Raw genomic sequence first — 47,628 nt, 5'->3', positions numbered from 1 at the left:
GATGTACGTGTCTTCACCCACGGATTCGATATCAAGCGGATAGGTCTTCATGGCGTCACCCGCTTGAACTCGACGACCCAGACCCATGGGTTGCTATTCCATGAGTCGGCTCCGTTGATGGATACCCACAACTCCCGCCATGCATCGAACGGATCGCACCAGTTGCCTGGGCCGGGCTCGTCTTTGAAGGGGTGGAAATAACAATCACCGTCACCGTGGTGGATGCGGTGAATGCCTTCAGCGACGTAGCGACTTTCGGACGCCGTCTCGCCTTCTCCCGCCTGAAGGCGCTCGACGCGGACTGAGGTGATCTCCAGCAGGATCCGGCACGCCGCGCGTGGCATATGGATGCTGGGCTTCCACTTGATGCCGTAATCTTTGCGCGCTTCGTCAGCATAAGACCCCGGACGGCAATCGGCGGCATATGCGTATCGCTGCAAGGGCCCTTCGGGATCTGGCCGGTGCTCAATGCCAGTTCCGCGCAGGTCTGTGAACGTCTCGCGCACCCACAGTCGGTCGCCGACGCTCCCATATGGGCAGCAACCAGACTGGGCAAGGGCCCGGGCGCATTCACCGGCATCATCACCCGAAACGCCGAACCCGTAACGACGATCCCGCTGCGCTACCGCAAACCAGGTGCCGTCGTCTTCAAGGCTGGGCTGTTGCCATGGCTTAATAATTCGGCGCGTGACAGTCTTCCGTCCTTCGCGGATGGCGCGCACCATCGGCGCCGAAAACAGGATCGGTCGTTCTTTTATTGCGGACACATGATCTCCTCGCCGCATACGCAGCAGGCAATAGGGATAGGGTGGGGCCGAACGGGCGGCGGGGTTACTGCGGGGTGGCGCAGTCGCGGCGTTTGCGAAACTCGTAGGTCATGTTGCGCAGGTTATGCAATGCCTCGTGTAGATCTTGGCGGGCGGAGTCAACCACCTCCGCAAGCTCGTCTTCGCCTTCATCGCCGCCTTCGTCGACATTCATCTGGGCCAGCGAATACGCCTTGTATGCCTCCTGCACACCGTCGGCTGCAGCGGCGAGGTATTCAGCGTGCTCGATCGCGTAATCCTGAGGCGTGCGCTCATCAACCACTGCGCGGACATCATCGGGCGGTGTGGTGCGGGTGTTCCAGGATTTCGAGGCCAATTCAGTATTGTCGAAGCCCTTCGTTTCCAGCCCGCATTTAAGACACATAATCCATTTAACGGAAGTCGTGTAGCCACCCATTTCTTCCGCCCCGCCTCCACAGCATGGGCACGGCAGCAGGTTGTTCGTATTGGTCATGATTTCACTCCTGAATGCCATTTCTCCCGGTATTGCGCTATGAATTCTGCAGGGAATGCCGAAACCCATCCGCACTGATGGCAGCGGAACTGATTACCCGTCCAGCTCGTGCGAGGTATGTTGCATTTCGTATCACCGGAAATGCCGCCGCCGCAATACGGGGTGTACCCGGCCACGTTGAGCAGGTTTGTGCGAACTTGACTCATCACTCACCACCCTTCGCGACTGGCGCATCGTCACTGGACCTAGCACCGCAACTAGAACAAGTTGTCGCTGTGCCCTGCTCGTTTATATCCCATTCATGCATACAGGCTGGCGCGGATTGGTGGGCGAGAAAGCGGTCTATCAGAACCTGCCCTTTAGAAGGCGCCCAATATTTAAGGTCGGTCAGCAATTCCCGCGCCTTGGTCAGTTCGGATTGCAGATCATCAACAAGCTGATCCGCCACGTTCAAGCGCTGCTGGAGTGCGGCGTTCTCGGCCTGCAGGCGGGTGACGTCCTTGCCTCGGGCCTGCCATGCCGCAAATGAGTGGCGCATCCAGTCCTGAATAAACACGCCTGCGGAAGTCTGCCGATAGTCAGCTGAAGCAAAGTGCCTGTCAGCCCAAGCGGAAAATTCAGCCTCTTCACACGTCACGCACTGATCGCCGAGGTCGGCACAAATGGCGCACACTACCTTTCCGCCAGACAGAGCCTTGCCCACCCAGTCGGGTGGATTCTTGATAGCGTCTGCGAAGGTCTTACGCTCCCCGCCACCAGGCGGAACAGTCAGCGCTGGAGGTTTAGGCTCTCCACCTTGTTGCGCACGGTTCGGATCGCAATAGCCAGCAGGAAGAACGGAGGTGTTGCGCTGATATTCGTCAAACCGGCGCTGCGCTTCGGCATCGCCCTTCAGGCAGCCACAGTGGTACGGGTGCGCGGCGTAGTCGATGTGGCAAAGCCGGTCGGGGTGTGGCTTCTTCTGCTCGCACCCGCAACGCGCTGGATGTGCTTGTGGTTGTTGGCATTCCTGACTCATAAGCCCTCCTGAATATCCCGCTCACCGTCAGGCCGCATGGCGTCGATGGCGTATTGGTTGATTTCTCTTGCGATGGTCAGCGCTTGCGCCGGGGCAAGATGAACCTGAGGCAAGCGGTGAAGGCTGATGCGATGCATACCGTCACGACCCAGCAGCACCGTGGCTCGGACTTGTTGAACTGGTTCAGGCATGGCGATATCCCTATAACCCATACAGGTTACTTTTCGAGATGTAACCTCTGGAGGTTACTGTGGGGTTGGTCAGGCGGCGGCCCGAGCGGCGTCAGCCGGTTTGTGATTGGCAAGGAACACTGCCCGGGCAAAGCCCGCCGGGGTCGCGCTACGGAAGTTGGCACGGTCGGGACCGGGAGGCGCCTTGTGGATTCGATCATCCGGAGAGCCCAGGCTTTCATCAGTGAATGGCGCTGGCATCACGAAGCCCCCCCCGGTCCACAGGCAAGTCTTTTTCGTGTACTGGTCGTCGGCGCAGAATCCTGAGAACTGCCACGGGTGAAACCAGTGGTCTGGCTTTCGCCAGAGGCTGCTGATCTGGCTGACTGGGTTCTCTGCGAACCATGGCGCGCCGGACAACTCGCCGATGATCTGACACTGCCAAACCACGTGCATGGCCTTGAACTGCACGGCCGGGTCAGCCTTGCGCTTCGCCTCGAACCAGCGGGCGCCGCTCACGGCAAGGTCGGTGCACGGCGGAAAGCCGGCCACGAACTCAACCCGGCCGGTGGCGACAGCATCCCGAATGACCTGCCACGATTCAGGGTGATCGATGATGCGCCCGACCTTTGTGATCGCGCCTTCGGTGTGCACGCCTTCAGGGTGTTGAGGGTCGATCAGGATGGTCTCGTAACCGGCCTCGACCCAAGGTTGGGCCATGACGCCGGTTAGGTCGCACAGGAAGATCGCGATCGGTTTTTTCATCTGGATAATTCCTTGGCCTTTTTCTTCGACCAGCTGAGTACGTCTGCGATGACGTTTTTCTTGAACATGCTCCGCTGGCGGTAGTAGTCGACGGCGTTGCGGGACACTGAAAAGCAGATGCCTTCCTTGAATCCCTGCTTCGCCAGCTCGTCGTGAACGCTCTTTTCGATGAATTCATGAGGTGTCATAACGGCACCCATTCATTGCTCGAGTCGTAGTAGCCGCGCCACTCACCCAAGGTGAAGACCAGCGTCCCTGGCGTGCACAGCCATGCAGACTTGATTGGCCCGCCCTTTAGCCTGAAGCTGGACTTGAAGGCGTGTAGCACGCGCCGCCTGATGCGAGGACGGGAAAGATCAATCCGCCTGACGCGGAGGTGGGGGTAGACATGCGTGATCCTCCAAGGGCTGCCATATGGCTGCTGCCCGCGTGATTCAAAGTTGGGGAATGGCCTACGCTTACCTCTCCACAGGAAGGGAGAAGGTCATGAGCGAAGATATGGAGAAGGCTTTGCGGATGGCCCTGAAGGCTGTGTTGATCGCGGCCGGGAAACAGGGGCTGGACCTTGAGGACCTGTCCAATGCTGCTGCGGACGAGCTTCTGCAGTACCGAGAATACGATTCACTGCATGTGCCGATGGCCATCAATGAGATTGAGGTGGCGGTGGATGCGCTGGCGTGATCAGGGACGGTTGTCAGCGCCGCAGTTCAGGCAGTCATGCTGAAAGCGCTGGCGATCAGAGATGAACCGGCCGCAACCGTGACAGTTGAACATCATTTCCCGCGGCTTTTTCGGCTTGATCAGCTTGATTCCTGTACCGCGCAACGCGTCTTTGATGCTGACCCGGTGACGGTGTACGAGACGACGTCTGATCGAGTCGATGTCGGCGCAGGCCCAAAGCTTGCGCTGCCCGCTCTGCGCCTGGTCGGCGAACATGAACGAAGCCCCCTCGAATTCCATTTCTGCAGCAAGGTCGAGATTCTCTGTCACCTCGCCGCGACTTTTGGCGCCGACCCAGTAGACGTCGTTGCCATTCCAGTCGCCGCAGACCTGAACATAGACCCGGCAACCAGGAACCAGCATTGCCTGATTGGCTTGCTCATCCATCAACTGGCAATCGACTCCATGGTGAGCCCGAGCGTCGATGTAATCCTTCGGCCATGGGATGTCGGTGTCGCGATGGCCGCAGGCCTGCTCCTGAGTGTACAAGTGGCACTTATCCAGGTCGGTGTAGTAGCCGCGGTGCTCCTTGCCGTGGAACGTCAGACCGTCGCCGACGTAGCTTCGACTGTCCTGCAGATAAAATTGATCGGCCATGGCAATGCTCAATGCAGAATCAAGCCTCCGAAAGTTCGGTGGCGAATAGGTTGGTGGTGGGCTATACGTGGTGACCGGCATGGGGTCGGTACCAGGAGTAAAACTATGAGTCAGCAACAAGCGCAGATAGATGCAGTGGAAAGTCTGCTTATCGCCCTTCTCAAAAACAATCAGATGAGCTTCGTCTCACACAAAGTTTTCGATGACGCTCATTCGCGCATCATGAGCGAGGACGGACCGCCCGGTACTTCAGAAAAGACCGCCGCAGCAGACTATCTCGGTCATTTGAAAACACTGCTGTAATCACTCATACCGGCCTATCCGCAAAGCTTCACGCTGATAGGCCAGTTCCAGTTTCCGCGCCACGATTGGTGACACCTCAATCTTGTGGCGCGGAACCTCAAGCAACGGCAGGGCCCGATCAGGCCCTAATTCATGCAGCCGATGAATCATCAGCGTCAGCGCTTCACCTTGCTCCTCGATCTCTGCCCAGGCCATCAGTTCGGCGAGCGCCTGCTTCGTGCCTGGCCGTACACGTAGCCGCAATTCCTCTTCGCCGTACGCCTTCCTCTTGAGCGCGGTCTTCTCGTCGCGCTGCTGCTGGGTCATCGCCATGACTCTTCATCCTCACAGAGATTTTTCGCCCACTCCAGCTGAGACCGGCAGCGGATCACGTTGTTGATTGCTGGTCGGCAGCCGATCCGCACCTTGTCGCGGACACGATGCGCAGTCGCCTTGATTGCTGCATCCGTTCCGTGGATTCGATACGCCAGGAGCATCGCCAGCAGAGCGTCTTCCATGGTCATCTGGTAGCTGGTAACGAGAGTCAGCATAAGCAAGCCCGCTCGGTGGTAGGTGGTGTTGTGGGTTGCGCTTGCGCTGCTTTGGCGCCTTGAAGACGCGCTTCACCGCTTCGTCACCGGATAGTCGATGTCGTTGTCACGGATCAGGCGACGCAGGTAGCAGGTGCTGATGCCCATATGGCGGGCGGCCTGGGAGCGGCTCACGCCGATGTCGCGCATAGCCTCGATGCGCTCGACGTTCTTGGCGTCTTCGGCCGGGTCGCTCTGGTTGTGCACCAGGTTCGCGGCGCCGCCGTTGGCAGCCGGCTGGAACTCGAAACCGTAAGCCCGCGCCATGGTGTAGAGCTGCTTGCGGCTGATACCGGTGAGTTCGGCGACTTCGCCTTGCGACAACGTCTTTGCCAGCTCGCGAACACGATCCAAGTCAGCCGGCGGCGCTTTCGTTTTCACCGGCTTGGCCTGCGCCTCTTCGATGTCCGGGACAATGCGCAGGCGGTGCATCGTTTCCTTCTTGCTTCGGCGGGGCGGCAGCGGCTTGCGATCTGGTGATGAGATCGGCGCGGGAGCCGTGCGGTACCCGTATGGCCGTGGAGCCGGAATAGGCCCTGCAACCTCAGACACCTGACCGCCGCGGCGAAGGTATTCATCCATAGCGGCGGCCAGTTCGGCCGACTTCGGCTGGTTGTGACGAACCATGCTCAATTCGAGGCTGATCATGCTGCCACCTGCTGCAGGACGACCCCGTCCATGCTGAATGCTTCGCCGTGGATGTGAACAAGGTCGTCGAGTGCGCCCCAGTTGACGGTGAGCACCGAAATCGGCGCTCGGCCTTCGTAGACGGCTTTAACCAGGACTGACAGGTCTGGCACATGGGCTTCCATCTTCGTCGGCTTCGGCGGCACTTTTGCTGATGGCGCGACCGTCGATACGCGCGCCGTAGGCTGGGGTTTAGGTGTTGGCGCAGAAGCCGACGGGGTGGGCGCCGCTTGCTCAACGGCCTTATTTTGCTCAGCAACCTTCGCGGCTTCAGCATCGGCGAGCTTCTTCGCTTCTTCCTCGCGGATCTGCTGGCGCTGTTTCTCCAGCCGGTCTTCCTCGGCTTTCTTGTGCTCGTCGATGCGGACCTTGATCAACGTCACCAGGTCATCGTTGGCCTTCATGACCAATTGCTGGATATCGTTGAACAGGAAGTTATGGTCGACGGCCAGCTCAGCCAGGCTGGCGAGGTTGAGGCGGATAGCGTCGGCCTTTTGGCTGGCATCGATCTTGGCGCGGGCGAGTTCGCTTTCGGCAGCGTCGCGCAGGCTGGCTATCGACTTCTTGCCTTTGATGGCGCCGGCAAAATCAGATGAGACTTGAGGCAGCAGCACGCGGCCACCGAGCGATGCGTTGATCTGATCAATATGCGACCTCAGAGCCGCTTGCGCCTTTGTGACGATCTCATCGCGAATCGCAACCTTGCGAGCCTTGACCAGCTTTTCGAGCTCCAGGCGCTTCGTCCGGGTTTGTTCGCTGATTTGGTCGATTGTGCGGAACAGCAGATCGATCGACTCGGTTTGGCTGAGGGCGTGCTGTTTCGCCGCTGCCAGCTTCGATTCGACTTCGCCGCACCATTTCACCGTTTTGTCCGCGTCAGCGAAGTGCTGATCGGTCTGCAAGTCGGTGTTAATGGCGCCAATGACGGCCAATGATCGGGCCTTGAACTGTTCAAGGTTGCTGGCAGTCACCATGCCGGTGACTTCGATGCGCAAAGCGGGCAGGGCTTCTGGTGCGGTGCCTACTGCCTCTGGAACGGCCTCTACCGGTTCGTAGGTCTCCAAGTCAGCTTTGAACTGCTTCCAGCCTGCAACAAGCTTTTCGGCGCGTCCGGGCACGGGGAAGTACTCCATCGACACGAAGTTCTCCTCGGTACCGTCGGAGCAGACGAAAATCACTTTCTCAGCGCCGGACACAAGCAGTTGCTGTTCCAGCTGCCAGTAGTAGTGGGCGTCCAGTTCCCCTGCGCGCACGTCAGCGGCGAGCTGTTCATTCCACATTTTGTGCTCGAACAGAATTTCGCCCAGCATGGTGCAGCCGTCCAGGGACGCGAGCAGGTCGCCGTCGGTGCCGACAACCGGGAAGAGGTCTTCGCCGATACGCGCTTCAAGGATCGGCCGAGCGCGCGCTTCTGAATCGTGGCCTTTGTCGAACAGGTATTTCTGAACCCACCACGAAATGTCCCGATCAAGACCGGTCTTCTTGGCGTGCAGCAGTTCGGTGCGTTTCATCTGCTTCGAGTCACCCATCATGGCGGGCGCTTCGGATGCAGTGTGATAGTTGGCGCGCAGCGCATGCCACTCGGGAGTCCCCTGGGCGACGTTATGGATCTTCATGCGGATTCTCCTTCGATGGGCGCGAGGTTTTTGATCTGCTCGATCTGCTGCTCGCTCAGGGTGTATTTGCTGCTGATGGTTGCGATCAGGTGCTCAGGCGACGACTTTCCAGCGTCGACCGACTTCTGCCACTTGGGCAGGTTTTCGCTGAGCTTGTCTTCTGGGTAGGGCGGCAGACCCGCAGGCTCTGGTTCGCGAACCGGGGAAACATCGCGAACGCGCGGGGCGCTTTCCTCCAGTTCGTCAGGGCTGTAAACGCCGAGGATCACATCGGGGCAGTAGAGACGGGACCAGCGCTTGGTCGCGAGATACGCCAGTTGCTGGCGAGGGTCGTCTGCCCAAAGCGTGCTGTTGCGAGTTCGTGCCTGTGCCAGCAGTAGCTCCAACACGCGCGGTTCGTCTTCACCGCGGAAGGTGGCCCAGACCTTCACGCCCAAGCCTTCCTCGTCCTGCATCTTCCAGCCTGGGACGCGGTACTCGCCCTTTTCGCCGCTCTTGATCGTGAACTTGCCGATCACTTTCTCCCACTCGCCAAACCACTCGTAATGCAAGCGATCCATGACCGGCGCGCAGGTGGTGATTACGGCGTTCACGAGTTGAGCCTCGTAGCCTAGGACCCCATTCACCAGGTGCGTTTTTTGCGCCACTGCGAAGGGGTTCATCTTCCACTGCATCGACTGCATGATCACAGCCAGGCAGTCGGCGGAGTTGCCGTTGAAGTGCTTCGGCAATGTTGCGCGGCCGGTGGCCATGACGTCAGCCAGTCGCATCATCTTGTCCAGGCTGTCGCCATCCAGCACGAGCGCGCTAGTGCTGGTCGCCGCGTGCGGGATGATGTGAAGCTGTTGCTCGTGCGCCACTGGCGCGGAATTTTGTGCGGACACGGAAGCTCCTTGCGCCATGCCGTTACCGGGGCGCTGCGATTGAATGGGGTGGGGGTCTCTTAGCTTTGCTAAGAAGCTGATAAGCAGCTATTGGGTAATGCGGTCAGCGAGTGACAGCGACAACATCAGGACGGTGAAGGCCGCGAGGACCGGGAACGATCTGCGCCAGAAGACAAGGCGCCGGCGGCGCCGGCGGCGCTGGGCGGCTGTCATGGCGCGCAGTGGAATGCACCACCATGTCCGCGGTTGCAGTAGAAATGCCCGTCGTCAGCGTTGGGCAGCCCGTATTCGCTTCCGCATGCGCAGCGGACTTCAGAGTCCATGTTCTTTTCAGCGCAAAACTGTTCCGCAAGCCTCACAAGATTTGGGACATGAACGGCAGTTGGCGCTATCGTTTCCCACGCGCCATCTACGAGCTTGATCCGTGGCTTTAAATGCGTGCGATTGCTCATGACCGAACCCTCACTGCGATCCGCCGTCCTTTCTGAATCGGTGCCAAGCGCTTTGTCAGATCACATACCGCGGTCTCGCGCGGCAGACCGAGCAATTCGTTGAACGGAAGGCCGAAGCCCATCACAGCCAGCTTGCGTTCGATGTCGTCGAGCTGCTCGTCGATCAGGGATTTCACGATTGGCGTGCTCATGCCGCTAGCCTCCCGCGCCGCTGGAGAATCTTCACCAGGCGCTCACAGTAGTGGTGGAATTCAGGGATGGTGATGAGGCAGTCGGTAAGCATCCCGGTGATGATCTTCTGGACAAGAACCTCGTTACCGGGCGGACAGTCGTCATCAGCGAGGCCCTCAAGTGCCACGTCGATCAGGATGTGCGGGCTCATAGGTCCGCATCCTCTGCTTCAGCCTGAAGACCTGCCTCGGCGTGCGGCTCGACCAGCGCGACCGCGATATCGAACAGCTTGCCCATCGACGTTTCGCCTTCGCCGAGCAGCGCCTCCCCAAACGTCTTGACTGGTCCTCCGCCGACGGCCGCGATGACCAACTGCGCGAAAAAGTCTTCAGTGTCCTCGCCGTCGATCTGCCGCTGATTCAGATGCAGCTGAACCGCGGCGAGGTAGCCTGAATACTCGACCACGATCGGCGCCGAGAGCCGACGGCGAATCACCAGGTCACAGCCGCGCATCAAGTTCTCCGCCGTGTTTTCAATCCAAACACGCGCCGCTTCTTCATGCCCAGAGTCTTCATCCGGCTGCATGTTGTCCCAGCGCGCTTGCGCTCTTGCGAATGAGTTCATGGTCGCCTCCGTGGCGAACAGGTGGACCGCATTGATCAGATGCCCGCGCATGTGACCAAGCCCGTGCCGTGAAGCACGCGGGCACCTGTCGATGCGGTCGGGGAGTGGGTTAGTAGTCGTCGTAATCAGGCTCATGTGCATACGAGCCAGGGTTCGGATGGTTGTGATTTTCCTCACCGCAAACCCGACACTCCAAGTAGCTGCAATCGAAGGTGCCACCGATCACGTTAGGGTCGCCGCCCCAATCGCTGACAAGCTTCCAGTCGTGATCGACCTCGCCGTTCACGACCTCGCACTGTGGTTCGCTCATGCTGCCTCCGGGTACTTCTCGCCGCAGAACATGCAATAGTTGCCAACCATCGACATATCCTGCTTCTTGCGGGTGAAACCACCTTTTTTCTTCGGCACCTCGTACTCGATGTGCAGGTTCAGCTTGTTCTTCATGCTGACCGAGCTGCCCAACAGCCAGGCGTAACCCTGAAGCTCGACTGAGAAGTCTTGCGAGCCCTCAGGCAGCTGGGCGCGGATCTTTTCCTTCGCCGACTCTTCGACAGTTTTTGCGCAATTGCACATGATGATCTCCTTGCTGATTGACCAAACACACTCAGCTGCAACCACAAGAACGCGAACGGCCAAGGGGCAGCGGAGGGGTTGCATGTGGGTGTGTTCGATATGGGGTAGGGGGTTCCGCATGTGCGGGCACTGCTGCTGAATTAGGCGGGGTCGTAGGTCGCTTCGAAGATGTCCGGCTTGCAAGGGTAGAACTCACCCTTCACCCCTCGAATGATCCAGTCGCCTGGCTGCGCAGTCATCACACCTTCGAGCGTCTCAATCTCCAGCGTGTTGCTGCCGAGGTCTTGCGAGCAGCTTGGGATTTGCATCTTTTCAACCGAAGCAAAAGTGCCGTCGAACTGGGCGGCCTGAATAACGACCGGTTTCTTGCGGAAATCTTGCATCGCAATCTCCTATTGCTCGCTCACTGGGAAGGCAGTGGCTACCTGTCGAATGGGGTGATACGAGCAGCGCGCCAGCTTCGCAGCCGAAGCTCCACCGCAACGCTTTCGGCTCCAGCTTTCGCCTTCAACGCCTACTGGGTTGCCCGTATCGGGGTGATGCAGAGCCCGGTGCTGATCTCCGGGTTGAGAGTCATGCCGCGGTCAACGGCTTTCGCCTACCGCAATATCAGTTATTACGAGCCGGTACCGCGCGGGCATAAAATAGTACTTAGCCGGTCAGCGCTCACTCTCGAGAACTGTTAGTTTTCAAACCCACGCATCAGCCTGCGCTTGTTGCTTCATCTGCATCGGGGTGTGATCTGCCAGCCTGCTAACGCCTTGAGCTCGTCGTGTTGCGGGAGCCTGTACTTGCAGATTGGTGATCTCAGATCACACCCCGATGCAGCCTCTTTCGAGGTGATCGGGCCGGTTGCCGTCCGGCGCATGCCAGCGATGGGATTGTTTGCCCCAGCTGCATGCGGCTCTTCGTATATCTCTCAGAGTCAGTTAGTTTTGGGCGGGGCCGTCAGATCCAGAAAGCTGCGACCCCGGTGGATATTCGCCAGCGTTCACGGTGAGCACGCAATGGACCGGTTGGCAGGCCGCTTTCAGGAGGCGGTTCTGGCCGCGCATGGCAGAGCGCTGCGCCGATCAGGATGATTTGGAGCATGTGAATCTCCAGTTGGACGGTCTGTGTTTCCGTTGATCCATGAATTCCAGGAGTTCTTGTCGATCACCTGACCTTCATATTCGTGAGCGCCACATGACCGGCAGTAGATGTGCGGGGTGCGCATGCCGAGCGATGTGGTGTTGCCTGATTCGCAGATCTTGCAGGCCATGTTGTTGCTCCAGGCTGTGTCATCCCACTGCGCACTCTGTGAATGCGCAGGAGTGATGGTTCAGCAGGGCCGAAGCTCTTGACAGTCGCCTGAAGCAGCACCCGAAACGATTATTCGGGAGACTTCGCCGTAAATGACAGGCATCTCCTCCAATGCTTCCTGTGCTTCTTTGAGGCTTTCCGCTTCCCACAGCGGATGCCAGTGGGACGGGCTATCACCGTATTTACGCTCGACCATCAGATAGTGAGATTGTGTTGCCATGGTCTTGCCCTCCTGGGCGGTTGATTTTCCGGATGCCCCTGTCTCCAAGGGCATCGAGGAAATCTGGTCTTGCACCGCGACCCGCTACTGGCGTCGGTCGCTGGCTACTTCGTGTTGTTCCTCCAGCCGCGGGCCTTTCGGCTTGTTCTCCCGCTGGATAACTGTTCTTGGCGCTTTAAGCTGCGCGCCCGGGGCAGTTGCCACCCCTCTGAATCGTTGAGGCCGATTCATCGCTGCCTTTGAAGCTGAGCCGGTGGTGATCCGGCAAGGTTTATCGCTAAAGAGCTGGCAGGACTCTTCAGTCCCTGTCGCACCGTTGGTTTGTCGCTGCGATGGGTGAACAATACCGCCGGTATTGTATGTAGGTCAATACCTCCGGTCATGTATTTTTCAACTGGCACAAAAAAGCCCGCAGCAAAGGCGGGCTCCTTGATGTGGTCGCGGTCAATCTTCTTTGGGTACAGTCCAGAAGAGCTGGATCAGGCCGTCGTCTCGGTGGGCGATGGTCACGTTGTCGTTCTCGGCGATCTCATCAAGGATGCGATCCCAGTCCGCCGGATCGTCATTCGCCGATGGTTCGAGCAAGACGGATTTCGATAACTGAGCCTTGGGCGTGTTAATCGCGCGCTGTACGCGCATGCCGAGCAATTCGTAGGAAGTCGGTTCTTTCGGTGCCTGGGGTTTCTGCTTTGCCATGTGATCCTCCTTGGTTAGCTGTATGGATATACAGTAAAAAGGATCCAAATGAATAGCAATATGCGGACACAAAAAAGCCCGCACAGAGGCGGGCTTCTTGAAGCAAAGGACTCAGCTTTTACTGCCTTGCGGTTTGATCTCCTGGTGAGCCCTTACCTGCTCCAGCAGTTTTTGAGTCTCGGCAGACTGGCGTTTGGCTTCCTCAAGCTGGCTTGACATTGCTTTGAGGGAGTCGTCCACCTTTTGGCTGGACTGAACAATCTGCGCTTTTGCTTCGGCAAGCACCGTCGTGTTCTCTCTGGCAGTATCGTAGTTCGAATTGCCGTAGCTCAGGATAGCGGCGAGTATACCGCCGACCCCAATTATCGTTGCGCCGGCTGCTCCCCAAATGCTGCCTTTGATATTTTTCAGATGGCCAAGCTCAACATGCATAGCCTTCAGCTCGCCCATTGACTCGGCAGAATTGAGACGGATTTCCGTCATGGCATCTTTAACCGTCTGCTCGAAGCTCTTAAGGCGAGCGTCCACCTTGAGGTCCTGGTTCTCCAAATGAACCTTTAGCTCTTCGCGATCCATATCAATCTCTACCTCAGAAACTTCGTTATCGCGTCCGATGAGTGGGATGGGAATATCTGTCAGAGTTGAGGCCGTGACGGGAGGCACCTCGAAGGCTGATGCCGTATCAAAACTCCGGTATCCGCGCCAAACAGGAATCACTCCCTCAGATGTATATACCGACGCAGCGAGATTCAACCAGCGCCGCGAGGCTCCATCTGTGTAGGTTTGGCTGTTCTCCTGCATCATCAGCGCTACCAAGACCATAGCATCAGATGAATGCTGCTGGCTCAATGTTTTGGAATAGCTAGCTGAGAGCCCTGACATTTTACTTGGCCTGTGTGCCGGCAGTAATCGCGGCCAATTGGGTATCGTATTTATCGATCGTTTCCTGAAGCGCCTTTGCAAGCCCGCGCGCAGCTTCAAGGGGAATAGTCAAATTCGCCACAGAAAAACGATAAAGCTGAGAATCATCATCCTTTCCTTCAGTGGTGATCCCGCCGTCTTTTTGCACAAATGTTTCGCTTAGAACGTCGACCGTGTCTCGGCCTGCTGTGATCATGACCTTCGGCCCGGTGCCGGTATGAATCGCAGTAACGTTGAAAGCATCAACCATTTCATTGACGAAAGCCGGGGATTTAACGTGCTTCAGCTTGGAACCTACTTCAAACATTACCTATCTCCCTGATTTATGAATTTTTGCTATTCGCAAAGCGTGTCTTTCGGAACCCGTTACCTGTTACAGATCGCCGCCTCGCCAGATGACCCGCCCAATGATCCGATGCTCGTTCACGTCACTGCGTGACAGCAGCAGATCGCCGTACTCATCCTTGTCTTCGTTGTCGCTTCGGATGATCCATCCGCCCAAGGGCGACTGCACCAGGCGTTTCACGATCGCGCCTTTGTCCGTGCTCGACAGGACGAACACATGCCCATCAGCTGGCTCGATCTTCGACTTGTCCACCAGGAGTACGTCGTGGTCGTTAATCGTCGGCCACATGCTGTCGCCTTCGGCATAGATCACCAAAAGGTTCTCGGCCTTCACACCCTTGGTGCGCAGCCAGTCCAGCTTGAACGCGAGTGTGGCCAGCGTTTCAACGTGCGGGTTTTCATGCCCCAGCCCTGCAGCAGCTTTGGCGCTGTACTGAGGAATGTGCGCGTACTTGTCTTCTGCGGCTTCAGTATCGCTGCCGACAGGAAAAGGGGTGTTTGCCGCCGTTCTTGAGTGCACGCCTGGCGAGTGCTTCACCTCGGCCGGAGCGGCCAGACCCAGTTCGCCGATCTGGCGCGCCAAGGTAGGGCTTATGTCCTCGATCTTCACATCAAGCATTTTCGCAAAGACAGCAACAGCCTTGAGACTCAGAGCGGTACGACGATTCATAAAATGGCTGATCGCGCCCTGGGTAACGCCGTCACCCAATCCCTCAGCAAGCTTTTCCTGAGTGAGCTTTAAAGCCGCGCGCTTCTTCTGAAAGATTTCCTTCAGGCGGTCGCTATCGTCCAGTTGCCAATCGGCAAGCGGCAGTCTTCGAGAGTCTTTAGTCATCCACAAATCATAATACCTGCGGTATTCGTGCAACCAATATCGCCGGTATTGACTGGCAACAATACCGGCGGTCATACTGGCGCCGAGCAAACACGTAGAGGACGTCGCAATGCGCCGTATCCCGCTTTCTGAATTCGCAAAAGAGCACGGCCATACCAAGGCCGCGCAGATGCTTGGCTGCACTCAAGGAGCCCTGAGCAAGGCCATCCGAGTCGGCCGAGACGTCGTTGTTTTCTGCAATGAGGATGGAAGTCTTACGGCGCTGGAGCAGCGTCCGTTTCCTTCCCAAAAGACAGCGGCCTAACCGCGCTTCGAGCTGAGCGAGATCGTCGCCAGTTCGAAGCCGCGTAGAGCCTCTTGGCTCAACTGATCACGTAACTGACTGGCCTTCTGCTCGAACGCAGGCCAGAGCCTCATCTGAGAAGACAGGGGCAGGGTGGATGCCAAGGCACCCACAAAGCAGCAGAGGGCGGTTATCTCGCCTTGCAGTTCGGAAGAGTCGGTCATGGATACGTCCTTGATCAGTTGGTAAGCAAATGATCGCGTCGCTGGTGGCGTAACGCCACGTAACAATTTTCGAGGTGTGACATGCAGGAATTGATGAAGGCCATCTACGACGTGGTGGACACGCACGGCGCGAGCAAGATCGCCGAGGGCGCGAGTTTTCCTTCGCGGACTTTGCTGTCGCAGAAAGCCAACCCGGACTACGACAGCCACAAGATGAACGTGCAGGAACTGCACCGGATCATGAAGTACACCGAGGACTTCCGCCCGCTGAAAGCTTGGGCTGAGCACTTCGGATTTGACCTGGTCCCGAAAGAGAAGCCTGCACCTACCGACCTGAACTCGGCGCTGATGCGCCTGCACGTAGATCTCGCTGACGTGACTCGACTGGCCTACGACGCACAGTCGGATGGGCATGTGTGCTCGCGCGAGAAGTCGGAACTGATCAAGGAAGCCGACGAGGTGATCGTCAGCCTGGAAGTTTTCAAGCAGTCCGTAAAGGTCGCCTGAATTTCAGGCACAAAAAAACCACCAGGCCCGGTGGTTCTTAAGTACAGCAATCAGCGAGAACCATTATGGCAGCACTACATGCGATAAGCAAAGGTCGGTTGAGGATGCAGCTCACTGAATTGGCTGGAAGCGCCGTAGCCGTATATCCGGCTTTCAGGCGCGTTCTCGGGTTGAGCGCATCCGCCGCTCAGTTCCTTTCTCAAGCCGTCTATTGGACCGAAAAGACCAACGATGGCTGGTTCTACAAAACCGAATCTGAATGGGAGGTCGAAATCGGCCTGTCATGCAAAGAGGTGCGCACTGCACGCAAGAGCCTGGGACAGATCCAGCTCTTGGAAGAAGTCAGAAAGGGCGTTCCGGCAAAAATGCATTTCCGTGTCGACACCGAGTTGCTGCTCGATTATCTGTCCGGCGAGAAGGTTCTTCCTGTACTGCCCAAAGAGCACAACAAGTCCTGCCCAAACGGCACAACTGGTTCTACCCAAACGGCACAACAAGTTCTGCCCAAAGGGTCAGACAAGTGCGACCGAAACGGCACAACTATTACAGAGACTACACAGAAGACTACACACAAGACTACTTCACAGGCGCTCGCTCCGGCTTCGCCAAAGCGTGCCAAGAAAAAATCCGAAGGTGACGAAGCCAAGCAGGAAGCCTGTCGTGGAATCTGGGCGACCTATGCCAGTGCCTACCAGGACCGATACGGCGCAACGCCTGTTCGCAATGCCAAGGTCAATCGCCAAGTTGTTGAACTCTGGAAACGTCTTGGTGGTGAAGCGGCAGCGGTCGCCCAGTTCTTCGTCGGCATCAACGATTCGTACCTCATCCGCAACTTCCACGACATCGGATCGCTGCTCGCCAAGGCTGAGAGCTATCGCACCCAGTGGGCTACCAATCGCCAGATGAACGCGACTACAGCCCGCCAGATGGAGAACACGCAGGCCAACATCAACGCTGCACAGCAGGCAGCGTCCGCTATCCGCAACGGGGGAGGGCGTGGCAATGCTTTCATTCGATGATCAAGCAGAGCTCGCGATGGCGATCTGCGCTACTGCGGAAACCCTCGGGCAGACCATAAGCCCCAGCGCTGCCCAGATGATGGCCGAGGACTTGGCAGAGCACACCATCGAGGTGATCGCCAGCGCCTTGCGGAGCTGTCGCCGCGAACTGACTGGACGCTTGACCCTTGGAGCCATCCTGCAGCGCATTCAGGCAGCGGACGGCCGTCCGGGAAAGGATGAGGCCTGGTCGATCGCCATGGCTGCCAGTGATGAGTTTGACACCGTCGTACTGACTCCAGAGATCAGGCAGGCCATGAGCGCGTCTGGGCCGATTCTCGACGCTGGCGATAAGGTCGGCGCTCGTATGGCTTTCCTCAGTGCCTATGAGCGTCTGGTTAGCTCAGCGCGCGCAGAGGGAACGCCTCTCAAGTGGGAGGTTTCCCTCGGCTACGACCAAGCACGTCGCGTTCAAGCGATTGAGTCTGCCGTTCGCTCGCAGCTGATCAGCCAAGACGCTGGCACGAAGTATCTCGCTGACTTGCGAATCGCGCCTGTTACCGAGGATGGGCGCGCCGTCGCCGGGTTACTGACCGGGACCGTCTCACGACCGAGCGCAGACGTCAGGGCCAAGCTGAAGGTCATCAAAGACAACATGGCCGAAATGAATGCCGCGTCCGAAGAGCGCCGGCTGGAGATGAAGATCCAGGCCGCTAACGAACTGGCCGAGCGCCGCGCGCTGTTGAATCGCCAAGCTGAAGAGCTCGCTGCAAAGAGGGTTTCCTGATGACCAGTCGCGAACAATTCGAAACCAAATTCCCAGTTCCTGCTGGCGTAACCTGGAACCCTGAAACCTCGCGCTACGTGCTGACCGAGCTGCGCAATTCGACGGTGACCACCTACGAGGCTCACGTCGAGCGCTGGGTGGTGTGGCAGGCGGCATGTGAGTCGATGGCGGATGAAGCCATCAGTCCTGACGTGAAAGCCCTTCTTGCGCAATTGGAGCAGCAGGAAAGGGACAATTTGCTCATGGCAACCAGCTTCGTTCTCCAGACGGGCAGGGCCTCTATTTCTGCGCTGCAGCGAAACTTCAGGATCGGCTACGGCAGCGCTTGTCGACTTATGGACAAATTGGTCGAGCGCGGCGTGGTGACTGATATCGACAGCCATGGCCGTCGTGAAGTCATCTCGGGGGCCCGGCCATGACCAACCGAATCTGGATCGTCCTGACCATCATCGTCGTGGTAGCCGGTTATGGCTTGCACCACAAAGTTCAGCGGGTTACTGCGCCTGTGAACATCGCGGGGGTTTTCAAATGAGCGGCCTGATTTGTCGGAAAACGATGATGCCATGCCAGACCTCTGGAATGTGCGCCCCCCATGGCGGCTGCCAGCCAGAGAAACGGTTTGAGGACCAGCATCTTGACCTTGGGAAATTCGTCGACTGGGTCTATGCGCTGAAGGCTGAGCGCGACCAGCTCAAAACCGAGAACACCGACCTACACGCCACCCTTCAGGCTGCTAAGGGGGAGATTGAAAGGCTCAAGGGTGAGAACGAGGCGTTGCGCAAAGAGCGCGAAGGCAAAGTTCTTGTTTCGCTACAGCCATCGCCTGGCTTGTTGATGAGCATGGCTATCCGTAACGATCACGCCCTTGGCTGTCCTGGTTACTACGACCAGACGATTATGGGGCGTAAGCGAGGGTATGAGGGCGTTAGCCATGCCCGGATGCTGGAATGCGCGCTGACCGAAATGCGCAAGCTGTACGAGGAGGTTGTGGGGGCTGGTTTTTACTCGCCAGAGAAGGAAGCTGGCTATGTCGCCATGAGCAAGGAGGCCAGCCATGACTGACAAGATCAGCATCAACTGCCAATCCAAGCTCACTGAAGCCATCACCCGCATGACGGCGATGTACCGCGACAAAAAGTTCGTCGTGGTCTCCCTGCGCCCGGGCAAGGACCGCACGCTGGATCAGAACGCACTGTGGTTCGCCTTCTACAAGCGCATCGCCGAGATGACCCAGATCGGCAACGCCAGTGATGCGCGCAAGTACTGCAAGCTTCACCACGGTGTTCAGATCCTGATCAACGAGGACGAGGACTATCGCGCGGCCTGGCACCGGACCACGAAGCATCTGACCTACGAGGAAAAGCTCGGACTGATGGGTGACTGCAAGCTGCTCGGTCCGGACGGCTTCCCTGTGACCAGCCTGTTCAACCGCGCCCAGGGCATCGCCTACACCGATCGCATCGTCGCGGATTTCAGCAGCAGGGGCGTGTACTTCGGCGATCTGCTGGGCGAGGTGGCCGCATGAGCCGCCGTGATTGGTACGACCGGCGTATAGACAAGCGTGTCGCCCTGCAGATAGCAGAGGAGCAGGGGATTGTCGCAGACAGCACTTCATATCGCGCTGACCTCGTCGAGCGCATTACCTCCGGCGCAATCACATTGAGGCAAGGGCAGGAAGAGCTGCGCAAGGTGATTCGCGACGCAAAAAAGAACGGAAAGAAGACCCGCTCGCAGATCTGGAGGTCGGCATGAAGACCATTAAGACCCTCATCAGCGCCGCCCGCTGCTTCGTCACGCTCATTGAGGCTGGGTATCAGCACCACCAGGTGGAGTATCAGTTTGGAGGTGGGCTGTGATCGGACAGGCAGTGAAGAAGTCGCCACCGGCGCGCAAGCAGAAGACCTGCGCCAATCCGGAATGCGCCACCAAGTTCGTGCCGGCCAAGCTGGGGCAGAAGGTATGCGGCTGGGCGTGCGGCCTGGCCATCGCTCCGGCGAACCAGGAAAAGGCCCGCAAGGCACTGGCTCAGATTGAGCGCAAGGAAGTCCGAGCGCGTAAGGAGAAGCTGAAGAGCAGGGCGGAATACGCGAAGGAAGCCCAAGCAGTGATCAACCGCTACGTGCGCCTGCGCGATGCGCATCTCGGCTGCATCAGCTGCGACAAGCCAGCGTCGTGGGGAGGGCAGTGGCATTGCTCGCACTTCCGTAGCGTCGGTGCAGCCCCCCACATCAGGTTCAATCTTTGGAACATGCACCGTGCTTGCTCCATTTGTAATAACCACCTGAGCGGGAACATTGCTGGGTACAGGCCAAGGTTGATCGAGAAAATCGGGCAGACCAAAGTCGATTGGCTCGAAAGCAATCATTCGGTTGCCCGCCATGACATTCCGTACTTGAAGCGAATCAAGGCAGTTTTCACCAAAAAGTGTCGTCGCTTGGAGGCTCGAATTCAATGCAATGCAGCGTAGAAAACTGTGAGCGTGAAGCGTCCTACAAGGCGGCGAAGCTCTGTAAAATGCACTACTTCCGCGTGCGTCGGAACGGAACCGTCGTGAAGACGCCGATAGGGCGCGCCCTTCGATATGTCACTCCGAACGGCTACATCACTTTGTACAAGCCCGGTCATCCCCTGGCGAACAAGACGAACTGTGTCTTTGAGCACCGCTTTGTCATGTGGCCGATTGTAGGGCCGGAATGCCGTCCATGTGAGCTTTGTGGCCTGCCGCAAACGTGGGCCACCTGCCACGTAGACCACATTGACGATGATCGTCAGAACAACACTGCATCGAACCTCAGGATTCTGTGCCGTGGCTGTAACGTGAAGCGCGGCTTCAGGCCTGAGTCACATGAATTCCGTAGCAGTGTGGGACTCATCGAGTTTGAGGGGCGGCGCGATACAGCTACAGCCTGGGCTCGCGACCCCAGAGTGAACGTAAGCGGCAAAACAATACTGTTCCGAAAGGCTGCAGGCGCATCGGATTTCGAAGCGCTATTCGGCGACAAGGTCACCCACAACGGGCGCAAGCCTATCCCGCCGCCACGCAAGACGAATCACAAGTACGAAAGAAGCAACGCAGTCGCCATAACCATCGAGGGTCACACCATGACCGCTGCCGAGTGGCATCGGGAGCCAGGCGTAACCGTGTCCGTGAGATCGATAGTCAACCGGATCAGAGAAGGCATTGATCCGATTGATGCCGTTTTCGCAAGGCCCGGGAAGAAACCCATCGCAGACGACGACCTGAAGGCGCTGACAGCGCTTTACCGGGCAAAGACCAAAGAGCTGAAGGGGAGAGCAGCATGACTTATCGCAATGTGGTGTCAGCAGTGGTGCGGGCTCTTGCGGCTGAAACGATCAACAGTGCCGGAGGGTGCGATTTCGAGCCGAAGGTCCAGTGCGCAAAGCAGAGCGGAGAGATTCTCGGAAAAGAGGCGGCATTCCTTCAAGACTGCTGGGTCTTCGGTCGCCTTCATAAGGGCTTGAGTGCTCCCCAATGGCGTTCATTGGTTGCTAAGTACTCGACACATACTGATCGCAAGCATGCAGCAATAACCGAGCTAACCAAGGCGATTCGTTCGCCGGCGCCCGAGCGATTCCGTCACTGCGCGGTTGTGACATGGGCGCTGCCAAAGCTGTTGGGTGTTGAGGGAAAGCGCTCAACGAATGTCCTGCCTGCTGGCTGGTACGAGATGGACAACTGGACCGATGAGCCGCACCCGGTGAAGACCCAGGAGCGGTGGAGGCGAGAAATTCGCAAAGCGCTTGAGCGGGCTGTTGACGAGGCGCTAGTCGAAGTCGGGCACATTCTTGAGCATGAAGGTCTGCTTATTTCAGAAGCAGCTTGACGAAAATTGATCCAATGAGCCATTATCTGCCCATCCTGTGATACGTGCGCTTGGTTAGGACGTGTTCAATCGCAGGGGTGGGCCAAGGGGAACAAATTGACCCAGACCCAAAGAATTCTGTTTATGGAAACCTCCCATCTGCCAAGCATCTGCCAGCGCTCGCGTTGTCTGCGGGATGCCTTGGGCAAGACAAATTATTGCGCCGCTCACCAGCCAAAACCTAAAGCGCCACCTCCTGCATGGAAGGGACTTCCGGCTGTCTACATTGTTGGGATGGCGGGCGAGCCGTTTGCAAAAGTAGGATACGCCACAGAGCTAAGCTCGCGCTTAATCGGGATGCAGGTTGGATCGCCAAAACCTCTACTCATACATTGCGTGTTCCGTGGAAGCTTGCGAGCAGAGTCAGCACTCCATCGTGAACTTCAAGAGCATCACGTGCGTGGTGAGTGGTTCCACCTGGATCCAGTTAAACTGATGTGCCATCGGCTTTCCCGGGATCGCGATGAGCGCATACGCTTGGGGCTCACTGGCCTGATTTGTCCCTGGAACGATGATGGTTACCACTGGGACGCCAAGGGGCTTCCCATGAGCAAGCTCAAGAAAATGCGCATCAACAATGGGCTGGAAAAGATTTAGCGCCATAGTGCGCAACTCACCACCGACGCACACGAACATCGAAACCCGGCCAATGCGCCGGGTTTTTGCGTTTCAAAGTGGCCCTTATTAGGCCCTCATGCTTCCATCGTGCTGCTCCTCCAGCGCTCCTTTGCCCGGATGTCTCGGGCCTTTTATTCCGGATGTCACCATGACTGAAGTCTCGCGCATCGCTGACAGTACGATGTTCAAGCTCATCGTGCCCATCCTGCAAACCGTTATCTCTCTCGGAGCCCTCGCCGCGTTCAGCTACGTGGTGTCCTCGCTGTCATCCCTCCAGGTGGCTCTTAACAACTACCAGACCACCCAGGCCGTGACCATCCAACGGATCGGCTCCATCGAGCGAACACTCGACTCGTACGGAGTGACGCTTGGCGTGGTGAAGACCTCGACAGAGAAGCAGGAATACCGTGTGGACACACTCACCGATGCCGTGAAGCAGCTGACGCTCAACGGACGGCCAAAGTGAGGTGCGCACTGGTTGTGGTGCTGTTGCTTGCCGGCTGCGCACAGCAAGACTCAGGAACCCGGCAACCAGCCGAGCACAAGACAACGGTTTTCCGGTTCACGTCTGCCCCGTCGGCGTGTCCTGAGCCCGAAACCCCAAAGGCCGAATTGCGCCGCGTGACGAAGAGCCGTGACGACTGGAAGCGCTACGCCGAAAGCCTCGAAAAACTCATTCCCTCGGACACAGAACATGGCCCTCATCCCTGAATGGCGGAAAGCCTGGCGAATGACCAGTGTGCAGATCGCCGCGCTTATTGCTGCGGTTAACGCTGCCGCTGTCGCTTGGTCGGTGTTTCAGGGAGCAGTTAACCCGCTGGTGTTCGCCAGCGTGAACATGGCGCTGAGTGTGGCGGTTGCGGTTGCCCGGGTGGTGCAGCAATCGAAGCTGCGCGAACCTCCTGCTAACGAATAATTCGTACCGAACCATCACCTACATACCAAGCCGAGGCTTTCCCATGAAAATTGGACCGCTGAATCTTTTCAATCGCATGCGTGGAAATGGCGGCTCTCGATCTGGAGTGATGGTGGCTTCTCTCCACTGGCGTAACTCGATCACATGGCGCTGGGCTCTTCATTGGCAAGAGACGAACAAGATGATCCCGTCCGGCTTTGGATCGACTCGAACATACAAGTCTGAGCCAGGCTGGAATGGCTCGGCCACCCTGAACCTGCCAGTGCTGGGATACCTCAGGCTGACCATTCAACCTAATAAGTTTCAAGCAGGCTGGAAGGCATACAGCTGACCCGCGCCACAAATTCAGATACGTCCGTTTCGTGGCGCATTTCGCGGGTGCCATAATGGTCTCTCACTAAGGGAGGCTGTCATGGATTACAAAAAGCTAACGCCGCAGGACCTGGACAATACAAGATTCGCCCGCGCAGAGGCAGCGGAGTTGCGATTCAATGCCAAGCAAGCGATCGAGAAGCTGGCAGCAGAATTGACAGACGATGACGGTGCCAAGCTTGGCCTGTCGATTACGCCTTCTTCGGACGGTTTGGACTCGGCAATCGAGTCTCCGTTTGGAGTCGCTCGAGGTAGGTGCCTGATTCGTCTCGGCAATAAAGGCGTTTATGCAAAGTATGTCTTCGAGCGCAAGGACCGTGATGAGTTAGATCGGGACAGGTGGGTCGAGGTCTTCCACTTCAAGATTGACCGTGACAAGCGGATAACCTCTGAAGTGCCGGACGACCAGCCATTTCATGTTGAGCGAAACTACCGGCATCAGTACTTCGTGCTGGCACAGTCGCTCACAGCTGCGCTCGGGCGTGATCTGAACTAAAAAACTCGGTCGCGCCAAATCCATAGCGAGACCCACATGGCGCGACCATTCCCTCCCAAGTCATTCGAAGAGATGTCAGAGCTCAGTATGCTCGGCATCCGCCTTGAGCCGGCACCTGAAGTGTGGGAATGGATACAGACCGAGATCCTCGCTGACACCGGCAGCATCCACAACGAAGACCATGCTCACTTGATTGACGCCGATATCGCGGTCATGTGGGCATCGTCCAGTTTCGAGAAGCAGGGTCGTCGCGTGCTGGGCCAGGCCGAGCAGCTTGCCTTCCGCGCAGGTGGTTGGCAGAAGGCCCGGATGGAACAGCAGATGTTCGATTGGTTCGGCGGTGTGCCGGCCTTCATCATCACGCTGGCTGCGGACTACTGCTCGAACTGCAGCGATACCGAGTTCTGTGCCCTCGTTGAGCACGAGCTCTATCACCTGGCTCAGGCCACTGACAAATACGGTCAGCCTGCATTCACTCAGGACGGCGCGCCCAAGCTGAAGCTGCAAGGCCACGACGTCGAAGAGTTCGTCGGTGTGGTCCGTCGCTATGGTGCGAGCATTGAGGTTCAGGCCATGGTCGACGCTGCAAACAAACCCGCTGAGGTGGGGAAACTGAATATTTCGAGGGCCTGCGGAACCTGTCTGCTCAAGTCGGCCTGAAGTGAGACAGGCATGAGACGGATGGAAATCTATGGCAGCCCTGAAAAGCGATGTGAAAGCCTTCATCGTTCAGGCTTTGGCGTGCTTCGACACTCCCACCCAAGTCTCACAGGCGGTGAAGCAGGAATTCAACGTTGACGTGACCCGTCAGCAGGTTGAACAGCATGACCCGACCAAGCGAGCAGGCGTGAACTTGGCGAAGCGCTGGGTGACGCTGTTCGAGGACACCCGGAAGCGGTTTCGTGAAGAGACAGCAGATATACCGATCGCGAACCGTGCGTTCCGGTTACGAGCCATGAACCGGTTCGTTGAGAAGGCTGAGACGATGAAGAACATTGTCCTCGCCATGCAGATTCTGGAGCAGGCCGCCAAAGAAACCGGCGACATGTACGTCAACCGGCAGAAGAAAGCCGATGCGGACGAGGAGCCAGTTGTTCCAACCGCCGTGTCGGTTCACGTAATTGATGCGAGGAAGCGGGATGCCGAGCCTGAACGTTCCCCAGGCTGACTTCCTCCAGCTACCGCATAAGTTTCGCGGATTCGTTGCAGGGTTCGGTTCGGGAAAGACGTGGGTGGGCTGTGCAGCTCTCTGCAAACACGTATGGGAATGGCCGGGCATCAACTCCGGCTACTTCGCTCCGACCTATCCGCAGATTCGAGACATCTTCTTTCCAACGATTGAGGAAGTGGCTTACGACTGGGGCCTGAAGGTCAGGACCAAGGAAAGCGACAAAGAGGTCGATTTCTACAGCGGGAGACAGTACCGAAGCACGACGATATGTCGTTCGATGGAAAAGCCGCAGACCATTGTCGGTTTCAAGATCGGGCACGCGCTGGTCGATGAGCTTGATGTTCTCCCAGCGCTCAAGGCTCAGCATGCCTGGCGCAAGATCATTGCCCGGATGCGCTACAACGTGCCGGGCCTTAAGAACGGCGTGGACGTGACGACGACGCCTGAGGGCTTCAAGTTCGTCTACCAGCAGTTCATGAAGCAGATCCGGGAGAAACCCGCGCTCGCTTCCATGTACGGCCTGATCCAGGCCAGCACGTTCGATAACGAGCTGAACCTGCCCGACGATTACATCCCATCGCTGATGGAGTCGTACCCGGCTCAATTGATACGCGCTTACCTTAACGGCCAGTTCGTTAACCTGACGTCTGGCTCGATCTACCACGCGTACGACCGAAAGCTGAACCAGTGCTTTGACAAGGTCGAGCCTGGTGAGCCGCTGTTCATCGGGATGGACTTCAACGTCGGCAAGATGGCGGCGATCACCCACGTGAAGCGTGATCAGGGAATGCCGTGCGCCGTTGACGAGCTCATGAACGGCTATGACACGCCGGACATGATCAAGCGCATCAAAGAGCGCTACTGGCGCTACAACGGCAACGACTTCGAAAAGACCTGCGAGATCCGGATCTACCCGGACGCCTCGGGCGACTCGCGCAAGTCGGTGAATGCCAGCCTGACTGACATCGCCATGCTCAAGCAGGCCGGGTTTACGGTGATCGCTCCAGCAGCAAACCCGCCGGTGAAAGACCGGATCAATGCCATGAACGCCATGTTCTGCAACGCGCAGGGCGAGCGCCGCTACAAGGTCAATCCGTTTACCTGCCCGACCTACGCCGATGGCCTTGAACAGCAAATCTGGGCGCCCAACGGCGAGCCGGACAAGACACAAGGCAATGACCACGCGAACGACGCGGGCGGCTACTTCATCCACAAAGACTTCCCGATCATTAAACCGGTCACCACCTTGAATATGGGGTTTGCTCGCTGATGGCCAATGACGTCACATTCACCCGCCCCGAGTACGACGCGGCGAAGAACCGCTGGCGCCTGGTGCGTGACGTCTGCAAAGGCTCCGAAACCATCAAAGCCGCTGGCGAGCTGTATCTGCCAAAGCCAAACGCTCATGACCTTAGCAAAGAGAACGCAGAGCGGTACAAGGGCTACAAGGCTCGCGCCGTCTTCTACAACGCAACGGGTCGGACGAAACACAGCTTGGTCGGTGCGGTGTTCCGCACCTGGCCGACGCTCACCACGCCTGGCGCACTCGAATACGTGTCCAAGGACATCGACGGGCAGGGCGTCAGCATCTACCAGCAGTCTCAATCGGTCATCGGGCATCTGCTCGAAGTTGGTCGTCACGGCCTGCTTGTGGATTACGCAGCGGTCGAGGCTGGCAGCGTCAGCAAGGCCGATGAGATCGCGGGTCGCGCCCGGGCGAACGTCAGCAGCTACCCGGCCGAGGCCATTCGCAACTGGAAAACCCGTCAGGTCGGCGGTCAGCACCTGCTGAGCCTGGTGGTTCTGCGTGAGACGGTCGACGTGGACACAGACGATGGTTTCGGCAGCGAACAGGAAATTCAGTACCGTGTGCTGAGGCTTGACGCCGCCGGCATCTACACGCAAGAGGTCTGGCAGGAAGGATCGGCAGTCACTGAGATGATCGTGCCGCCGTTCACCCCGCTCAACGGCTCCGGCCAGCAGTGGAAGGTGATCCCGTTCCAGTTCCTTGGCAGCGAGAACAACGACACCAGCATCGACGACTCACCGCTGTACGACATGGCCGAGGTCAACATCGGCCATTACCGGAACAGCGCCGATTATGAAGACGCGGCGTTTCTGATGGGGCAGCCGCAAGTGTTCATGGCCGGGCTCGATGAGCAGTGGGTCAAGATGCTGGAAGAGAAGGGCATCTATTTCGGCTCCCGCGCGATCCTGCCGCTGCCGGCAAATGGTTCGGCTGGCATCCTGCAGGCTCAGGCCAACACGATGATCAAAGAGGCCATGGACGCCAAGGAAGAGCAGTTGGTCTCCTTGGGGGCCCGGTTGATCGAGCGCGGCAGCGCGGTGAAGACCGCAACGCAGGCAGACAATGACAGCGCCGCCGAACATAGCGTGCTTTCTCTGGTGGTCAGCAACGTCAGCGAGGCTTACACCCAGTGCCTGGCATGGATGGCTGAGTTCACCGATGCCACTGGCAAGGCCGAGTACAAGCTGAATCAGGACTTCACGCAGATCAGCCTGGACGCGAACATCATGGCCGCGCTGTTCAACGCCGTGCAGGGCGGTCGCCTGCCGGTGACCGACTTCTGGCAGTACCTGCGCGATCGCGGAATCATCAATCCGGAGAAAACGGACGATCAGGTTCGCGACGAGCTGGAAACGGACTCGGCGGGACTGGGCCTGGACGACGAGACAGGGGTAACCGGCAATGGCGGCCAACCAAGCAATCCTTGACGCCACCATCCGGCACGCGGTCTTCCTGGAGCAGCTGAAGTCGGGCGAGGTGAAGAAGTTCGCCCCGTTTCTGAAGGAAATTGATCGCAGTCTTCGCGATCGGCTGACCAAGGCGGATCTGACCGACTACACCGCGGTGCGTCTTGAGCGCCTGCTGAAGGAAGTCGACAGCCTGCTGCTGGGCATCTTCGACCGGTTTACCGATCAGCTGAATCTCGACCTGGTGGATATCGCCAACTACGAGGCGCAGTTCGAGGCAACAAGCCTGACGCGCGCAGCACCGCCAAGCATCACGTTCGACGCCGCCTTGCCAGGCTCTGCTGCGATCAGGGCGGCAATCCTCACCAACCCGCTCAGCGTGCGCGGGGCGGACGGCGGAAAGCTGCTCGACCCGTTCATCCAAGGCTTCACTTCAACTGAACGGCAACGCCTCACAGGTGCGATCAGGCAGGGCTTCTTCGAAGGCCAGACCAACTTCCAGATCATCAAGAACATCCGCGGGACCAAGGCGCTCAACTTCAACGACGGCATCTTGGCTACAACCAACCGCAATGCCGGTTCAGTCGTACACACAGCAGTCCAGCACGTCGCCACCCAGGCGCGAATGGAGACGCTGAAGGAAAACAGCGATGTCGTTCAGTCGGTTGAGTGGGTCAGTACGCTGGATTCAAAGACGACTGCCCAGTGCCGAACGCTGGATGGCCGGCGCTTCAAGCTGATCGAAGGGCCACGGCCGCCTATTCACATCAACTGCCGATCAACTGTGGTGGCGATCACGCGATTCAGCGCGCTGCTTTCGAAAGACGGCACGCGCGCCTCAGTCGGTGACAGTGGGCCGCAGCAGGTGAGGGCGGACCTCAGTTATTACGACTGGCTCACCCAGCAGCCAGCTGCATTTCAGGACAAGGCCATCGGTCCCGTGCGAGCAAAGCTGCTCCGCGATGGCGGCCTCACCGTCGAACGGTTCTCCGAAATGCAGCTCGACCGCAACTTTATGCCGCTGACCCTTGCGGAGATGATCAGACTGGAGCCCTTGGCATTCGCCAAAGCAGGTCTTGACTGATGTAGAATGAACGAAGCCCGACGGTGCGCTAACACCAGTCGGGCTTCTAACCAAGCCAACCTGGATGAGAGGTCAATATGGCTGAGGCGATTCTACGTGCGTGCCCTGTTTGCAGCAAACAGTTAACGGCGAAGCAGCTCTCCAAAAACCCTAACAAAGTCGTCTGCTCCATGGGGTGCGCATTAGCATTGCGGACGAAGAAAGCGGCCGAGCGCAACATGCGTAGTTGCGCAGGTTGCGGGGCCAGCTACTCACTGAAGCCGAATTCGAAGTATTGCTCTAGGGCCTGCATGGCCAGGTCGCTTCGACCGGGGAACATGCAATGCCCTGGATGTGGAATCTCTTTCACTCCGGTAAGGATTCATTCGCGGAACGGTCGTTACTGCACTGCTTACAGCGCGGCGTTTGTGCCTTTTTGCATGAGCGATTGTGAGGGGAAGCGAGCAGTTCAAGCGGGAATCTCATGCAAGTGGTGCGAAGCCCTTTTCACGCCAATACGCTGGGACAATGCATCTCATGGGTTCTACATATCATCAACCAAAACAACATGCAGCGATGAGTGCAGCCATAAAGCTTATCCCTATACCGATGAACGCCGGAAGGCCCAGTCTGAAAGGTATTCGCTCGGCGGACATCCCAACTGGCAAGGCGGCTCCCATAAAGCTGGGTTTCGTGGACACGACTGGCTTGCCATAGCCGAGAGCGTGCGAGAAAAGGCTGGCAGGTGCTGCGAGCGATGCGCCAAGTCAGAGGCTGACAATGGCAGGCGCTTGGATGTGAATCACAAGACACCCTTCCATCAGTCGAAGAACAAGTTGCAAGCGAACAAGCTTTCAAACCTTGAGGCCTTGTGCCGTTCATGCCATCAAAAGACGGATTGGATATGGCGCAGGGATAATGCTGTCCAGTTCTCTTTATCGTTTCGGTAAGGCTTAATTCGGGCGGCTAACCGAGCGCCTGCAAGTCTTACAGCCCAATTAACTGATGTGAGTCAAGGCTATGAATTCTGGGTTCGGATGGAAAGATGCAAGCGAGCAACCTCCATTTGTTGCGGGGGATATATGCCGAAGATTTATGGTTGCTATATATGAAGGGCGCGACGAGAACGATAAGGATGATTGGAGTATTTTCCGGGTAGATTGGGACGCAGAGAAAGGATTTCACAACGTGCGCCCAGACGACGATAGCCTAATAAACTATCGACTTCGAAACGGCATGGATCGCTGGATCGAGATCGTACCGCCAAGCCAGCTTCAGATCGAAGCCTAGTCGGCGTAAAGCCAGGTAACACCAAATCAACTTCACAAGCCTCGTCACTGACGGGGCTTTTTCATATCTGCGGGCCGGGCCTGCAAATCGTCTCTGGGAGACAAGCAAATGGGTTTGAAATATCAGCTGGACACTCTTGATGGTCTCGATGACTCCGTTAAATCGCTCTACACCGAGAAGGAAGGCAAGTTTGTCCTCGGTATTGAAGGCCTGCCGCAACAGGAAGACGTTTCCGGCCTGAAATCCAAGGTCGAAGAGCTGCTCGGCGAGAAGAAAGCTGCCGAGAAGGCCCGCAAGGATGCCGAAGAGGCAGCACGCCTGGAGCGTGAAGAAGCCGCGCGCAAGTCCGGCAACGTCGAAGAGCTCGAAAAGTCCTGGTCGGAAAAATACAACCGCCGCGAAGCTGAGCTGAACGGATTGCTCGAACAGGAGCGTGGCAGCCTTGGCAGTCAGATCAGGGATCTGACCGTGGGCCGCACCGCGACCGACATCGCAGCAGCATTGGCCATCCCAGGCAGCGCCAAGGCGTTGCTTCCCCATATCGAACGCCGCCTGAGCGTTGAACTGCGTGACGGTAAACCAACCGTCGTGGTTCTCGATCAGGCGGGCAAGCTCTCGGCGGCAACGCTGGATGAGCTTAAAGCAGAATTCACCAACGACACGGCGTTCGCGCCGCTGATCGCTGGCAGTAAGGCATCGGGCGGCGGGGCTGCTGGTGCTGGGAATGGCGGCGGGGCCGCAAAAGGAAACATCGGCGGCACTAAAACGGAACGCACTGCGGCAATCGCCAGCAGGTTCCCGGACCTCCCTCTCAATTAAGGAATAACCCATGTCCCTGTCTCAAATGCAGGTCTTCAACGATTACGTCATGCCGGCGACTCTGGAGACCCTGGATCAAATGCTCGCGGCGTTCAACGCTGCCAGCAACGGCGCGATCGTGCTGTCTCCGGATGGCTTCACTGGCGACTTCCTGCAAGAGTCGTTCTTCCAGAACCTCGGCGCAGCCCAGCGTCGCGTGAACCGTTACGCCGCCCAGGCTGCTGTAACTCCGGTCGACCTGACCGAGCTGCAGAACACCACCGTGAAGGTGGCCGGTGGTTTCGGCCCGGTTCGCTACGAGCCATCCCAGATGACCTGGCTGCAGCGTCCGACCGCTCAAGGTATTGAAGTGGCGTCGCGCGCGTTCGCTGAAATCCTGCTCAAGGATCAGCTGAACACCGCCATCGCCGCGCTGGTTGCTGCGATCACTGCGCAGGCCGCCGCAGTCAACGACGTGTCGGCAACTGCTGGCATCACCCAAGCGGGCCTGAACAGCTCGCACGCCAAGTTCGGCGACGCCAGTCAGAACCTGGTTGCTCAGGTCATGACCGGCAGCACCTGGCATAAGCTGGTCGGCCAGAACCTGGCCAACGCCCAGAACTTGTTCCTGGCCGGCAACGTTCGTGTCGTGGACATCCTCGGTAAGACCTCCGTGGTCACCGATGCTCCGGCGCTTTCCCAGACCGGCACGCCGAACAAGGAAATCATCCTCAGCCTGGCCTCCGGCGCAGCGTTGGTTCATGACAGCCGCGACATCATCTCGAACGTCGATACCAACAACGGTCAGACCCGTATCGAGACCACCATCCAGGTCGATTACACCTTCGGCCTCGGCCTGAAGGGCTACACCTGGGACACCGCGAACGGCGGCAAGTCGCCTTCCAGCGCGGCGCTGGCCACCGGCACCAACTGGGACAAAACTGCCACCAGCATCAAGGACACCGCTGGTGTTGCCCTGATCGGTGACGCTTCCAAGTAACCCTTTGATGTCTAAGCCGGGACGTGTGCCCGGCTTGGCGGAGATGCAATCATGAGCGAGAACAACGTCTGGTATCTGCCAGGTCCATTCCACCGTTACGAGGGCGACGTGAAGGCGCAGGCCAAGAAGGCTGGTCTGATCATCGTTGATGCTAACGTTACGGACAGCCGTGACGGTGCTGCTGAAAAGACGCCCACTGCCAAGCTGAAGCCGGAATGGTCGGCCAAGTCTGAAAAGACCGGTCCTGAAACCGATCCGAAGAAAATGAACGTTGAAGACCTGCGCGCTTGGCTGACGTCCAAGGGCATCGAGTATGATGCCAATGCACTGAAGCCGGACCTTCAAGCCCTCATCCCAGCGGAATAACCCATGACACTCATCGTCGAGGACGGCACCGGAAAGCCTGATGCCGAAAGCTACGCGAGCGCTGCCGATCTGGTCATCTACGCCGGAAAGTTCGGCGTGACGATCCCGGCAGACGAGCCGGCGCAGGAAGCATTGCTGCGCCGGGCCGCCTTGGCGATGGATGGCATGACGTGGAAGGGCAGGAAGACTTCGAGTGATCAGGCTCTGGCCTGGCCTCGACGTGGTGTCGAGCTAGATTGCGAGATCAAGCCCGACAACTACCTGCCAGCCCGCATAGAATACGGGCAGATGGCTTTGGCGGCTGAGATCCACGCGGATGACATCGACCCACCGGAAAGGCGTAAGGGCGCGATCACCGTGGATCGGGTCGAAGGGGCAGTAACCCGGGAATACGCCGTGATCCCCAGTAATAGTTCGCGGCTGCTGCCAGCAGCTCCGGATCGGCCGAGTGCAACGCAGTTTGCTGACTATCTTCTGAAACGTGGGTTGTTCGCTGTGCGGGCCTGATGGTAGGTTTTGGGCTCATTCAAAGGAGAGCCCTATGTCGCAAGAGAAAGGAAAGTCCCAGCTTGAGTTAGAGGCGTGGGATCGCTATGCCGCCGCGGCCATTGCAGGAATATCCAGCAGAGGCCCGGCGGACGCTATCGACGTGGCAGGCGAAGCCGCGCATTACGCTAACGCCATGCTGGAAGAGCGACGGGTGTTATGGCCAAAGTTGCTACGGCAAAACGAAAGCTGATCATAATCTACGGCTAAATCGGAGCCACCATGGCCTTCTACGACGAGATGGCCGTGATGGCCCTTGAGCTGATCACCGAGTTCGGTCAGCCGGTAACATTCCGCGACACGGTCAAGGGTGTATACGACCCCGGCACCGGCAAGACCGGCCCGGACACAGTCACCGAGCGGACCGCCCAAGGCATCCTGCTCGACTTCACCGGCCAAGAATTCCAGACCAACAGCCTGATCAAGGTCGGCGATAAGAAATTGAAGATCGCCGCGAGCGGGCTTACCGCGCCGCCAACGCTGCTGAGCAAGGCGGTGATCCAGGGTAAGACCTGGTCAATCATCCCGCCCCTGAAAGAAATCAATCCAGCCGGTACTCCGCTGCTCTACGAGCTGCAGGTGCGGTCATGAGCCGCGCGGGAGCCGGGCAGTCCGGAAGCTTCGCGCTGAGCCTGGCCCAGTTCGCTGAGCAGGCCAAGGAAGCAATCGACGCTAGCCTGCGAGAGATCGTGATCGAACTCGGCAGCAGCGTGATTCGCATGTCACCAGTGGGTAACCCTGAGATCTGGGCAGCCAACGTGGCGCATCGAGCAAAGAACAAGGCTGAGGCCGATGCCTACGACGAGCACGTCGAAGTACGCAACGTCATCACCTCGCTGACGCCGAGCAACTTCACCCGCAACGGCAACCTGAAGCGCGGCGTGAAGTACGCCAAGCCGCTGACCAAAGCCGAGCGAGTGCAGAATTTCAACGTGAACGGCCTCGTTTCCGGCAAGGATTACATCGGCGGCCGGTTTCGTGGCAACTGGATGTTCAGCATCGGCTCGCCGGATAACACCACGACGGAGGAGGTCGACCCGAGCGGCCGCAAATCCACCGCGCGCATCGTCGACGGCGCGATTGAGTTCAGGGCAGGCGACACGGCCTACATCACCAACTCGCTGCCTTACGCCATACCTTTGGAATTTGGTCACAGCAGTCAGTCACCCAACGGAATGGTCAGGGTGACTGTTGCAAGATTTCAGCAATTGGTGCTTGAAGCAATAGAGCGGAACAAGCTTTAGGCCACATGCTTCCAACGCTGTCTGTTGACTATCTTCGTAATGGCCTTGCGCCCGACGCCGAACAACTCGGCAATATCTTTGTGATAGCGGCCTGATGCGGCCATAGCGCGGATTTCAATAATTGCTGCCTCGGTCAGCACAGCGCTGCCGATCGCCTCGCCACGAGCTGACTCGTATAGATCGGTCGCTAGCGCATGAATGCAGTTGGCCGAACCGTTACACCATTCGAGGTTAGTGGCTGAATTGTTTTCCTTGTTACCGTCGAGGTGATTGACCTGGGTATGCCCGCCGACGTTTCTCGACGAACGCCGCCGCGACAAGGCGGTGCACATAAAACTTCGTCATCTTTTGGGCGATGTAGAGGTGGACTGCGCAATACCCCTGACTGTTGCGCGAGAATGCTTTGATCTTTGCCGGGATGATGCGTCCTTTGCTGGTTCCCCAGCGATTTCCGACGATCCTCTCAATAGAGCGTATTCGGCCAAACGATGAAACATCGTAATAGCCCTCGAAGTTCGGAATTGGCTTCCAGATTTCTTCCATTGCAGTCTCCATCACAGAGTAATCACTTGAGGAGTGCAGCAGGCCGGTGATTAATCGGCTTTTCGGGGGCGACCCTAGCTGCACGGACCCATTCTAAAGGGCTGGCAAATGTCTCACCAACTAATTCGCCGCATCTACGAGCAGCGGCTTTCGGCTTGGGCAGCATCGCGTGGCTTGCGGATCGCCTATCAGGGCGTTGCATTCGACCCTGGTGATGACGAGACCTACCTGCGCGCCTTCACGCTGCCCGCCGGCACAGGCACCCAGACGCTGGAAGGAACGGACCGGGTTTACACAGGCGTTTTCCAGATCAGCATCGTTTCTCCGGCGGGCAACGGCACCGGCGATGCGGAAGGGCTGGTAGATGACCTCGACGAGCTATTTCCGACATTCCTGAGACTCAAGCAGGGCGACTTCGAAGTGATGGTGCTGACGCCTGTTGAACCCGGGCCAGCCATCGTCGATGACACCACACTCACCGTATCGGCTTCGTTTCAGTACCGGGCCGACCGAGCTTAACCCGCCCATTGGGCAAACCCTGAACCCCGCCAAGTGCGGGGTTTTTCATTTCTGCAAAGAGGAAAAATCCCATGGGCTACAAACTCCCGAACGGCGGCTACTACCAGGTTGCGGCGACTTACGACGCTGTACTGCTGTTCTCGGCACTGTCGAACGCCACTGAAGCTGTGGCTACCGTCACCGGTGCGTCCCTTGCGGTGGGCGACATCGTTCTGCTCAGCTCCGGCTGGAGCAAGCTGGACAACAAAGTGGTGCGCGTGAAGGCCGCTACGGCAACTGCGATCACGCTGGAAGGCATCGATACCAGCGACGTGATTCTGTTCCCCGCCGGCGGCGGTGTCGGCAGCATGAAAAAGATCCTCACGTGGGTTCAAGTGCCTCAAGTGTCTGACCTGGCTTTCTCGGGCGGCGATCAGAACTATCTGGACGTGGTTTTCCTCGAGGACGACCAGGGCAAGCAGGTTCCCACCGACAAGTCAGCAGCCAGCATGACGCTGACCATCGCTGATGACCCATCCAAGGCGTTCAACGCTGTTCTGCTCAAGGCCGACGCCGGTAAGCAAGTGCAAGCAGCGCGGCTGGTCCTGCCCGGCACCGACCAACTGCTCTACGGCGCGTTCATCTCTTTCTCCAAGCAGCCGGCGGTATCGCGCAACAACCTGCTGACCCGTACCGTCAGCCTCGCCCTGCAATCCGAACCAACCCGCTACCTGTCGTAAGGAATTCGCATGGCCAAGTTCAAGATTGCCCAGAACCCCACGTTCAAGGCGGATGTGGACATTCCTCGCGTCGGAGGCACCTTCAACAAGGTGTCGTTTGAATTCAAATACCGCGACCGAAAGGAATTGGCCAAGCTGTTCGCGGGCTGGCAGCAATCTGCCAAGGACTATCAGGACCGCCTGAAAGAGAAGGGCGATGACATCACCCTCGTGGATGTCACTGACGCTGATATTGAGCATCAGATTCTGCAGGTCAGCGATCTTGTGGTTGGCTGGGGGTTCGACGACAAGTTCACGCCTGAAGCTATCCGCGCCTTGGTTGAAACCTCGGCCGGCGCAGCCGATGCGATCGTTAAGGCGTATCAGAACGCGTTCGCCGCAGCCCGCCTGGGAAACTGAAAGAGGTGTCGCAGGCGCTGTACGAGCCTGTGGCACCGCCCAATCAGCTCGCCCAATTCGGCATATCGGCAGCAGACCTCGACGAGACAGTGGAGGTTCTGCCTGACAACTGGCCAGCCTTTGTCGTCATGGAGGCATTGGGCACCCAGTGGCGCGTCGGTATGGCTGGGCGCACAGGTCTCGATTACTCAGCCGTCCCGGCGATCATGGCCCTCATCGGCATCCCCAAGAAAAACAGAAGCCAGGTCTTCCAGGACGTTCGCGTCATGGAGGCTGAGGCGTTGCTCGTCATGAGCGAATCGAAATAGCGGAGCACTCATGTCTGGAACCATCGCGCAACTTGGCATTGAGGTCGAGTCCGGTGAGGCAGTGCAAGCCGCCACGGATTTGGACAAGCTCACACAGGCTGGGGTAAAGGCCGAGAAGGCTGCCGATGACGTGTCTGCGGGCTTCGATAAGGCAGCAGCAGCCGCAGCTAAGCTGGCGGCAGCAGAAGCTAAAGCAGCAGAAGAAACAGACAAGGCCAAGGCGCGGCTCTTGGAAACCGCCAAGGCCTCGCTTGAGGCGAGCGAGTATTACCAGCGCCTTACCACCAGTGTGACGAATACCGCTGGCTCTATGGATAAAGCCGGGGCGTCAGTCACTGACTTCGCGGCAATTCAAAGAAACCTCAACACGCTGACCCCTACAATCGATCAGCAAACTGAGGCGACCAAGCGTGCTGCTGCAGCGACGGGTGTTCAGACCGAAGGCCTGGATAAGCTGCTCAACAAGCTGAGCCCTGCTCGCGCCGCGACTGCGAACTACAACAAGGATCTCGAAACGCTCTCCAAAGCCTACAAGGCGGGGGAGATCGACATCGACAAATACACCGCTGCGGTTGGAACAATCAACGGCAAGCTAAAAGCACTAAACGGCGAAGGGACCGTATTCGACAAGCTCAACCTTGGCACTCGCCAGGCGCAAGAGAACGTTAGCCAGCTGGCAAATGCTATCTCTGCTGGTGACCTCAACAGCGGCGCCAGGGCAATTGCCCAGATTGGCGCTGGTGCCGGAGCATCTGCCGTACAACTGGGCAAGCTGCTGTTGCCTTCTGCTGCTCTGGCGACCGTGCTGGGGGCTGTAGCGTTCGCATTTGTGGATGCAGAGCGGGAGGCTTCCGCCTTCAATAAGTCAATCTTCGCTGGCGGCAATGCGGTCGGCGTTTCTGCGCAGCAGCTGCAAGAGATTGCAAAGCAGGCAGGTATTCTGACCCATAACTTCGCTGGCGCGCGTGATGCCGCGATCGCTTTGGCTGCGAGCGGCAAGGTTACGGGAAGCGAGCTCGCAAACCTGACCGAAGCCGCATCGGCAATTGCCTCGTTCACCGGTGCCGGCGCGACAGAGGTAGCCAGAGGTCTTGCAGGGATTGGCTCATCTGCATCAGAGGCAGCGGTAAAAATCAGCGAACAGTACGGCCTGATCACATCAGAGCAGTACCTTGCAATCAAGGCCATCGAGGATGAAGGAGAGGCCCAGAAAGCTCTCGATCTCCTAAGTGCCGATCTGAATCAAAACGCTCAGCAGCGCCTGAAAGAATATCGCGCGTCTCTGTCAGACATTGAGCTCGGCTGGGATGACATCAAGAACAGCATAACGAATGCCTATGCTGCGGTAAGGTCGGAGGTTTTTCCCGATCTCGGTAAGCAGATCGAGATCATTCAGCGCGTTTTGGACACCAGAAAAGCGGGAGGAGTGGCGGGTGCGTTGTCGAACGGCCTCAGCACACTCAACAGCGCATTGGGGCTTGGCACCGGTGACGATGACGACTCAACTGCAGCACTTGAGAAGAAGCTGGCAGGTCTGAAGGCGCGTCAAGCATCAAGCCAGGCTCTGGCGGCAACCACAGGTGAGACTGTCAATGCCAACAAAGATCTGATCGCAGTTCAAAAGGATCTGGATCGGCAGCTCGACAATGTGAGCCCGCTTTCGAAGCGTGAAGCCGCAATCAAGAAGCTGAACGCGCAGTTCACCGAGCTTTACGAGAAGTCGGCGAAAACCGGGCAGAAGTCGCCGCTGCTTGACGGGGTAGATTTTGACGGAAAGTCTTTTTCTGGTGGCGCCTACAAAACCCTCCTTGACGGCATCAACACGAACATAAAGGACCCGAAGGGGCCGGCCAATCAGCTGGACCTGACAGGCTTCAACGACGCTCAGAATCAACTGAAGTCGGTAACGGGTTACTACCAGAACATCGAGAAGGAGCTCGAAGCGGCCCAGAAAGCTGGCCTGGTATCGGCCGAGTCCTACAGCAGCCAGCGCATCGCGATCGTTGAGCAGGAAAAGGGCGATGTAACCGTTGCCTACGACGCAGAGATCGCCGCGCTTCAGACGCTCCGGGACAAGTCTTCGACCACTGCGCAGCAGCGCATTCAGATCGATCAGAAGATCGCTGACGCAAAAGCAGAGTCCCTCAAAGCCCAGGAAGGTTACGACTCTCGCTTGCAGGCGCTCGCCACCGAGGAAGACGGGCGGGTCAAGAAGCAGACGTACAACATCGCCCAGTATGTCCAGGCACTGGGTCAGCAGCAAAAGGCTTTGGAGCTTGCAGGGCAGCGTGCTGTCTTGGGCGTTGGCCGTGGTGATCGCCAGAACGCGCTCAACGCCGAGCTGAATGCCCAGCAGGACCGCTTCGCCCAGCAGGCGCTGGATTTGGAAAATCAGCGCTCTGACCCTTCCCGCAAGATGTCGACCGAGGAGTTCGAGCAGAAATCCCAAGCACTGGCCGATGCCAATAAAAAGGCAACCGACCAGATCCAGCAGAACTACGCCGATGTGCAGGCTGCTCAGGGTGACTGGACCAATGGGGCTGCATCCGCTTGGGAAAACTACCTCGACAGCGCAAAGGACGTGGCCGGGCAAACTAAAACGTTGTTCACGAATGCCTTTTCCAACATGGAAGATGCAGTGGCGAACTTCGCTGTAACCGGCAAGCTGTCGTTCAGTGACTTCACCAAATCGGTGATCTCTGATCTGGCTCGCATCGCTACGCGGCAGGCTACCTCGGGGGTTCTCAGCACTCTGTTCGGTATCGGTGCCTCAGCCGCAGGGTCTTATGCTGGTGGCTCTTCGGCGGGTTCCGGGGCAAGTTCGGGTTTCGACTACAGCCTTGGCTCATCATCCTCTGGGCTCACCTACGGTGGTGGCCGCGCAGCCGGCGGCGATGTGGCGCCTAACTCGTTGTACCAGGTGAACGAGGTCGGTCCTGAGTTATTCAATCAGGGCGGCAAGTCCTATCTGATGACTGGCGCAAATGGTGGCAGCGTAACTCCGCTGGGTTCTGGAGCCGGCCCTGTCGCTGCCGGCAGTGCTGGCGGAAGCCCAAACGTCTACATAAGCATCGCCAGTGATGGCTCGTCGCAGGTCAGCTCGGATACATCGGGCCTTGAAGCCTTCGGCAAGCAGATCGGCGATATCGCCGCGCAGAAGTACCGCGAGCTCGAGGCGAAGTCGCTTTCGTCACAGGGCAATATCCGGCAAGCCATTAACGGGAGGCGATGATGGCTGAAACATTCACCTGGACGCCGGATGCCAAACCGACCGGCAAATATTCCAACCGAACTAAGTCGGCAAGGTTTGGCGATGGATACGAGCAGGTGGTCGCGGACGGGATAAACAACGAGTCCCAGTCGTGGCCGCTGACGTTCACCAGCAGCAAGGCGCGGGCCGATCAGATCATGGCGTTCCTGAGAGCAAGGAAGGGCTACCAGTCGTTCAGCTGGAAGCCCCCGTTCGGCGAGCAGGCGCTCTTTCGCTGCACTGAGTACACCGCCACCGACTTGGGCGGCGGCCAATGGGCTGTCTCAGCCACCTTCGACCAGTCATTCCAACCCTGAGGTAACCCATGGGCATTAATGCCGACATCCAGACGCTGGAGCCGGGAGAGCGCGTGGAGCTTTTCGAGCTTGATGCCACATCGGTTGGCGCTGAGCTTTATCGGTTCCATGGCTACAGCAAACTTGGATCGATCTGGTGGCAGGGCTTGGAGTACTCGCCTTGGCCAATCCAAGCGACAGGCTTTGAGATCACAGCAGACGCCCAGCAGCCAAACCCATCGTTGCTGGTTGGCAACGTCACCGGTTTCATAAGCGCGCTGTGTCTTGGGTTCGAGGACTTGGTCGGAGCGAAGCTGACACGACGTCGGACCTTGGGCCGCTACCTCGATGCGGTGAACTTCCCGAGCGGCAATGCCGAAGCGGATCCGGACGAAGAGTTTTCGCCTGACGTTTGGTACATCGAACAGAAACTGGGCGAGGACAAAACGAAAGTTGAGTTCTCCCTGGCATCGCCGATCAACCTCAATAACAAGCAGCTGCCGGCGCGTCAGATCGTCGCCAATTGCTGCCAGTGGTTGTCGATTGGTGGTTACCGCGGGCCTTATTGTGGCTACACCGGCGGGCCGGTGGCCACCGAAGACGACATTATCACCACCGACGCGGCCAGCGATATGTGCAGTGGGACGCTAAAAGGCTGCAAATTTCGGTTCGGCCAGAACGGGCAACTGCGCTTTGGTTCGTTCCCGTCGGCTGGGAGGATCGGATGAAGATTACAAAATCATCGCTTGATCAGATCCAGCAGCAGGCGATTCAGTGCTATCCGGCTGAGGCTTGCGGGCTGATCATCAGAGAAGGGCGAGCGCAGGTTTACGTGCCGTGCACGAACGTGGCCACAACTCCCGGTGAGCACTTTCGGCTCGCTCCCGCAGAGTATGCCGCCGCCGAAGATCGCGGCACGGTTTTGGCGGTTGTGCACAGTCATCCGGACTACTCGCCGCAACCCAGCGAAGCAGACCGGGTAGCGTGCGAAGCCAGTGGCTTGCCATGGCACATCATCGAAGTGCGCAAGGGCGACGATGGTGCTGTCACGGCCGGGGAGTTGTTCAGTTTCGCTCCCACAGGTTACCAGGCGCCTTTGATTGGTAGGTCGTTCCATCATGGCTCGCTCGACTGCTATCAGATGATTGTCGACTACTACCAGCGCGAGCTTGGCATCGCGCTCAAGCAGTACGGGCGTGAGGATGACTGGTGGAGCAACGGCGGGAACCTGTACATGGAGAACTACGCCGATGCGGGGTTTTCGCCTGTGAATGACCTGCAGCAGGGCGACGTGATCATCATGCAGGTACGAGCGCCGGTCCCGAATCACGCGGGCATCTATCTGGCCGACGGCATCCTAAAGACCGAGCCCGAGCATTACCCAGCGCCGGGGTCGCTTCTCCACCACCTGTATGGCCGAGATGGGCGCCGCGACATCTACGGCGCCTTCTGGGCTGAATCCACACGCCTGATCCTCAGGCACAAAGACGCGAAACAGTGAGCGTCTGACATCCAGCTATGCGAGATCTTTTGCTGGATTGATCGGATCGACGCTGCATAGGAAATTATGAAGCCATGAAACAAGCGATCGATGGTCCTGAGCTGATTGAGCACGCTGGTAAGTCGTTATCAGATATTGCGGCTCTTTTCCTCGGAAGGCGAATTCCCGATATGTCCATGCCACATTATGAAGAAGTGCATCCGCCAACCCCGGATGAGGCGAGCAGTGTTCACTCGTCCAACCAACCCACTGATCATAAATGCCCAAAATCGATGCTTCATCCCGAGCGACAGCAGGGTCACGGGGTGTGAATTCCAGATATGTGTGATACGCGCCTTCTATGTCGCCCGCAATGCATCCCAGCGTCATGAACGAGCCGTCAGGTTTATTCATTGCGATAAGCAGGTCCCTAAGGCCGTTCTCGTCCGTGGCCTCATGGATGACGTCAATTAGCTCAGGGTTTGCGACGAGATCAATGCCGCCGTTGTTCCTGTCGCCATTGACTGAGACCTCAGCTGTTCTAAAAGGCCAAATTGCATAGCTAGATGAATCGACCTCTTTTGTGATGGCTGTCGCCAAGGTTTTTTCGATCACATCGACCTCCTAGGTCACATTACCCCGGTCCATGGGCTTGCAGGCAACGGACCGAGGCGATTCGTTGGAGGCGCAACCCTACAACGCCTCCACGCGTCGCTGTTACTGAGGATTCGTACAGCTTGAGCTTCTTGTGATGCTAGGATGATGGCTCATTCATGCGAAGGAGCGTACAGATGCTGAAGTACAGCGAAATATCGGCCAGATATGCAGAATATCGCCGAGAGCAAAACGAGTATTGGGATCATCTTCAAAAAGCTGCATACCAGTTACTTCATGACCTTGGCACTGCGCTCGAGTTGCCATCCAAGACGTGGAAAAACGCAGAGGGTTCTGTCTCAGGCTACGTCGACATCGGACTGTTAGAAGGAGGTGTGTTCAAACGCGTGCACCCGATGGAGTTCAAAGGTAATGATCTACAATACGACTTCACCATTCGCATGACTTTGGAGGAGGGGCCGGACGACCTTTCAAAGGCCTTCTACTTTCAAAATATAAGCATGAAAGCTGCTGCTGATCGGATTATCGTGACCGTCAAAGGTGCCCGTCGTGATCAAGACGTAGACGTTTCAAAAAGCATAAGCGATGGGCAATTCCATGCTGTTGTGGAACTCATAGCAGCCAGGCTGTTTGACGCCCTTTCACTCAAACTGCCTGAGTAGCCGCTAATTTCAAAACAAGCCCGGCCCCGCGCCGGGTTTTTTATGCCCGGAGAAACCCATGACCTCGATCAACTACGCACCCAATGAGCGCCTGCGCACCATTCGGCTCTATGGCGCGCTCGGCGCTCGGTTCGGACGCGTGCACACCTTGGCAGTGAATAGCGTTGCCGAGGCCTGCCGGGCATTGGGCATCCTTTTTCCCGGCTTCGACCAGTTCATGGCTGAATCGAAGGACAAAGGCATGGCCTTCGCTGTGTTCCATGGAAAGCGCAACATCAGCAAGGATGAACTCGGCGATCCACCGGGCCGCGCCGAGATCCGTATTGCGCCGGTGATTCAAGGCAGTAAGCGCGCTGGAACTCTGCAAACAGTAGTCGGCGTGGTGCTGATCGCTGTGGCGAGCTATTTCACGGCCGGTGCCGCGTCTGGCGCCTCAGCAAGCCTGTTTGGCGGCGGGGTATGGGGCGTAGTTGGGGCTGTCGGTATTTCGTTAGCGCTGGGTGGTGTCGCCCAAATGATTGCTGGCACCCCCAAAGGTTTGGGCTCTGAGGATCAAGCCGACAACAAGCCCAGCTACGGCTTCAATGGTCCGGTCAATACCCAAGCTCAAGGGAATCCAGTCCCGTTGGGATACGGGCGAATGATCGTGGGTAGCGCGGTCGTCAGCGCTGGAATCTACGCAGAAGACCAGTCCTGATCCACAGTGATAGGATCGCGGTCTAAAAAGCCAAAGGTGCCCCTATGAAGCGTCTAGGATTGACCGTTTTCTTCATTGGCATGCTGTCCGCATGCTCCACCTCTCCAATAACACCAGGCCAAGGTGACCCAGTTCCTCCAAGCAGGCTGCACTCCTTGAAGAGTCAAGGCGGCTCAACTCTAGTCGTGACCCGTGATTCCGGGATGTTTGGGTCAGGTTGCAACTATAGGCTTTACGTTGATAACGACCTTGCCGCCGAATTTGCGTCCGGCGAAGTTGCGACATTCAGCATCGCTCCCGGCAAACACATACTGGGGCTAAGAGCCAGTTCTGCCTGCGGAGGTGGAGCTCTAAAAGAGTCTGAACTCGAAATCAAAGCAGGTGAAACAGCTCGGCGTCGAATTTCACTGGACTCTGGCGGTTATTACCTGAGTCCAACCAGCTACTAAAAAACGAACCCGCTCCGGCGGGTTTTTTTATGCCCGGAGAAAAGTGCATGGGTTCGTTCCAAGAGATCGGCGGCTCGAAAGGTGGCGGGGATAGCCAGAAATCAGCAACCGAGACGCCAGACAGCCTGATCAGCATCGCCTATGCAAAAGTCCTGGACGCGATCAGCGAGGGTCCGATTCTCGGCTTGGCCAACGGCAACCAGTCGATTTTCCTGAACAACACGCCTTTGGCCAATGCCGACGGCAGCTTGAACTTCACCGGCGTGACCGTGGGCACCCGCACTGGCGAAGCTGATCAGGACTACCTCCCAGGCTTCCCCTCGGTTGAAAGCGAAACCGGTGTGGGCGTCGAGTTGAAGTTTTCGGCGCCATGGGTGCAGACGATGAGCAATACCGAGTTGTCGGCCGTCCGCGTTCGCCTGTCCGTTCCGTATCTGGCCTACACCGATGACAAGGGCAATATCAATGGTTTTCAGGTCGCTTATGCGATCGATATCGCCACCGATACCGGGCCTTATGTTGAGGTCATCAATACGTCGTTCAACGGCAAGACCACCAAAACTTATGAACGCAGCCACCGTATCGATCTGCCGGCGTCCACAACGGGCTGGCGCGTGCGCGTCCGCCGACTGACGCCTGACTCGACCACATCGAACATCCAGAGCACGACCAACATCTCGTCTTACACCGAGATCATCGACGCAAAGCTGCGCTACCCGTACACCGCAATGGTCGGCATCACTGTCGACGCTTCTCAGCTCTCCAGCATTCCATCCAGGGCGTTCGACTGCAAGTTGCGCATTGTCCGCGTGCCGTCCAACTACTTTCCGGACACACGCGCCTACGTGGGCACATGGGACGGCACGTTCAAGCTGGCGTGGACCGATAACCCGGCTTGGATTTACTACGACCTGATCCTCAACGACCGGTATGGCCTTGGCCAACTGATCACCGCGGCTCAAGTGGACAAGTGGGGCCTGTACCAGATCGCTGGCTATTGCGACGAGATGGTCGCCGACGGAAAAGGCGGTCTGGAGCCGCGATTCACCTGCAACTTGTATCTGCAAACCCGAGCCGATGCTCTCCAGGTGCTACAGGATCTAGCCAGCATTTTTCGCGGGATGGCTTACTGGGCGGCTGGGTCGGTTGTGGCCTCTGCCGATATGCCAACCGATCCGGTCTACACCTACACTAATGCCAACGTTATCGATGGCCTGTTCACTTACGTCGGCAGTGCGCGCAGCACACGCTTTTCGGTAGCGCTGGTAAGCTGGAACGACCCGACCAACTTCTATGAGAAGAAAGTCGAGTACGTCAGCGATCAAAAGGCGCTGGCGCGTTACGGCGTGCAGCAGACTGAGCTTTCGGCGTTTGGGTGCACCTCGCAGGGCCAGGCTCAACGCCTTGGTCATTACACGCTGCTGACCAACCTGCTGGAAAACGAGACTGTCAGCTTTTCGGCTGGTCTTGATGGCACCATCGCGCGTCCTGGCCAGATCATCCGCATTGCCGATGCTAACCGGGCAGGGCGGCGGATTGGTGGGCGTATAAGGGCTGCAACAGCGCGGACAATCACCTTAGATGCGGACGCTATTGTTGCCGTCGGCGATTCCGTGACCGTGATTCTGCCGACCGGCGTGGCTCAGACAAAGACCGTAACCGGCTACGCAAATCGCGTGGTCACGGTAGGCACGTCGTGGACGGCTATCCCTGTCGCCCAGTCAGTGTTCGCGATCGAGAGCCTGACCCTCGCCGCGCAGACCTACCGCGTCCTGTCAGTCGCCGAGAACTTCAGCGACACCGACATGAAGTACGACATCACCGCGGTGAAGCATGTGGCGGGCAAATACGCTGCCATCGATAACGGCGCCCAGATCGTCCAGTTGCCGGTAACAGTCATCCCGCCCGGAGTACAGCCACCACCAACCAATATCCGGCTTTCCTCGTTCAGCGCGATCGAGCAGGGCGCGGCGGTCACCACGATGCGCGTTGAGTGGGATGCACCGGCTAATGCTGTTTCCTACGATGTGTGGTGGCGCCGAAACAGCAACGATTGGGTTTATGCGGGCCGGACTTATGCGGCAAGCATTGAAGTCGTCGGTATTTACGCTGGCACCTACCTGGTGCGAGTGGCGGCTCTCAACTCGCTAAATGCTGCTTCGATCTGGGGCTACAGCGAGTCCACCCTGCTCAACGGCAAAGAAGGCCTGCCACCGGCGGTAACCTCGCTGACCGCGCTGCCACTGATCTTCGGCATTCACCTGAAATGGACTTTTCCACCAGGTGCGGACGACACCCAGCGCACGGAAATCTGGTACGGGCCGACGACTGATCTTTCGGCCGCGATGAAGCTCAGCGACCTGGCCTACCCGCAGTCCGAGTACAACATGCAGGGCCTGCTGGCGGGCGTGACGTTCTTCTTCTGGGCGCGGCTGGTCGACAGGACCGGAAACATCGGGCCGTGGTATCCGGCTGGTATCGGCGTGATGGGGCAGAGCAGTTCGGAAGGTGCCCCAATCCTAGACATGATCAGAGGGCAGATCGAGGACACAGATCTTGGTCAGGAGCTTCAGGACAAGATCAACAAGATCGACGACCTGCAGGACCAGATAGACGCGCTGGACGGGCTGAAAGCCTACGACCCTGATCAGACCTACTCAAAAGGTCAGATGATCGTCGTGGACGGCAGGATCTTCCAGGCGCAACAAAACGTGCCGCTGAACACGCCGCCACCGAATGCCGCGTACTGGGAGGATGTGGGCGACCTGCTGGAAACGGCAAACGGCCTGGCTGAACAGGTTGCGACGAACACGACCGACATCACCGAGCTGGATGGCGTTGTCACTGCGCAGGCCTCAAGCCTGCAAGCGTTGCGGGCATCCGCTCGGGATGACAACGGGGAGGGCGAACTGGCGGATGCGCTGAAGGGCTGGAGCAGTACTGCGAGCATCGTCACCGAATCGACCGTCAGAGCCACGCAGAATCAGGCAATCGCGCAGACGGTCACTCAGCTGAACGCGACTGTCGGCGAGAACTCCGCGCAGGTCAGTGATCTGCGTCAGGTTGTGGCGGACAACAAGCAGGCCACGGCCACAGCGTTGCAACAGGTTGGCGTCAAGGTTGACGGCAACACCGCTGACATACAGACGCAGTCCCAAGCCATCGTCGATATCAACGGCAAGGTTTCGACATCATGGTCGGTAAAGATGCAGGTCACTGCGGACGGGCAATATGTGGCGGCCGGCATTGGCCTTGGTGTTGAGAACGGGCCTGCAGGTCTGCAAAGCCAGTTCCTGGTATCGGCTGATCGGTTTGCGGTGGTTAACACGATTGCCGGAGGCGCGATTTCCGTGCCGTTCGCTGTTCAGGGCGGTCAGGTCTTCATAAACCAGGCGTTTATCCAGGATGGCACCATCACCAACGCCAAGATCGGCAGCTACATCAGCTCGACGAATTACATTGCCGGTCAGCAGGGATGGATCCTGAACAAGGATGGCACGCTGGAAATAAACGGCGTCATTCCAGGACAGGGCCGGCTGGTAATCAATGCGCAGAACGTTTCTGTATTTGATGCGAATGGCGTGCTGCGTGTTCGCCTTGGATATCTGGGGTGATTCATGGCTTATGGGATGCGGGTATGGGACGCTTCGGGAAACCTGCGCAT

Annotated in this window: 71 protein-coding genes; 43 read left to right on the top strand and 28 right to left on the bottom strand. The window is 57.9% G+C overall.

Features of this window, described 5'->3' with window-relative positions:
* Positions 1-47: 47 nt before the first annotated feature.
* The 6 genes from BLS87_RS32030 to BLS87_RS32005 all read right to left on the bottom strand — a co-directional run bounded on the left by BLS87_RS32030 (position 48) and on the right by BLS87_RS32005 (position 3,434).
* Positions 48-767 carry a hypothetical protein gene (locus BLS87_RS32030; protein ID WP_074759127.1) on the bottom strand — a complete coding sequence of 240 codons (720 nt, stop codon included), beginning with the start codon at positions 765-767 and terminating at the stop codon, positions 48-50.
* Between the two features lie 64 nt (positions 768-831).
* On the bottom strand, positions 832-1,281 hold the full coding sequence (locus BLS87_RS32025; RefSeq protein WP_074759125.1) for a Lar family restriction alleviation protein: 450 nt from the start codon (positions 1,279-1,281) through the stop codon (positions 832-834).
* 205 nt (positions 1,282-1,486) lie between these two features.
* Positions 1,487-2,299, bottom strand: coding sequence for a hypothetical protein (locus BLS87_RS32020; RefSeq protein WP_074759123.1), 813 nt, complete (start codon positions 2,297-2,299; stop codon positions 1,487-1,489).
* Positions 2,296-2,490, bottom strand: a complete 195-nt coding sequence (locus tag BLS87_RS32015; protein ID WP_074759121.1) for a hypothetical protein — start codon at positions 2,488-2,490, stop codon at positions 2,296-2,298. The genes BLS87_RS32020 and BLS87_RS32015 overlap by 4 nt, the downstream gene beginning before the upstream one ends.
* A gap of 69 nt (positions 2,491-2,559) precedes the next feature.
* Positions 2,560-3,234 carry a hypothetical protein gene (locus BLS87_RS32010; RefSeq protein WP_074759119.1) on the bottom strand — a complete coding sequence of 225 codons (675 nt, stop codon included), beginning with the start codon at positions 3,232-3,234 and terminating at the stop codon, positions 2,560-2,562.
* Positions 3,231-3,434 carry a hypothetical protein gene (locus BLS87_RS32005; protein ID WP_143024537.1) on the bottom strand — a complete coding sequence of 68 codons (204 nt, stop codon included), beginning with the start codon at positions 3,432-3,434 and terminating at the stop codon, positions 3,231-3,233. The genes BLS87_RS32010 and BLS87_RS32005 overlap by 4 nt, the downstream gene beginning before the upstream one ends.
* Before the next feature lie 286 nt (positions 3,435-3,720).
* On the opposite strand from BLS87_RS32005, the gene BLS87_RS31995 reads away from it, so the two are divergent.
* Entirely contained in the window at positions 3,721-3,915 is a 195-nt protein-coding gene (locus tag BLS87_RS31995) for a hypothetical protein (protein WP_074759113.1), read from the top strand.
* Here BLS87_RS31995 and BLS87_RS31990 read toward each other — a convergent pair whose 3' ends face one another.
* Positions 3,916-4,551, bottom strand: coding sequence for a hypothetical protein (locus BLS87_RS31990; RefSeq protein ID WP_074759111.1), 636 nt, complete (start codon positions 4,549-4,551; stop codon positions 3,916-3,918). It abuts the gene before it with no gap.
* A 105-nt stretch (positions 4,552-4,656) separates the two neighbouring features.
* On the opposite strand from BLS87_RS31990, the gene BLS87_RS31985 reads away from it, so the two are divergent.
* Complete coding sequence (locus BLS87_RS31985; protein ID WP_074759109.1) at positions 4,657-4,854, top strand: hypothetical protein; 198 nt, start codon at positions 4,657-4,659, stop codon at positions 4,852-4,854.
* Here BLS87_RS31985 and BLS87_RS31980 read toward each other — a convergent pair whose 3' ends face one another.
* The 5 genes from BLS87_RS31980 to BLS87_RS31960 all read right to left on the bottom strand — a co-directional run bounded on the left by BLS87_RS31980 (position 4,855) and on the right by BLS87_RS31960 (position 8,610).
* On the bottom strand, positions 4,855-5,166 hold the full coding sequence (locus BLS87_RS31980) for a hypothetical protein (RefSeq protein ID WP_074759107.1): 312 nt from the start codon (positions 5,164-5,166) through the stop codon (positions 4,855-4,857).
* Positions 5,157-5,384 (bottom strand): DUF7740 domain-containing protein, encoded by a 228-nt coding sequence (locus BLS87_RS31975; RefSeq protein WP_074759105.1) that lies wholly within the window; start codon positions 5,382-5,384, stop codon positions 5,157-5,159. Before BLS87_RS31975 ends, BLS87_RS31980 begins: the two co-directional genes overlap by 10 nt.
* A 72-nt stretch (positions 5,385-5,456) precedes the next feature.
* On the bottom strand, positions 5,457-6,071 hold the full coding sequence (locus tag BLS87_RS31970; RefSeq protein ID WP_074759103.1) for a hypothetical protein: 615 nt from the start codon (positions 6,069-6,071) through the stop codon (positions 5,457-5,459).
* Complete coding sequence (locus BLS87_RS31965; RefSeq protein ID WP_074759101.1) at positions 6,068-7,726, bottom strand: YqaJ viral recombinase family protein; 1,659 nt, start codon at positions 7,724-7,726, stop codon at positions 6,068-6,070. The genes BLS87_RS31970 and BLS87_RS31965 overlap by 4 nt, the downstream gene beginning before the upstream one ends.
* Positions 7,723-8,610, bottom strand: a complete 888-nt coding sequence (locus BLS87_RS31960; protein WP_074759099.1) for a RecT family recombinase — start codon at positions 8,608-8,610, stop codon at positions 7,723-7,725. Before BLS87_RS31960 ends, BLS87_RS31965 begins: the two co-directional genes overlap by 4 nt.
* A 236-nt stretch (positions 8,611-8,846) precedes the next feature.
* Here BLS87_RS31960 and BLS87_RS31955 point away from each other — a divergent pair, with 236 nt between their 5' ends.
* Positions 8,847-9,044 (top strand): hypothetical protein, encoded by a 198-nt coding sequence (locus BLS87_RS31955; RefSeq protein WP_074759097.1) that lies wholly within the window; start codon positions 8,847-8,849, stop codon positions 9,042-9,044.
* A gap of 14 nt (positions 9,045-9,058) precedes the next feature.
* Here the strand turns inward: BLS87_RS31955 and BLS87_RS31950 are convergent, their stop codons facing one another.
* The 12 genes from BLS87_RS31950 to BLS87_RS31900 form a co-directional block, all read right to left on the bottom strand.
* Positions 9,059-9,253 carry a hypothetical protein gene (locus BLS87_RS31950; RefSeq protein ID WP_074759094.1) on the bottom strand — a complete coding sequence of 65 codons (195 nt, stop codon included), beginning with the start codon at positions 9,251-9,253 and terminating at the stop codon, positions 9,059-9,061.
* A complete protein-coding gene (locus BLS87_RS31945; RefSeq protein WP_074759092.1) occupies positions 9,250-9,444 on the bottom strand; it encodes a hypothetical protein in 195 nt (64 codons plus the stop codon). The genes BLS87_RS31950 and BLS87_RS31945 overlap by 4 nt, the downstream gene beginning before the upstream one ends.
* Positions 9,441-9,857 carry a hypothetical protein gene (locus tag BLS87_RS31940; RefSeq protein WP_074759135.1) on the bottom strand — a complete coding sequence of 139 codons (417 nt, stop codon included), beginning with the start codon at positions 9,855-9,857 and terminating at the stop codon, positions 9,441-9,443. The genes BLS87_RS31945 and BLS87_RS31940 overlap by 4 nt, the downstream gene beginning before the upstream one ends.
* A gap of 109 nt (positions 9,858-9,966) precedes the next feature.
* Entirely contained in the window at positions 9,967-10,167 is a 201-nt protein-coding gene (locus tag BLS87_RS31935; RefSeq protein ID WP_074759090.1) for a hypothetical protein, read from the bottom strand.
* Positions 10,164-10,430 carry a hypothetical protein gene (locus tag BLS87_RS31930; RefSeq protein ID WP_074759088.1) on the bottom strand — a complete coding sequence of 89 codons (267 nt, stop codon included), beginning with the start codon at positions 10,428-10,430 and terminating at the stop codon, positions 10,164-10,166. The genes BLS87_RS31935 and BLS87_RS31930 overlap by 4 nt, the downstream gene beginning before the upstream one ends.
* 140 nt (positions 10,431-10,570) lie before the next feature.
* The gene (locus BLS87_RS31925; protein ID WP_074759086.1) at positions 10,571-10,813 is read right to left on the bottom strand and encodes a hypothetical protein; all 243 of its coding nucleotides are present in this window, start codon (positions 10,811-10,813) and stop codon (positions 10,571-10,573) included.
* A gap of 565 nt (positions 10,814-11,378) precedes the next feature.
* On the bottom strand, positions 11,379-11,522 hold the full coding sequence (locus BLS87_RS34350) for a hypothetical protein (RefSeq protein WP_167362132.1): 144 nt from the start codon (positions 11,520-11,522) through the stop codon (positions 11,379-11,381).
* A 229-nt stretch (positions 11,523-11,751) separates the two neighbouring features.
* Positions 11,752-11,952, bottom strand: a complete 201-nt coding sequence (locus BLS87_RS31920) for a hypothetical protein (protein WP_074759084.1) — start codon at positions 11,950-11,952, stop codon at positions 11,752-11,754.
* Between the two features lie 444 nt (positions 11,953-12,396).
* Positions 12,397-12,648 (bottom strand): DUF1654 domain-containing protein, encoded by a 252-nt coding sequence (locus BLS87_RS31915; RefSeq protein ID WP_074759082.1) that lies wholly within the window; start codon positions 12,646-12,648, stop codon positions 12,397-12,399.
* Between the two features lie 111 nt (positions 12,649-12,759).
* Positions 12,760-13,530, bottom strand: a complete 771-nt coding sequence (locus BLS87_RS31910; RefSeq protein ID WP_143024536.1) for a hypothetical protein — start codon at positions 13,528-13,530, stop codon at positions 12,760-12,762.
* 1 nt (position 13,531) lies between these two features.
* Complete coding sequence (locus BLS87_RS31905) at positions 13,532-13,876, bottom strand: hypothetical protein (protein WP_074759078.1); 345 nt, start codon at positions 13,874-13,876, stop codon at positions 13,532-13,534.
* A 66-nt stretch (positions 13,877-13,942) separates the two neighbouring features.
* Positions 13,943-14,824: a LexA family transcriptional regulator gene (locus tag BLS87_RS31900; protein ID WP_244165936.1), complete on the bottom strand. Its 882-nt coding sequence runs from the start codon at positions 14,822-14,824 to the stop codon at positions 13,943-13,945.
* Positions 14,825-14,858: 34 nt separating this feature from the next.
* Here BLS87_RS31900 and BLS87_RS31895 point away from each other — a divergent pair, with 34 nt between their 5' ends.
* On the top strand, positions 14,859-15,053 hold the full coding sequence (locus BLS87_RS31895) for a Cro/CI family transcriptional regulator (RefSeq protein WP_074759074.1): 195 nt from the start codon (positions 14,859-14,861) through the stop codon (positions 15,051-15,053).
* Here the strand turns inward: BLS87_RS31895 and BLS87_RS31890 are convergent.
* A complete protein-coding gene (locus BLS87_RS31890; protein ID WP_062390893.1) occupies positions 15,050-15,256 on the bottom strand; it encodes a hypothetical protein in 207 nt (68 codons plus the stop codon). The genes BLS87_RS31895 and BLS87_RS31890 overlap by 4 nt on opposite strands.
* A gap of 81 nt (positions 15,257-15,337) precedes the next feature.
* Between BLS87_RS31890 and BLS87_RS31885 the strand changes: the two genes are divergently transcribed.
* The 28 genes from BLS87_RS31885 to BLS87_RS31750 all read left to right on the top strand — a co-directional run bounded on the left by BLS87_RS31885 (position 15,338) and on the right by BLS87_RS31750 (position 34,027).
* The gene (locus BLS87_RS31885; RefSeq protein WP_074759072.1) at positions 15,338-15,763 is read left to right on the top strand and encodes a phage regulatory CII family protein; all 426 of its coding nucleotides are present in this window, start codon (positions 15,338-15,340) and stop codon (positions 15,761-15,763) included.
* Positions 15,764-15,867: 104 nt separating this feature from the next.
* On the top strand, positions 15,868-16,782 hold the full coding sequence (locus tag BLS87_RS34845; protein WP_244165935.1) for a hypothetical protein: 915 nt from the start codon (positions 15,868-15,870) through the stop codon (positions 16,780-16,782).
* Positions 16,766-17,548 carry a hypothetical protein gene (locus BLS87_RS31875; RefSeq protein WP_074759068.1) on the top strand — a complete coding sequence of 261 codons (783 nt, stop codon included), beginning with the start codon at positions 16,766-16,768 and terminating at the stop codon, positions 17,546-17,548. Before BLS87_RS34845 ends, BLS87_RS31875 begins: the two co-directional genes overlap by 17 nt.
* Positions 17,548-17,967 carry a DNA translocase FtsK gene (locus BLS87_RS31870; RefSeq protein WP_074759066.1) on the top strand — a complete coding sequence of 140 codons (420 nt, stop codon included), beginning with the start codon at positions 17,548-17,550 and terminating at the stop codon, positions 17,965-17,967. The genes BLS87_RS31875 and BLS87_RS31870 overlap by 1 nt, the downstream gene beginning before the upstream one ends.
* 109 nt (positions 17,968-18,076) lie before the next feature.
* Positions 18,077-18,610 carry a THO complex subunit 7 family protein gene (locus tag BLS87_RS31865; RefSeq protein WP_143024535.1) on the top strand — a complete coding sequence of 178 codons (534 nt, stop codon included), beginning with the start codon at positions 18,077-18,079 and terminating at the stop codon, positions 18,608-18,610.
* Complete coding sequence (locus BLS87_RS31860) at positions 18,603-19,073, top strand: hypothetical protein (RefSeq protein ID WP_074759062.1); 471 nt, start codon at positions 18,603-18,605, stop codon at positions 19,071-19,073. Before BLS87_RS31865 ends, BLS87_RS31860 begins: the two co-directional genes overlap by 8 nt.
* A complete protein-coding gene (locus BLS87_RS31855; protein ID WP_074759060.1) occupies positions 19,070-19,300 on the top strand; it encodes a hypothetical protein in 231 nt (76 codons plus the stop codon). Before BLS87_RS31860 ends, BLS87_RS31855 begins: the two co-directional genes overlap by 4 nt.
* A 100-nt stretch (positions 19,301-19,400) precedes the next feature.
* On the top strand, positions 19,401-20,015 hold the full coding sequence (locus tag BLS87_RS31850; RefSeq protein ID WP_244165934.1) for a recombination protein NinG: 615 nt from the start codon (positions 19,401-19,403) through the stop codon (positions 20,013-20,015).
* Positions 20,000-20,851 (top strand): HNH endonuclease signature motif containing protein, encoded by an 852-nt coding sequence (locus BLS87_RS31845; RefSeq protein WP_074759058.1) that lies wholly within the window; start codon positions 20,000-20,002, stop codon positions 20,849-20,851. Before BLS87_RS31850 ends, BLS87_RS31845 begins: the two co-directional genes overlap by 16 nt.
* Positions 20,848-21,393 (top strand): hypothetical protein, encoded by a 546-nt coding sequence (locus BLS87_RS31840; protein WP_074759056.1) that lies wholly within the window; start codon positions 20,848-20,850, stop codon positions 21,391-21,393. Before BLS87_RS31845 ends, BLS87_RS31840 begins: the two co-directional genes overlap by 4 nt.
* A 96-nt stretch (positions 21,394-21,489) precedes the next feature.
* Complete coding sequence (locus BLS87_RS31835) at positions 21,490-22,029, top strand: GIY-YIG nuclease family protein (protein ID WP_143024534.1); 540 nt, start codon at positions 21,490-21,492, stop codon at positions 22,027-22,029.
* Between the two features lie 169 nt (positions 22,030-22,198).
* Positions 22,199-22,516: a hypothetical protein gene (locus BLS87_RS31830; protein ID WP_074759052.1), complete on the top strand. Its 318-nt coding sequence runs from the start codon at positions 22,199-22,201 to the stop codon at positions 22,514-22,516.
* A 228-nt stretch (positions 22,517-22,744) separates the two neighbouring features.
* Entirely contained in the window at positions 22,745-22,966 is a 222-nt protein-coding gene (locus tag BLS87_RS31825) for a DUF7940 domain-containing protein (protein ID WP_074759050.1), read from the top strand.
* A gap of 43 nt (positions 22,967-23,009) precedes the next feature.
* On the top strand, positions 23,010-23,297 hold the full coding sequence (locus BLS87_RS34015; protein ID WP_143024533.1) for a hypothetical protein: 288 nt from the start codon (positions 23,010-23,012) through the stop codon (positions 23,295-23,297).
* 81 nt (positions 23,298-23,378) lie between these two features.
* Complete coding sequence (locus tag BLS87_RS31820) at positions 23,379-23,834, top strand: hypothetical protein (RefSeq protein WP_074759048.1); 456 nt, start codon at positions 23,379-23,381, stop codon at positions 23,832-23,834.
* A 36-nt stretch (positions 23,835-23,870) separates the two neighbouring features.
* Entirely contained in the window at positions 23,871-24,494 is a 624-nt protein-coding gene (locus tag BLS87_RS31815) for a putative metallopeptidase (RefSeq protein WP_074759047.1), read from the top strand.
* 31 nt (positions 24,495-24,525) lie between these two features.
* Positions 24,526-25,002, top strand: a complete 477-nt coding sequence (locus BLS87_RS31810) for a DUF2280 domain-containing protein (RefSeq protein ID WP_074759045.1) — start codon at positions 24,526-24,528, stop codon at positions 25,000-25,002.
* Positions 24,974-26,275 carry a terminase large subunit domain-containing protein gene (locus BLS87_RS31805; RefSeq protein ID WP_074759043.1) on the top strand — a complete coding sequence of 434 codons (1,302 nt, stop codon included), beginning with the start codon at positions 24,974-24,976 and terminating at the stop codon, positions 26,273-26,275. The genes BLS87_RS31810 and BLS87_RS31805 overlap by 29 nt, the downstream gene beginning before the upstream one ends.
* Positions 26,275-27,741, top strand: a complete 1,467-nt coding sequence (locus BLS87_RS31800) for a DUF4055 domain-containing protein (protein WP_074759041.1) — start codon at positions 26,275-26,277, stop codon at positions 27,739-27,741. Before BLS87_RS31805 ends, BLS87_RS31800 begins: the two co-directional genes overlap by 1 nt.
* Entirely contained in the window at positions 27,716-28,804 is a 1,089-nt protein-coding gene (locus BLS87_RS31795) for a minor capsid protein (protein ID WP_074759039.1), read from the top strand. The genes BLS87_RS31800 and BLS87_RS31795 overlap by 26 nt, the downstream gene beginning before the upstream one ends.
* Positions 28,805-28,881: 77 nt before the next feature.
* Complete coding sequence (locus BLS87_RS35430; protein WP_083370815.1) at positions 28,882-29,733, top strand: HNH endonuclease; 852 nt, start codon at positions 28,882-28,884, stop codon at positions 29,731-29,733.
* A 448-nt stretch (positions 29,734-30,181) separates the two neighbouring features.
* A complete protein-coding gene (locus BLS87_RS31780; protein ID WP_074759033.1) occupies positions 30,182-30,892 on the top strand; it encodes a hypothetical protein in 711 nt (236 codons plus the stop codon).
* A gap of 10 nt (positions 30,893-30,902) precedes the next feature.
* Complete coding sequence (locus BLS87_RS31775; protein ID WP_074759031.1) at positions 30,903-31,871, top strand: major capsid protein; 969 nt, start codon at positions 30,903-30,905, stop codon at positions 31,869-31,871.
* Between the two features lie 51 nt (positions 31,872-31,922).
* Positions 31,923-32,237 (top strand): HeH/LEM domain-containing protein, encoded by a 315-nt coding sequence (locus tag BLS87_RS31770; protein WP_074759029.1) that lies wholly within the window; start codon positions 31,923-31,925, stop codon positions 32,235-32,237.
* A 3-nt stretch (positions 32,238-32,240) separates the two neighbouring features.
* Complete coding sequence (locus BLS87_RS31765) at positions 32,241-32,744, top strand: DnaT-like ssDNA-binding protein (protein ID WP_074759027.1); 504 nt, start codon at positions 32,241-32,243, stop codon at positions 32,742-32,744.
* A gap of 34 nt (positions 32,745-32,778) precedes the next feature.
* The gene (locus BLS87_RS31760; protein ID WP_074759025.1) at positions 32,779-32,976 is read left to right on the top strand and encodes a hypothetical protein; all 198 of its coding nucleotides are present in this window, start codon (positions 32,779-32,781) and stop codon (positions 32,974-32,976) included.
* Positions 32,977-33,005: 29 nt separating this feature from the next.
* A complete protein-coding gene (locus BLS87_RS31755) occupies positions 33,006-33,374 on the top strand; it encodes a hypothetical protein (protein WP_074759023.1) in 369 nt (122 codons plus the stop codon).
* Complete coding sequence (locus tag BLS87_RS31750) at positions 33,371-34,027, top strand: hypothetical protein (RefSeq protein WP_074759021.1); 657 nt, start codon at positions 33,371-33,373, stop codon at positions 34,025-34,027. Before BLS87_RS31755 ends, BLS87_RS31750 begins: the two co-directional genes overlap by 4 nt.
* Here the strand turns inward: BLS87_RS31750 and BLS87_RS34510 are convergent.
* A complete protein-coding gene (locus tag BLS87_RS34510) occupies positions 34,024-34,359 on the bottom strand; it encodes a helix-turn-helix domain-containing protein (RefSeq protein ID WP_208605235.1) in 336 nt (111 codons plus the stop codon). The genes BLS87_RS31750 and BLS87_RS34510 overlap by 4 nt on opposite strands.
* The gene (locus BLS87_RS35425) at positions 34,283-34,570 is read right to left on the bottom strand and encodes an NUMOD4 domain-containing protein (RefSeq protein WP_208605234.1); all 288 of its coding nucleotides are present in this window, start codon (positions 34,568-34,570) and stop codon (positions 34,283-34,285) included. The genes BLS87_RS34510 and BLS87_RS35425 overlap by 77 nt, the downstream gene beginning before the upstream one ends.
* A 108-nt stretch (positions 34,571-34,678) precedes the next feature.
* Here BLS87_RS35425 and BLS87_RS31740 point away from each other — a divergent pair, with 108 nt between their 5' ends.
* The 8 genes from BLS87_RS31740 to BLS87_RS31705 all read left to right on the top strand — a co-directional run bounded on the left by BLS87_RS31740 (position 34,679) and on the right by BLS87_RS31705 (position 41,562).
* On the top strand, positions 34,679-35,089 hold the full coding sequence (locus tag BLS87_RS31740) for a phage tail terminator-like protein (RefSeq protein WP_074759019.1): 411 nt from the start codon (positions 34,679-34,681) through the stop codon (positions 35,087-35,089).
* A gap of 71 nt (positions 35,090-35,160) precedes the next feature.
* Positions 35,161-35,808, top strand: a complete 648-nt coding sequence (locus BLS87_RS31735) for a phage tail protein (protein ID WP_074759017.1) — start codon at positions 35,161-35,163, stop codon at positions 35,806-35,808.
* 9 nt (positions 35,809-35,817) lie between these two features.
* A complete protein-coding gene (locus BLS87_RS31730; protein WP_074759015.1) occupies positions 35,818-36,207 on the top strand; it encodes a phage tail assembly chaperone in 390 nt (129 codons plus the stop codon).
* Between the two features lie 5 nt (positions 36,208-36,212).
* Entirely contained in the window at positions 36,213-36,515 is a 303-nt protein-coding gene (locus BLS87_RS31725) for a DUF1799 domain-containing protein (RefSeq protein WP_244165933.1), read from the top strand.
* 10 nt (positions 36,516-36,525) lie between these two features.
* Positions 36,526-39,747: a phage tail tape measure protein gene (locus BLS87_RS31720; protein WP_074759013.1), complete on the top strand. Its 3,222-nt coding sequence runs from the start codon at positions 36,526-36,528 to the stop codon at positions 39,745-39,747.
* Entirely contained in the window at positions 39,747-40,082 is a 336-nt protein-coding gene (locus BLS87_RS31715) for a phage tail protein (protein ID WP_244165932.1), read from the top strand. Before BLS87_RS31720 ends, BLS87_RS31715 begins: the two co-directional genes overlap by 1 nt.
* Before the next feature lie 8 nt (positions 40,083-40,090).
* Positions 40,091-40,789 carry a phage minor tail protein L gene (locus BLS87_RS31710; protein WP_074759009.1) on the top strand — a complete coding sequence of 233 codons (699 nt, stop codon included), beginning with the start codon at positions 40,091-40,093 and terminating at the stop codon, positions 40,787-40,789.
* Positions 40,786-41,562, top strand: a complete 777-nt coding sequence (locus BLS87_RS31705) for a C40 family peptidase (RefSeq protein WP_208605233.1) — start codon at positions 40,786-40,788, stop codon at positions 41,560-41,562. Before BLS87_RS31710 ends, BLS87_RS31705 begins: the two co-directional genes overlap by 4 nt.
* Before the next feature lie 15 nt (positions 41,563-41,577).
* On the opposite strand, the gene BLS87_RS31700 is transcribed toward BLS87_RS31705, so the two are convergent.
* Entirely contained in the window at positions 41,578-42,156 is a 579-nt protein-coding gene (locus tag BLS87_RS31700; protein WP_074759007.1) for a hypothetical protein, read from the bottom strand.
* 176 nt (positions 42,157-42,332) lie between these two features.
* On the opposite strand from BLS87_RS31700, the gene BLS87_RS31695 reads away from it, so the two are divergent.
* The 3 genes from BLS87_RS31695 (at position 42,333) to BLS87_RS31680 (ending at position 47,578) form a co-directional block, all read left to right on the top strand.
* Complete coding sequence (locus BLS87_RS31695) at positions 42,333-42,818, top strand: hypothetical protein (protein ID WP_074759005.1); 486 nt, start codon at positions 42,333-42,335, stop codon at positions 42,816-42,818.
* Positions 42,819-42,876: 58 nt separating this feature from the next.
* Positions 42,877-43,515 carry a tail assembly protein gene (locus tag BLS87_RS31690; protein WP_074759003.1) on the top strand — a complete coding sequence of 213 codons (639 nt, stop codon included), beginning with the start codon at positions 42,877-42,879 and terminating at the stop codon, positions 43,513-43,515.
* Positions 43,516-44,011: 496 nt separating this feature from the next.
* Positions 44,012-47,578: a TipJ family phage tail tip protein gene (locus tag BLS87_RS31680; protein WP_074758999.1), complete on the top strand. Its 3,567-nt coding sequence runs from the start codon at positions 44,012-44,014 to the stop codon at positions 47,576-47,578.
* Positions 47,579-47,628 lie beyond the last annotated feature (50 nt).

This window comes from Pseudomonas abietaniphila, assembly GCF_900100795.1.
Lineage (GTDB): Bacteria > Pseudomonadota > Gammaproteobacteria > Pseudomonadales > Pseudomonadaceae > Aquipseudomonas > Aquipseudomonas abietaniphila.
Note: the sequence above shows the minus strand (reverse complement) of the source record. Positions and strands in the feature narration are given on the sequence as shown.

Excerpts from the sequence above, each read along its gene's own strand:
- BLS87_RS32025 (WP_074759125.1), bottom strand. The coding sequence starts at position 1,281 with ATGACCAATACGAACAACCTGCTGCCGTGCCCATGCTGTGGAGGCGGG.
- BLS87_RS32020 (WP_074759123.1), bottom strand. The coding sequence starts at position 2,299 with ATGAGTCAGGAATGCCAACAACCACAAGCACATCCAGCGCGTTGCGGG.
- BLS87_RS32015 (WP_074759121.1), bottom strand. The coding sequence starts at position 2,490 with ATGCCTGAACCAGTTCAACAAGTCCGAGCCACGGTGCTGCTGGGTCGT.
- BLS87_RS32010 (WP_074759119.1), bottom strand. The coding sequence starts at position 3,234 with ATGAAAAAACCGATCGCGATCTTCCTGTGCGACCTAACCGGCGTCATG.
- BLS87_RS32005 (WP_143024537.1), bottom strand. The coding sequence starts at position 3,434 with ATGGGTGCCGTTATGACACCTCATGAATTCATCGAAAAGAGCGTTCAC.
- BLS87_RS31995 (WP_074759113.1), top strand. The coding sequence starts at position 3,721 with ATGAGCGAAGATATGGAGAAGGCTTTGCGGATGGCCCTGAAGGCTGTG.
- BLS87_RS31990 (WP_074759111.1), bottom strand. The coding sequence starts at position 4,551 with ATGGCCGATCAATTTTATCTGCAGGACAGTCGAAGCTACGTCGGCGAC.
- BLS87_RS31985 (WP_074759109.1), top strand. The coding sequence starts at position 4,657 with ATGAGTCAGCAACAAGCGCAGATAGATGCAGTGGAAAGTCTGCTTATC.
- BLS87_RS31980 (WP_074759107.1), bottom strand. The coding sequence starts at position 5,166 with ATGGCGATGACCCAGCAGCAGCGCGACGAGAAGACCGCGCTCAAGAGG.
- BLS87_RS31975 (WP_074759105.1), bottom strand. The coding sequence starts at position 5,384 with ATGCTGACTCTCGTTACCAGCTACCAGATGACCATGGAAGACGCTCTG.
- BLS87_RS31970 (WP_074759103.1), bottom strand. The coding sequence starts at position 6,071 with ATGATCAGCCTCGAATTGAGCATGGTTCGTCACAACCAGCCGAAGTCG.
- BLS87_RS31965 (WP_074759101.1), bottom strand. The coding sequence starts at position 7,726 with ATGAAGATCCATAACGTCGCCCAGGGGACTCCCGAGTGGCATGCGCTG.
- BLS87_RS31955 (WP_074759097.1), top strand. The coding sequence starts at position 8,847 with ATGTCCGCGGTTGCAGTAGAAATGCCCGTCGTCAGCGTTGGGCAGCCC.
- BLS87_RS31950 (WP_074759094.1), bottom strand. The coding sequence starts at position 9,253 with ATGAGCACGCCAATCGTGAAATCCCTGATCGACGAGCAGCTCGACGAC.
- BLS87_RS31945 (WP_074759092.1), bottom strand. The coding sequence starts at position 9,444 with ATGAGCCCGCACATCCTGATCGACGTGGCACTTGAGGGCCTCGCTGAT.
- BLS87_RS31940 (WP_074759135.1), bottom strand. The coding sequence starts at position 9,857 with ATGAACTCATTCGCAAGAGCGCAAGCGCGCTGGGACAACATGCAGCCG.
- BLS87_RS31935 (WP_074759090.1), bottom strand. The coding sequence starts at position 10,167 with ATGAGCGAACCACAGTGCGAGGTCGTGAACGGCGAGGTCGATCACGAC.
- BLS87_RS31930 (WP_074759088.1), bottom strand. The coding sequence starts at position 10,430 with ATGTGCAATTGCGCAAAAACTGTCGAAGAGTCGGCGAAGGAAAAGATC.
- BLS87_RS31925 (WP_074759086.1), bottom strand. The coding sequence starts at position 10,813 with ATGCAAGATTTCCGCAAGAAACCGGTCGTTATTCAGGCCGCCCAGTTC.
- BLS87_RS34350 (WP_167362132.1), bottom strand. The coding sequence starts at position 11,522 with ATGCTCCAAATCATCCTGATCGGCGCAGCGCTCTGCCATGCGCGGCCA.
- BLS87_RS31920 (WP_074759084.1), bottom strand. The coding sequence starts at position 11,952 with ATGGCAACACAATCTCACTATCTGATGGTCGAGCGTAAATACGGTGAT.
- BLS87_RS31915 (WP_074759082.1), bottom strand. The coding sequence starts at position 12,648 with ATGGCAAAGCAGAAACCCCAGGCACCGAAAGAACCGACTTCCTACGAA.
- BLS87_RS31910 (WP_143024536.1), bottom strand. The coding sequence starts at position 13,530 with ATGTCAGGGCTCTCAGCTAGCTATTCCAAAACATTGAGCCAGCAGCAT.
- BLS87_RS31905 (WP_074759078.1), bottom strand. The coding sequence starts at position 13,876 with ATGTTTGAAGTAGGTTCCAAGCTGAAGCACGTTAAATCCCCGGCTTTC.
- BLS87_RS31900 (WP_244165936.1), bottom strand. The coding sequence starts at position 14,824 with ATGACCGCCGGTATTGTTGCCAGTCAATACCGGCGATATTGGTTGCAC.
- BLS87_RS31895 (WP_074759074.1), top strand. The coding sequence starts at position 14,859 with ATGCGCCGTATCCCGCTTTCTGAATTCGCAAAAGAGCACGGCCATACC.
- BLS87_RS31890 (WP_062390893.1), bottom strand. The coding sequence starts at position 15,256 with ATGACCGACTCTTCCGAACTGCAAGGCGAGATAACCGCCCTCTGCTGC.
- BLS87_RS31885 (WP_074759072.1), top strand. The coding sequence starts at position 15,338 with ATGCAGGAATTGATGAAGGCCATCTACGACGTGGTGGACACGCACGGC.
- BLS87_RS34845 (WP_244165935.1), top strand. The coding sequence starts at position 15,868 with ATGCAGCTCACTGAATTGGCTGGAAGCGCCGTAGCCGTATATCCGGCT.
- BLS87_RS31875 (WP_074759068.1), top strand. The coding sequence starts at position 16,766 with ATGCTTTCATTCGATGATCAAGCAGAGCTCGCGATGGCGATCTGCGCT.
- BLS87_RS31870 (WP_074759066.1), top strand. The coding sequence starts at position 17,548 with ATGACCAGTCGCGAACAATTCGAAACCAAATTCCCAGTTCCTGCTGGC.
- BLS87_RS31865 (WP_143024535.1), top strand. The coding sequence starts at position 18,077 with ATGAGCGGCCTGATTTGTCGGAAAACGATGATGCCATGCCAGACCTCT.
- BLS87_RS31860 (WP_074759062.1), top strand. The coding sequence starts at position 18,603 with ATGACTGACAAGATCAGCATCAACTGCCAATCCAAGCTCACTGAAGCC.
- BLS87_RS31855 (WP_074759060.1), top strand. The coding sequence starts at position 19,070 with ATGAGCCGCCGTGATTGGTACGACCGGCGTATAGACAAGCGTGTCGCC.
- BLS87_RS31845 (WP_074759058.1), top strand. The coding sequence starts at position 20,000 with ATGCAATGCAGCGTAGAAAACTGTGAGCGTGAAGCGTCCTACAAGGCG.
- BLS87_RS31840 (WP_074759056.1), top strand. The coding sequence starts at position 20,848 with ATGACTTATCGCAATGTGGTGTCAGCAGTGGTGCGGGCTCTTGCGGCT.
- BLS87_RS31830 (WP_074759052.1), top strand. The coding sequence starts at position 22,199 with ATGACTGAAGTCTCGCGCATCGCTGACAGTACGATGTTCAAGCTCATC.
- BLS87_RS31825 (WP_074759050.1), top strand. The coding sequence starts at position 22,745 with ATGGCCCTCATCCCTGAATGGCGGAAAGCCTGGCGAATGACCAGTGTG.
- BLS87_RS34015 (WP_143024533.1), top strand. The coding sequence starts at position 23,010 with ATGAAAATTGGACCGCTGAATCTTTTCAATCGCATGCGTGGAAATGGC.
- BLS87_RS31820 (WP_074759048.1), top strand. The coding sequence starts at position 23,379 with ATGGATTACAAAAAGCTAACGCCGCAGGACCTGGACAATACAAGATTC.
- BLS87_RS31815 (WP_074759047.1), top strand. The coding sequence starts at position 23,871 with ATGGCGCGACCATTCCCTCCCAAGTCATTCGAAGAGATGTCAGAGCTC.
- BLS87_RS31810 (WP_074759045.1), top strand. The coding sequence starts at position 24,526 with ATGGCAGCCCTGAAAAGCGATGTGAAAGCCTTCATCGTTCAGGCTTTG.
- BLS87_RS31805 (WP_074759043.1), top strand. The coding sequence starts at position 24,974 with ATGCCGAGCCTGAACGTTCCCCAGGCTGACTTCCTCCAGCTACCGCAT.
- BLS87_RS31800 (WP_074759041.1), top strand. The coding sequence starts at position 26,275 with ATGGCCAATGACGTCACATTCACCCGCCCCGAGTACGACGCGGCGAAG.
- BLS87_RS31795 (WP_074759039.1), top strand. The coding sequence starts at position 27,716 with ATGGCGGCCAACCAAGCAATCCTTGACGCCACCATCCGGCACGCGGTC.
- BLS87_RS35430 (WP_083370815.1), top strand. The coding sequence starts at position 28,882 with ATGGCTGAGGCGATTCTACGTGCGTGCCCTGTTTGCAGCAAACAGTTA.
- BLS87_RS31780 (WP_074759033.1), top strand. The coding sequence starts at position 30,182 with ATGGGTTTGAAATATCAGCTGGACACTCTTGATGGTCTCGATGACTCC.
- BLS87_RS31775 (WP_074759031.1), top strand. The coding sequence starts at position 30,903 with ATGTCCCTGTCTCAAATGCAGGTCTTCAACGATTACGTCATGCCGGCG.
- BLS87_RS31770 (WP_074759029.1), top strand. The coding sequence starts at position 31,923 with ATGAGCGAGAACAACGTCTGGTATCTGCCAGGTCCATTCCACCGTTAC.
- BLS87_RS31765 (WP_074759027.1), top strand. The coding sequence starts at position 32,241 with ATGACACTCATCGTCGAGGACGGCACCGGAAAGCCTGATGCCGAAAGC.
- BLS87_RS31760 (WP_074759025.1), top strand. The coding sequence starts at position 32,779 with ATGTCGCAAGAGAAAGGAAAGTCCCAGCTTGAGTTAGAGGCGTGGGAT.
- BLS87_RS31755 (WP_074759023.1), top strand. The coding sequence starts at position 33,006 with ATGGCCTTCTACGACGAGATGGCCGTGATGGCCCTTGAGCTGATCACC.
- BLS87_RS31750 (WP_074759021.1), top strand. The coding sequence starts at position 33,371 with ATGAGCCGCGCGGGAGCCGGGCAGTCCGGAAGCTTCGCGCTGAGCCTG.
- BLS87_RS34510 (WP_208605235.1), bottom strand. The coding sequence starts at position 34,359 with ATGTGCACCGCCTTGTCGCGGCGGCGTTCGTCGAGAAACGTCGGCGGG.
- BLS87_RS35425 (WP_208605234.1), bottom strand. The coding sequence starts at position 34,570 with ATGGAAGAAATCTGGAAGCCAATTCCGAACTTCGAGGGCTATTACGAT.
- BLS87_RS31740 (WP_074759019.1), top strand. The coding sequence starts at position 34,679 with ATGTCTCACCAACTAATTCGCCGCATCTACGAGCAGCGGCTTTCGGCT.
- BLS87_RS31735 (WP_074759017.1), top strand. The coding sequence starts at position 35,161 with ATGGGCTACAAACTCCCGAACGGCGGCTACTACCAGGTTGCGGCGACT.
- BLS87_RS31730 (WP_074759015.1), top strand. The coding sequence starts at position 35,818 with ATGGCCAAGTTCAAGATTGCCCAGAACCCCACGTTCAAGGCGGATGTG.
- BLS87_RS31720 (WP_074759013.1), top strand. The coding sequence starts at position 36,526 with ATGTCTGGAACCATCGCGCAACTTGGCATTGAGGTCGAGTCCGGTGAG.
- BLS87_RS31715 (WP_244165932.1), top strand. The coding sequence starts at position 39,747 with ATGGCTGAAACATTCACCTGGACGCCGGATGCCAAACCGACCGGCAAA.
- BLS87_RS31710 (WP_074759009.1), top strand. The coding sequence starts at position 40,091 with ATGGGCATTAATGCCGACATCCAGACGCTGGAGCCGGGAGAGCGCGTG.
- BLS87_RS31705 (WP_208605233.1), top strand. The coding sequence starts at position 40,786 with ATGAAGATTACAAAATCATCGCTTGATCAGATCCAGCAGCAGGCGATT.
- BLS87_RS31695 (WP_074759005.1), top strand. The coding sequence starts at position 42,333 with ATGCTGAAGTACAGCGAAATATCGGCCAGATATGCAGAATATCGCCGA.
- BLS87_RS31690 (WP_074759003.1), top strand. The coding sequence starts at position 42,877 with ATGACCTCGATCAACTACGCACCCAATGAGCGCCTGCGCACCATTCGG.
- BLS87_RS31680 (WP_074758999.1), top strand. The coding sequence starts at position 44,012 with ATGGGTTCGTTCCAAGAGATCGGCGGCTCGAAAGGTGGCGGGGATAGC.